Annotated in this window: 35 protein-coding genes (1 of these 35 running past the window's edge); 19 read left to right on the forward strand and 16 right to left on the reverse strand. The window is 71.5% G+C overall.

Going from position 1 to position 42,374, the window contains the following annotated elements; translation table 11 throughout:
* The 3 genes from G3I78_RS03840 to G3I78_RS03850 form a co-directional block, all read right to left on the reverse strand.
* Window positions 1-1,819, reverse strand: partial view of a protein meaA gene (locus tag G3I78_RS03840; RefSeq protein WP_164421276.1) — the 5' portion only. The gene continues 230 nt to the left of window position 1, outside the view; only the first 1,819 of its 2,049 coding nucleotides appear in the window; it begins with the start codon at window positions 1,817-1,819; its stop codon lies off the left edge, out of view.
* Between the two features lie 17 nt (window positions 1,820-1,836).
* Window positions 1,837-3,180: a crotonyl-CoA carboxylase/reductase gene (gene ccrA / locus G3I78_RS03845; RefSeq protein ID WP_164421277.1), complete on the reverse strand. Its 1,344-nt coding sequence runs from the start codon at window positions 3,178-3,180 to the stop codon at window positions 1,837-1,839.
* Between the two features lie 288 nt (window positions 3,181-3,468).
* Window positions 3,469-4,596, reverse strand: a complete 1,128-nt coding sequence (locus tag G3I78_RS03850) for a sugar diacid recognition domain-containing protein (RefSeq protein ID WP_164421278.1) — start codon at window positions 4,594-4,596, stop codon at window positions 3,469-3,471.
* Between the two features lie 95 nt (window positions 4,597-4,691).
* Here G3I78_RS03850 and G3I78_RS03855 point away from each other — a divergent pair, with 95 nt between their 5' ends.
* The gene (locus G3I78_RS03855; protein ID WP_164421279.1) at window positions 4,692-6,053 is read left to right on the forward strand and encodes an MFS transporter; all 1,362 of its coding nucleotides are present in this window, start codon (window positions 4,692-4,694) and stop codon (window positions 6,051-6,053) included.
* Window positions 6,050-7,279, forward strand: coding sequence for an FAD-dependent oxidoreductase (locus G3I78_RS03860; protein WP_164421280.1), 1,230 nt, complete (start codon window positions 6,050-6,052; stop codon window positions 7,277-7,279). Before G3I78_RS03855 ends, G3I78_RS03860 begins: the two co-directional genes overlap by 4 nt.
* A 78-nt stretch (window positions 7,280-7,357) precedes the next feature.
* Here G3I78_RS03860 and G3I78_RS03865 read toward each other — a convergent pair whose 3' ends face one another.
* A complete protein-coding gene (locus G3I78_RS03865) occupies window positions 7,358-8,185 on the reverse strand; it encodes a TetR family transcriptional regulator (RefSeq protein ID WP_203614102.1) in 828 nt (275 codons plus the stop codon).
* 139 nt (window positions 8,186-8,324) lie between these two features.
* Window positions 8,325-10,130 (reverse strand): 3-hydroxyacyl-CoA dehydrogenase, encoded by a 1,806-nt coding sequence (locus G3I78_RS03870; RefSeq protein WP_164421281.1) that lies wholly within the window; start codon window positions 10,128-10,130, stop codon window positions 8,325-8,327.
* Between the two features lie 388 nt (window positions 10,131-10,518).
* Between G3I78_RS03870 and G3I78_RS03875 the strand changes: the two genes are divergently transcribed.
* Window positions 10,519-11,094 (forward strand): adenylosuccinate lyase, encoded by a 576-nt coding sequence (locus G3I78_RS03875; RefSeq protein ID WP_164421282.1) that lies wholly within the window; start codon window positions 10,519-10,521, stop codon window positions 11,092-11,094.
* An 89-nt stretch (window positions 11,095-11,183) separates the two neighbouring features.
* On the opposite strand, the gene G3I78_RS03880 is transcribed toward G3I78_RS03875, so the two are convergent.
* The 4 genes from G3I78_RS03880 to G3I78_RS03895 all read right to left on the reverse strand — a co-directional run bounded on the left by G3I78_RS03880 (window position 11,184) and on the right by G3I78_RS03895 (window position 14,989).
* Window positions 11,184-11,711 carry a GNAT family N-acetyltransferase gene (locus G3I78_RS03880; protein WP_164421283.1) on the reverse strand — a complete coding sequence of 176 codons (528 nt, stop codon included), beginning with the start codon at window positions 11,709-11,711 and terminating at the stop codon, window positions 11,184-11,186.
* 39 nt (window positions 11,712-11,750) lie between these two features.
* Window positions 11,751-12,185 (reverse strand): RidA family protein, encoded by a 435-nt coding sequence (locus G3I78_RS03885; protein WP_164421284.1) that lies wholly within the window; start codon window positions 12,183-12,185, stop codon window positions 11,751-11,753.
* Between the two features lie 53 nt (window positions 12,186-12,238).
* Window positions 12,239-13,816, reverse strand: a complete 1,578-nt coding sequence (locus G3I78_RS03890) for an alpha/beta hydrolase (protein ID WP_164421285.1) — start codon at window positions 13,814-13,816, stop codon at window positions 12,239-12,241.
* A gap of 135 nt (window positions 13,817-13,951) precedes the next feature.
* Complete coding sequence (locus G3I78_RS03895) at window positions 13,952-14,989, reverse strand: Rv2578c family radical SAM protein (protein WP_164421286.1); 1,038 nt, start codon at window positions 14,987-14,989, stop codon at window positions 13,952-13,954.
* A 134-nt stretch (window positions 14,990-15,123) separates the two neighbouring features.
* Here G3I78_RS03895 and G3I78_RS03900 point away from each other — a divergent pair, with 134 nt between their 5' ends.
* The 5 genes from G3I78_RS03900 to G3I78_RS03920 all read left to right on the forward strand — a co-directional run bounded on the left by G3I78_RS03900 (window position 15,124) and on the right by G3I78_RS03920 (window position 22,597).
* A complete protein-coding gene (locus G3I78_RS03900) occupies window positions 15,124-15,567 on the forward strand; it encodes an SRPBCC family protein (RefSeq protein WP_164421287.1) in 444 nt (147 codons plus the stop codon).
* A 148-nt stretch (window positions 15,568-15,715) separates the two neighbouring features.
* Entirely contained in the window at window positions 15,716-18,070 is a 2,355-nt protein-coding gene (locus G3I78_RS03905; protein ID WP_164421288.1) for an MFS transporter, read from the forward strand.
* A 133-nt stretch (window positions 18,071-18,203) separates the two neighbouring features.
* A complete protein-coding gene (locus tag G3I78_RS03910) occupies window positions 18,204-20,672 on the forward strand; it encodes a SpoIIE family protein phosphatase (protein ID WP_164421289.1) in 2,469 nt (822 codons plus the stop codon).
* Between the two features lie 139 nt (window positions 20,673-20,811).
* Window positions 20,812-21,537, forward strand: a complete 726-nt coding sequence (locus G3I78_RS03915; protein ID WP_164421290.1) for a class I SAM-dependent methyltransferase — start codon at window positions 20,812-20,814, stop codon at window positions 21,535-21,537.
* A gap of 112 nt (window positions 21,538-21,649) precedes the next feature.
* Window positions 21,650-22,597 (forward strand): superoxide dismutase, encoded by a 948-nt coding sequence (locus G3I78_RS03920; protein ID WP_164421291.1) that lies wholly within the window; start codon window positions 21,650-21,652, stop codon window positions 22,595-22,597.
* A gap of 57 nt (window positions 22,598-22,654) precedes the next feature.
* Here G3I78_RS03920 and G3I78_RS03925 read toward each other — a convergent pair whose 3' ends face one another.
* From G3I78_RS03925 to G3I78_RS03940, 4 genes are all read right to left on the reverse strand, one after another.
* Complete coding sequence (locus tag G3I78_RS03925; RefSeq protein ID WP_164421292.1) at window positions 22,655-25,282, reverse strand: immunoglobulin domain-containing protein; 2,628 nt, start codon at window positions 25,280-25,282, stop codon at window positions 22,655-22,657.
* Between the two features lie 93 nt (window positions 25,283-25,375).
* On the reverse strand, window positions 25,376-25,915 hold the full coding sequence (locus tag G3I78_RS03930; RefSeq protein ID WP_164421293.1) for a hypothetical protein: 540 nt from the start codon (window positions 25,913-25,915) through the stop codon (window positions 25,376-25,378).
* 262 nt (window positions 25,916-26,177) lie between these two features.
* Complete coding sequence (locus G3I78_RS03935) at window positions 26,178-27,134, reverse strand: HtaA domain-containing protein (protein ID WP_164421294.1); 957 nt, start codon at window positions 27,132-27,134, stop codon at window positions 26,178-26,180.
* A 39-nt stretch (window positions 27,135-27,173) separates the two neighbouring features.
* Window positions 27,174-27,929 carry a hypothetical protein gene (locus G3I78_RS03940; RefSeq protein WP_203614106.1) on the reverse strand — a complete coding sequence of 252 codons (756 nt, stop codon included), beginning with the start codon at window positions 27,927-27,929 and terminating at the stop codon, window positions 27,174-27,176.
* Window positions 27,930-28,061: 132 nt separating this feature from the next.
* Here G3I78_RS03940 and G3I78_RS03945 point away from each other — a divergent pair, with 132 nt between their 5' ends.
* Window positions 28,062-29,117, forward strand: coding sequence for an ABC transporter substrate-binding protein (locus tag G3I78_RS03945; protein ID WP_164421295.1), 1,056 nt, complete (start codon window positions 28,062-28,064; stop codon window positions 29,115-29,117).
* 116 nt (window positions 29,118-29,233) lie between these two features.
* On the opposite strand, the gene G3I78_RS03950 is transcribed toward G3I78_RS03945, so the two are convergent.
* Window positions 29,234-30,334, reverse strand: a complete 1,101-nt coding sequence (locus G3I78_RS03950; protein WP_164421296.1) for a hypothetical protein — start codon at window positions 30,332-30,334, stop codon at window positions 29,234-29,236.
* A 91-nt stretch (window positions 30,335-30,425) separates the two neighbouring features.
* Between G3I78_RS03950 and G3I78_RS03955 the strand changes: the two genes are divergently transcribed.
* The 7 genes from G3I78_RS03955 to G3I78_RS03985 all read left to right on the forward strand — a co-directional run bounded on the left by G3I78_RS03955 (window position 30,426) and on the right by G3I78_RS03985 (window position 38,222).
* Window positions 30,426-31,259 carry a M55 family metallopeptidase gene (locus tag G3I78_RS03955; protein ID WP_164421297.1) on the forward strand — a complete coding sequence of 278 codons (834 nt, stop codon included), beginning with the start codon at window positions 30,426-30,428 and terminating at the stop codon, window positions 31,257-31,259.
* A complete protein-coding gene (locus tag G3I78_RS03960) occupies window positions 31,252-32,553 on the forward strand; it encodes a M20/M25/M40 family metallo-hydrolase (protein ID WP_164421298.1) in 1,302 nt (433 codons plus the stop codon). Before G3I78_RS03955 ends, G3I78_RS03960 begins: the two co-directional genes overlap by 8 nt.
* A 16-nt stretch (window positions 32,554-32,569) precedes the next feature.
* Window positions 32,570-34,519, forward strand: coding sequence for an LpqB family beta-propeller domain-containing protein (locus G3I78_RS03965; protein ID WP_343243640.1), 1,950 nt, complete (start codon window positions 32,570-32,572; stop codon window positions 34,517-34,519).
* Window positions 34,516-35,439 carry an LD-carboxypeptidase gene (locus tag G3I78_RS03970; RefSeq protein WP_164421300.1) on the forward strand — a complete coding sequence of 308 codons (924 nt, stop codon included), beginning with the start codon at window positions 34,516-34,518 and terminating at the stop codon, window positions 35,437-35,439. The genes G3I78_RS03965 and G3I78_RS03970 overlap by 4 nt, the downstream gene beginning before the upstream one ends.
* Before the next feature lie 152 nt (window positions 35,440-35,591).
* Window positions 35,592-37,340, forward strand: a complete 1,749-nt coding sequence (locus G3I78_RS03975) for a CocE/NonD family hydrolase (protein WP_164421301.1) — start codon at window positions 35,592-35,594, stop codon at window positions 37,338-37,340.
* A gap of 59 nt (window positions 37,341-37,399) precedes the next feature.
* Entirely contained in the window at window positions 37,400-37,639 is a 240-nt protein-coding gene (locus G3I78_RS03980) for a LapA family protein (RefSeq protein ID WP_164421302.1), read from the forward strand.
* A gap of 19 nt (window positions 37,640-37,658) precedes the next feature.
* Window positions 37,659-38,222 (forward strand): GNAT family protein, encoded by a 564-nt coding sequence (locus tag G3I78_RS03985; protein WP_164421303.1) that lies wholly within the window; start codon window positions 37,659-37,661, stop codon window positions 38,220-38,222.
* Here the strand turns inward: G3I78_RS03985 and G3I78_RS03990 are convergent.
* Window positions 38,194-38,541 (reverse strand): DUF6204 family protein, encoded by a 348-nt coding sequence (locus G3I78_RS03990; RefSeq protein ID WP_164421304.1) that lies wholly within the window; start codon window positions 38,539-38,541, stop codon window positions 38,194-38,196. The two genes, G3I78_RS03985 and G3I78_RS03990, sit on opposite strands and share 29 nt — an antisense overlap.
* A 59-nt stretch (window positions 38,542-38,600) precedes the next feature.
* Between G3I78_RS03990 and G3I78_RS03995 the strand changes: the two genes are divergently transcribed.
* On the forward strand, window positions 38,601-39,500 hold the full coding sequence (locus G3I78_RS03995; protein WP_164421305.1) for an arginase family protein: 900 nt from the start codon (window positions 38,601-38,603) through the stop codon (window positions 39,498-39,500).
* Between the two features lie 40 nt (window positions 39,501-39,540).
* On the forward strand, window positions 39,541-41,460 hold the full coding sequence (locus tag G3I78_RS04000; protein ID WP_164421306.1) for a DUF5107 domain-containing protein: 1,920 nt from the start codon (window positions 39,541-39,543) through the stop codon (window positions 41,458-41,460).
* A gap of 24 nt (window positions 41,461-41,484) precedes the next feature.
* On the opposite strand, the gene G3I78_RS04005 is transcribed toward G3I78_RS04000, so the two are convergent.
* On the reverse strand, window positions 41,485-41,844 hold the full coding sequence (locus G3I78_RS04005; RefSeq protein ID WP_164421307.1) for a VOC family protein: 360 nt from the start codon (window positions 41,842-41,844) through the stop codon (window positions 41,485-41,487).
* Window positions 41,845-41,977: 133 nt separating this feature from the next.
* Here G3I78_RS04005 and G3I78_RS04010 point away from each other — a divergent pair.
* The coding region (locus tag G3I78_RS04010) for a phage holin family protein (RefSeq protein WP_239157585.1) at window positions 41,978-42,374 on the forward strand (397 nt) is incomplete at its 3' end.

Here is a 42,374-nt window from a genome sequence, read left to right on the forward strand (position 1 = left end):
GCGAGCCGGACAGGATGGACAGGCCGACCGCGTGCACGTCCTCCGCGAGGGCCGCGTCCACGATCTGCTCAGGGGTCAGCCGGATGCCCTGGTAGACCACCTCGAAGCCGGCGTCACGCGCGCGCACCGCGATCTGCTCGGCCCCGTTGGAGTGTCCGTCCAGGCCCGGCTTGCCGACCAGGAAGCGCAGCTTGCCCACGCCGAGGTCCTTGGCGGTCACCTCGACCTTGCGGCGGACGTCGGCCATGGCCGAGCCCTCCTCCGCGGGCACCGCGACCGGCGCCGAGGAGACGCCCGTGGGCGCCCGGAACTCGCCGAACACCTCCCGCAGCGCCCCGGCCCACTCGCCGGTCGTGGCACCCGCGCGGGCGCACTCCAGGGTGGCCTCCATGAGGTTCCCGGTGCCCTTGGCGGCCTCCTTCAGCTTCTCCAGCGCCTTGCAGGGGCGCGGGTGGTTGAAGGGCGGCTGGTAGCGGGTGTCGCGCCAGTTCTGCAGCCCGGCGATCACGCGGGCCTCGACGGCCGGGTCCACCGTCTGGATCGCGGTGTCCAGGTCGGCCGTCAGCGGGTTCGGCTCGGTGCCCTCGAAGGCGTTGACACCGATGATCTTCTCCTGGCCGGACTCGATCCGGGCCCGCCGCTCGGCGTGCGAGGAGACCAGCTGCGACTTGAGGTAGCCGGACTCGACGGCGGCCATCGCGCCGCCCATCTCCTGGATGCGGTCGATCTCCGCGAGCGAGGCCCCGACCAGCTCGTCCACCTTCGCCTCGATGACCTTCGAGCCCTCGAAGATGTCCTCGTACTCCAGCAGATCGCTCTCGTACGCCAGCACCTGCTGGATGCGCAGCGACCACTGCTGGTCCCAGGGCCGGGGCAGGCCCAGCGCCTCGTTCCAGGCCGGCAGCTGGACGGCACGCGCGCGTGCGTCCTTCGAGAGGGTCACGGCCAGCATCTCGAGGACGATCCGCTGGACGTTGTTCTCCGGCTGCGCCTCGGTCAGCCCGAGGGAGTTGACCTGGACGCCGTACCGGAAACGGCGCTGCTTGGGGTTCTCGATGCCGTAGCGCTCGCGGGTGACCTGGTCCCAGATGCGGCCGAAGGCGCGCATCTTGCACATCTCCTCGACGAAGCGGACGCCCGCGTTCACGAAGAAGGAGATCCGCGCGACGACATCGCCCTTGCGGTCCTCCGGGATCTGGCCGGACGCGAACACCGCGTCGAGCACGGCGATCGCGGTCGACATCGCGTACGCGATCTCCTGGACCGGCGTGGCGCCCGCCTCCTGCAGGTGGTAGCTGCAGATGTTGATCGGGTTCCACTTGGGGATGTTGTTGACCGTGTAGCAGATCATGTCGGTCGTCAGACGGAGCGAAGGACCCGGCGGGAACACATGCGTGCCCCGCGACAGGTACTCCTTCACGATGTCGTTCTGGGTCGTCCCCTGGAGCTTGGTGATGTCGGCGCCCTGCTCCTCGGCGACGACCTGGTAGAGCGCCAGCAGCCACATGGCGGTGGCGTTGATCGTCATCGAGGTGTTCATCTGCTCCAGGGGGATGTCCTGGAACAGCCGGCGCATGTCACCGAGGTGCGCGATCGGCACGCCGACCCGGCCCACCTCGCCGCGGGCGAGGATGTGGTCGGAGTCGTAGCCGGTCTGCGTCGGCAGGTCGAAGGCCACGGAGAGCCCTGTCTGCCCCTTGGCGAGGTTGCGCCGGTACAGCTCGTTGGACGCCTCGGCCGTGGAGTGGCCGGCGTACGTGCGCATGAGCCACGGCCGGTCCTTCTCCCTTGCCCCGTCGGCGTTCTGACGCTCAGTCATCTATGACCCCGGGTGTCTCAGATGTTGCGGAAGCGGTTGATGGCGTCGAGGTGCCTGGCGCGCATCTCCTCGTCGCGCACGCCCAGGCCCTCCTCGGGGGACAGGCACAGCACGCCGACCTTGCCCTGGTGGAGGTTGCGGTGCACGTCGTAGGCCGCCTGGCCGGTCTCCTCCAGGGAGTAGACCTTCGACAGGGTCGGGTGGATCTTGCCCTTCGCGATGAGCCGGTTGGCCTCCCAGGCCTCGCGGTAGTTGGCGAAGTGCGAGCCGATGATCCGCTTCAGCGACATCCACAGGTAGCGGTTGTCGTACTCGTGCATGTAGCCCGAGGTCGAGGCGCAGGTGGTGATGGTGCCGCCCTTGCGGGTGACGAACACGGAGGCGCCGAAGGTCTCGCGGCCCGGGTGCTCGAAGACGATGTCGATGTCCTCGCCCCCGGTGAGCTCGCGGATGCGCTTGCCGAAGCGCTTCCACTCCTTGGGGTCCTGGGTCTGCTCGTCCTTCCAGAACCTGTAGCCCTCGGCGTTGCGGTCGATGATCGCCTCGGCGCCCATCGAGCGGCAGATGTCCGCCTTCTGGTCGCTGGAGACGACACAGATCGGGTTGGCGCCACCGGCGAGCGCGAACTGCGTGGCATACGAGCCGAGTCCACCGCTCGCGCCCCAGATCAGGACGTTGTCGCCCTGCTTCATGCCGGCGCCGTTGCGGGAGACCAGCTGCCGGTAGGCGGTGGAGTTCACGAGCCCCGGGGCGGCGGCCTCCTCCCACGACAGGTGGTCGGGCTTCGGCATCAGCTGGTTCGACTTGACCAGCGCGACCTCCGCGAGGCCGCCGAAGTTGGTCTCGAAGCCCCAGATCCGCTGCTCGGGGTCGAGCATGGTGTCGTTGTGGCCGTCGCTCGACTCCATCTCGACGCTCAGGCAGTGCGCGACGACCTCGTCACCGGGCTTCCAGGCGTTGACGCCGGGGCCGGTGCGCAGGACGACGCCCGCGAGGTCGGAGCCGATGATGTGGTACGGCAGGTCGTGGCGCTTGGCCAGGTCGTTGGTGCGGCCGTAGCGCTCCAGGAACCCGAAGGTCGACAGCGGCTCGAAGATCGAGGTCCACACCGAGTTGTAGTTGACACTCGATGCCATGACGGCGACCAGGGCCTCGCCCGGGCCCAGTTCGGGCACCGGCACGTCGTCGAGGTGGATCGACTTGCGCGGGTCCTTGTCGCGGGATTCCAGGCCCGCGAACATCTCCGTCTCGTCCTTGTGCACGGTGATCGCGCGGTACGACTCGGGGAGCGGCAGGGCGGCGAAGTCGGCCGGAGTCGAGTCCGGCGACTGGATCGCTTCCAGGATGTCCTTGGTGGTCACGGTGTTGCCTCCGGCGATACGCGTCCTGAGGGAGGGACGCTGAGGGTTACGTCGGTGCCGTCGGTTCGGCGGTGGTGGTGCTCGGCAGCGCTTTGTGGCGCGGGAGGTTGCCTGTGACGCAGGCGTCCGGACGGCCAAGCCGGTAAGGCTTGTCGGGACAGCCGGACACCCTCAACGTAAGACACCGCGTGCCACCGTGCAAGGCACTGAGTGCCAGAGATTGCTCTCAGGTGAAATCTTTACGTAACAAATGAGCGATGATCGATCATTGTTACCGGCAAGTAGGTACTAAAGGGCATCAGCCAGACACGCCAGATACAGCGCCATCGCCGTCCGTGGCTCCCGCACCCCGCGCCCGCTCAGCTCCTCGATCCTCGCCAGCCGGTACAGCAGCGTGTTCCGGTGGATCGCCAGCCGCTCCGCCGTCCGCACCAGCCGGAACCCGCACTCCGCCCACGCGATCAGCGTCTCCCGGGTGACCGGCCAGTCCTCCCGCTCGCGCACTCCCGCGAGCAGCACGGCCGCATACCGGGCGCGTTCCTGCCGTACGACGGACGCCACCAGCTGGGGCACACGCAGCTCGGTGACGTCGAACACCCGGCCGTCCGGATCGAGCCGGGGCCCGGCACGCAGTGCCAGCGCTGCGTCCCGGTACGAGTCGTGCATCCCGGTGATGCCCCGGCCCGGTTCGCCGATTCCGGCCCACGCGTCGGCCCCGTGCCGCTCGGCGACGCGCTCGACCAGGGCGTGGCACCGCCCGACGAGCCCCGCGCCCCCGGCCCGCAGTACCAGGTACCGCCCGGCCGCCAGCTCGCCGGCCACGTCCTGGCCGCCGTCGAACACCTCCCGCACGGTCCGCAGCAACGACAGCCGGGACACCCCGCCCGCCCGGACGTCCAGCACCACCGCGGCACGCGGCCGCCCCGGATCCACCCCCAGCTCGCCGAGCCGCGCCTCCACCGTCTCGGCGTCGACCACGTCCGGGTCGTAGAGCGCGATGTCCCGCACGCAGTCGTCGACCGCCCGCTCGTGCAGCAGCCGGGAGCGCAGCAGCGCGGCCTCCTCCAGCAGGATCTCGGTCTGCCGCTGCACCACCAGGCCGAAGCGGCGCACCTCCTCCGGCTCACCGGTCAGACAGACCGTGCCGACCGCCTCCGCACCGACGATGATCGGCAGACTGGTGCCGGGCAGCACCCCGCGCAGCCGTCCGGCCTGCTCGGCGGTGTGGGTGGCCGGGCGCCGGGTGCGCAGCACCTCGTACGACGCCTCGTGGACCGTGCCGAGACGGCCGGTGTCGCCGCAGCCGATCACGACGGCCTCGCGGTCGGTGATCAGCACGTTGAAGCCCGTGATGCGCCCGATGTCGCAGGCGATCTCCTGCGCGAGCGCGGGGGTGAGCACGTCGGCCGCTGCCATGGACGGAAGGTACAGCGACGGCCCGGAATCAGGGGAGGCCGATCGTGCACTTCGTACGATGACGACTCCGCCACCGGTCCCTACCTTTTTCGGCCATGTCCCCCTCACTCGAGAAGTCCCGGCCCACCAGAACCCTCCCCCAGAGGGGGTACCCCCAGCTGATCACCCTCTACGCGGGCGGCGGTGAGTTCTGCGACGGCTACATCCTCAGCATCATCGGCGTCGCGCTCCCGCTCGTCAGCAGCGACTTCGACCTCGGCTCCACCATGTCAGGCCTCGTCGGATCGGCCTCGCTGATCGGCATGTTCGTCGGCGGACTCGTCTTCGGGTACGTCACCGACCGCATCGGCCGGCAGAAGGTGTACCTCCTCGACATCACCGCGTTCATCGTGCTGTCGGTCGCCCAGTACTTCGCGCCCGACGCCTGGACGCTCACCCTGCTCAGGTTCGCCATGGGCATCGCGATCGGCGCCGACTTCGCCATCGCGGGCACCATCGCCTCCGAGTTCGCGCCCCGCAAGTCACGGGGGCCGCTGCTCGTCGTCATGGTCACCATGTGGTCGGTGGGCGCGGCGACCGCGTACGTCGTCGGCTGGCTCATGATGCGCTCCGGGCACGACGACTGGCGCTGGATGATGGCCAGCAGCGCGATCCCGGCCGCGCTGATCCTGCTGCTCCGCTTCGGCACCCCCGAGTCCCCGCGCTGGCTGATGAACCAGGGCCGGACCGCGGAGGCCCAGCAGGTGGTCCGCCAAATGCTGGGCCCGGACGCCGACTTGAGCGACCTGGAGGCCGAGACCACCAACCGCAGCCGCTACACCGACATCTTCCAGGGCGTCTATCTCCGCCGCACGATCTTCGTGGGGGTCTTCTGGGCCTGCCAGTTGCTCCCGATCTACGCCATCACGACCTACGAGCCGACCATCCTGACCTCCCTCGGCCTGGAGCACGGCAACAGCGCCTACCTCGGCTCGGTCGCGCTCCAGATCTTCTACATCCTGGGCTCGCTCTCCGGGATCCTCTTCGTCAACAGGGGCCGCAGACCACTGCTGTTGTGGAGTTTCGCACTGTCGGCGGTCCCGCTTCTCGCCCTGTCCTTGCTCGCCGATCCGAGCCCGGCGGCCGTCCTGGTCCTGTTCGCGGTGTTCGGGGTGGCGTCCTTCTCCAGCCAGTGCCTCCAGGCCATCTATCCCTCGGAGTTGTTCCCGACGGGCGTCCGCGCCACCGCCAACGGCTTCGCGACCGGGGCGAGTCGAATCGGCGCCGCGATCGGCACATGGGGCGCCCCGGTGGTCCTCGGCCACAGTACCCGGCTCGCGATGTTCCTCGGTGCGCTGATCTGCGGGGTCGGCTGGCTGGTGTCCTACCGCCTGGCCCCCGAGACCAGCGGCAAGAGCCTCGCGGAGTCGAGCGGCGACGGCACGGTCGTCGCCCCGGCCGTGAAGGAGCTCTCGTGACCCCCTCCTCCGTCCTGATCGTCGGCGGCGGAGTCGTCGGCCTGGCCTGCGCCCACTATCTGGGCCGGGCCGGGCTGGGGGTCACCGTCCTGGAACGCGACCGCCTCGGCAGCGGAGCCTCCCGCGGCAACGCCGGCGAGGTCTGCCCCGACCTGGTCGAACCGCTGGGCGCACCGGAAGTGGCGAGGAAGGCGGTGACCGGCCTGTTCCGCCCGACGAGCCCCCTGTGGATCAACCCGGTCCCCAGCCTCCCGCTCCTGCGCTTCCTGACCCGCCTGGGACTGCACAGCACGTGTCATCGCTACGGCACCGGCGCCGCGTCCCTCGCCGCGCTCGCCGAGGACACGTTCACGCTGTTCGAGGAACTGGAGGCGCTCGGCGTGGACGGCGGGGCGGCGAAGGAGGGATTCCTGTTCGCGTACCCGTCGGAGGAGGAGGCGGCGCACGGGCTGGCGGGGTTTCGCGGGCTGGGGGCGCCGGTGGGGGAGCTGCTGCGAGGGTCCGCCCTGGTGGAGACGGAGCCCGCGCTGGGTCCCGCGGCCCGCGCGGGCTTCCTCGTGGAGCGCCAATGGTCCCTGGACCCCGGCCAGTTCGTGGACACGCTCACGGAACGGCTCCGCCGGGACGGGGCCGAACTGGTGGAGGGGGCGCGCGTGACCGCCGTACGGGACGACGGGGGCCGCGCGGAGGTCCGTACGACCGCCGGGACGTACACGGCGGACACGGTGGTCCTGGCGGCCGGGGTGTGGTCCCGGGAGCTGTGCCGCTCGCTCGGCGTACGGATCGACCTCGCGGCCGGGAAGGGGTACAGCTTCTCTGTCCCGACGGACCGGCTTCCGAGTCGGCTGGTCCACCTGGGGGCGGCGAAGGCGGTGCTGACGCCCCTGGGCAAGGGCGTCCGGGTGGCCGGAACCATGGAGTTCGACCGCGACCCGGACCGCTTCCGGCAGGGCCGGGTGGAGGCGCTGGTCGCGGCGGCACGGCCGTATTTGCCGGGCGCGGATTGGGCCCGTAGAGAGCAGGAGTGGATGGGTCCCCGCCCGATGACCCCGGACGGTCTTCCTCTGATCGGCCCGGTGCCGGGTCACCCCCGTGTCCTGCTGGCGACCGGCCACAACATGCTGGGTCTGATGCTGGCTCCGGCGACGGGACGACTTGTCACCGGGTTGGTGACGGGTCAGGCGTCCCCCGGACTTGCGGCGAAATTCTCACTGACTCGGAGGTGATGCTCTTAGGGGCGCGGGGCTGTATCGATGTGCGGCTCCGCCGCGTGGGCGCGACCAGCGCCCACTCACCCGCACCCGTCAACGTTCCTTGAGCGCCTGCTCAATAGCCCGCATCACTTCATCAAGCGGCGCATCCGTCCGAGCGACAGTGACCAACACCTCGCCCTGAGACGTCACCGAAGCAGGAGCCGGCCGGGGCGAGGCGTCCCGCCCCGCCCCGATACCCGTCCCGAAAGTCTTCCGCACGATCGAGAACGCATGATCCAACTGCGCCTCCACATCCCCCTGCCCACCCGCCCGCAGCCACCGCCTGAGCACATGGTTGTGAGCCGTGACCACGGCCGACGCGGCGACCTCCGCCAGCAGCGGATCGTCGTTCGCGTCGTCGTCATGCGCGTGCTCGTCGAAGTGCCCGAGCAGATACCGCGTGAACAACCGCTCGTACCGGGCCACGGACGCGATCTCCGCCTCCCGCAGCGTCGGCACCTCGCGCGTCAGCTTGTAGCGGGCGACCGAGATCTCCGGCCGGGCCGCGTACATCTTCATGACTTCCTTGATGCCACGGCACACCGTGTCGAGCGGATGCTCGTGCGCGGGCGCCGCGTTGAGCACCGACTCCGCCCGGATCAGCGTGTCGTCGTGGTCGGGGAAGATCGCCTCTTCCTTGGACCGGAAGTGGCGGAAGAAGGTGCGGCGGGCGACCCCGGCCGCGGCCGCGATCTCGTCGACGGTGGTGGCCTCGTACCCCTTGGTGGAGAACAGCTCCATCGCGGCGGCCGCCAGTTCACGGCGCATCTTGAGCCGCTGGGCGGCCGCGCGACTGCCTGCGGCACTTTCCGGCGCGTCGGGCGTGGCTGGTGTACGGGAGGACTTGGCGGGCTGGGGCATGCCCCGAACGTACTGCATGTATGCAGGATGATGCGCGTGTCCGGGGTTCCCCCCGCCCGGGACGGACGGGGGGCCGCCGGTCCCCGGCGGGGGAAGGCTGCTCGGGTCGAGCAGCCCGCCCCAGTCCTCACCGCCTCTGAACCAGTCGCCGACCCGCTCAGCGCCGGGCATATTCGCGGAAGCCACGGCCGGTCTTGCGGCCGAGGCAGCCCGCGGCCACCAGGTGCTCCAGGAGCGGGGCCGGAGCGAGGCCCGGGTCGCGGAACTCGCGGTGCAGGACCTTCTCGATGGCGAGCGAGACATCGAGCCCGACGACGTCCAGGAGCTCGAAGGGGCCCATCGGGTAGCCGCCGCCCAGCTTCATCGCGGCATCGATGTCGTCAAGAGACGCGTAGTGCTCCTGCACCATCTTGATCGCGTTGTTGAGGTACGGGAACAGCAGGGCATTCACGATGAAGCCCGCACGGTCCCCACAATCAACCGCGTGCTTCTTGATCCGTCCACACACCTCGTGAACTGTTGAGTGGACGTCCTCGGCCGTCAACACCGTACGGACGACCTCGACCAGCTTCATCGCCGGCGCCGGGTTGAAGAAGTGCATACCGATCACGTCCTGCGGGCGCGAGGTGGCACGGGCACAGGCGACGACGGGCAGCGAGGAGGTCGTGGTGGCCAGGACCACGCCCGGCTTGCAGACCTTGTCCAGCGCCTGGAACAGCTGCTGCTTGACCTCCAGGTCCTCGGCGACGGCCTCCACGGCCAGGTCGACGTCCGCGAAGGATTCGTAGGAGCCCGCCGCGGTGATCCGGTCCAGGGTCTGCGCGGCCGCCTCGGCGGTCATCCGGCCCTTGTCGACGGAGCGGGAGAGCGACTTGCCGATCCGGGCCTTCGCCGTCTGCGCCTTCTCCTCGCTGCGGGCGGCGAGGACGACCTCGTAACCCGCCTTGGCGAAGACCTCGGCGATCCCGGACGCCATGGTCCCGGAGCCGGCGACCCCGACGGAGCGCACCTCGCGGCCCGCGGCCTTCTCCGAGCTCTCCAGGGGAGTCAGCGCGTCCCGCACGACCGCCGCGCTGCCCGGGGCCTCGTACGTGTAGAAGCCGCGTCCCGACTTACGGCCGGTCAGCCCCGCCTCGCTGAGCTGCTTGAGGATCGGGGCGGGGGCGTGCAGCCGGTCGTGGGACTCGGCGTACATGGCCTCCAGGACCGTGCGCGCGGTGTCGACACCGATCAGGTCGAGCAGGGCGAGCGGGCCCATGGGCAGTCCGCAGCCGAGCCGCATCGCCGCGTCGATGTCCTCGCGGGAGGCGTACTTCGCCTCGTACATCGCGGCGGCCTGGTTGAGATAGCCGAACAGCAGGCCGTCGGCGACGAAGCCGGGCCGGTCGCCGACCGCGACGGGCTCCTTGCCGAGGTCGAGGGCGAGGTCGGTGACCGCGGTGACGGCGGCCGGCGCGGTGAGCACCGAGGAGACCACCTCGACCAGCTTCATCGCGGGCGCCGGGTTGAAGAAGTGCAGTCCGAGCACGCGCTCCGGGCGGGCCGAGTCGGCGGCCAGCCGGGTCACGGACAGGGCGTTGGTACCGGTCGCGAGGATCGCCTCGGGGCGCACGATGCCGTCGAGTTCGCGGAAGATCTGGTGCTTGATCTCGTACGACTCCGGCGCCACCTCGATCACGAGGTCGGCGTCGGCCGCCGCACGCAGGTCGGTGGAGGTGCGGATGCGGGCGAGGACGTCCGCGCGCTCCTGCTCGGTGAGCCGGCCGCGCTCCACGGCACGGGCGGTCGCGGTCTCCAGGGCGGCGACGGCCTTGGCGGTCTGCGCCTCGCTGATGTCGATGCCGACGACCTCGCGGCCGGCCTTGGCGAGGACCTCGGCGATACCGGTGCCCATGGTGCCGAGGCCGACGACGGCGATCGTCCTGAGCGGGGACAGGGAGGGGTCGGACAGGGGAGTGGCCATCGCGGAACTCCTGGAATGAGGGTGACGACTGGGAGCGCGACCCGGTACGCCGAGGGGCGCACCGGGTGCGTGAGGCATTGCGGAATGCGGGTGGTGCCGGGCTGCGAGCGCACACGCCCGGGCCGTCGTCGCGAGCCCTGCACAGAGCCCGGAGAACGGTGGAAGCCGACCGGCCCTGTCCCAGACCGAGTCGTACTGGTAGTGCTGGTGGTACCTGAGGTACCGAACCGACTGCTCTCACGGCGGCTGCGTCACCAGGCCGTCATGAGGAGTTCCGCGAGTGGGTAACTCGCTCGTCTGAGCTTAACCGGTGGGTAACGAGCGCGCCAGCCCCCTGTGTTTGTGATGTACGTCCCGGGACCGGGACGGTCACTCTAGGCTGCGTGTCATGGACGAAGAGTTGCGATCACTCGCGGAGCGCTTACGGCAGGAGTCGGGAGCGTCGGCGGGCTACGACCGGCTGGTGGCCACCGAGGACCCCGACGAACTGGCCGGAGTCCTCACCGAGCCCGGACAGCCGCTGTGGGCCCGGGAGCTGGCCGCGTTCCGGCTCGGACTCGCCGGGGACCGCCGGGCCTTCGAGTCGCTCGTCCTGCTGCTCAACCACCGCGATCCACCGCGCTGCGCCTCCGCCGCCCACGCCCTCGCCCGCCTCGGCGACCCGCGCACCGCCCGCGCGGCCGCCACCCTCGCCACCAACGAACTCCGCGTCGCCTACGCCCTGCACCCGGTCCGGCTGCTGGCCGAACTGGACGCGCCCGAGTCCGTACCCGCCCTGATCACCACGCTCCGGCGCCGGCTGCGCCCGCACGACCCGTATCGCCGGGTGGCCCTGGCCTGTGTGGAGGGGCTGGGCACCCTGGGGGACGCCCGCGCCAGGCCCGTACTGAACGAGGCGCTCGCTCATCCGGCGCTGGCGGAGGAGGCGGTGCGGGCGCTCAAGCGGATTCCTCGGCAGCGGTGAGGTGGGGTTCGCGGTGGGTGGTGGTGGGTGGCGGTGGGGCGGGGTGTTCTGTGCCTGAGTGCCTGAGTGCCTGAGTGCTGGTCAGCCGGTCAGTCGGTCAGCTTTCTTGCGTACCGCACCTCTGGTACCGCGACCCCGTCCACCTCGAAGGGCTCCTCGGCGCCGTCGGCCTCGAAGCCCTCGCGTTCGTAGAAGCGCCGGGCGCGGGTGTTGCCCTTCAGGACCCACAGGAGCATGCGGGGGTGGCCGGCGGCCGTGGAGCGTCGTACGGACTCCTGGAGCAGGGCGTGTCCGATGCCGCCGCCGGACCGTCGCGCGTCCACGTAGATCGCGTACAACTCGGCGTCCCCGGTGCGGAGTTCGCCGTCGCGGTAGGGGCCGTGACAGGCCCAGCCGAGGATCTCGCCGTCCCGCTCGGCGACGAGGTCCACGACGCTGCCGCCGCCCCGACCGAACCGGGCCCGGCGGTGTTCGGCGTCCCGCGCCACGCTGAGCGCGTCGAGGAACGGCTGGGGCATCAGGCCCCGGTACGCACTCTGCCAGCCCCGGACGCGGATCTCGGAGACACGGTCGCAGTCGGCGAGGGTCATCTCGCGGATGAGGAGACGGTCGGCCATGACGGCACCCTAGGGGCGGTCCGAACCGGCGGCCTCCGATTATTCGGGCGCCACTGTCTGTTCGCGTACCACCGTTTGTTCGGGCACCACCGCGAACGCCTCCACCTCCATCAGGAACTCCGGCCGCACCAGAGCCGCCACCTGCACCGCCGAGGCCGCGGGGAGCCGGTCGTCGGGTATGTGCTCGGTGCGGGCCGCGCGGAGCGCTGGCATGTGGGCCATGTCCGTGACGAAGTAGGTGAGTTTGACGACGTCGTCGAAGGTCGCCCCGGCGGCGGCCAGGCAGCGGCGGAGGTTCTCGAAGACCTGGCCGGCCTGGGCGGTGGCGTCGCCCCCGCCGACCGGCTTGCCGTCCTCGTCGAGCGCGACCTGGCCCGAGATCGCGACGAAACGGCCGCGGCCCAGCACCACATGGGAGTACTGGGCCGCGGGTGCGACCCCGGCGGGGGCGGGAATCCTGGTCAGCTCACTCATGCGTCCATGGTGGACCATGGGACTGACAACGCCCCCGACGGAGTGTCAGGCGCTCAGCCGTGGAAGCCGAGCAGCCCGTGCAGGGTCGAGCCGTGCGAGGACGTCGACGCCGCCTTGGACGTCAGCGGCTTCGGGTCCGGCAGCGTCGGGCAGACCGCGTCCGCCTGGCCGCCGCCGCGCGGCACGGTGCCGTCGGTGAGGTACTTCGCCAGGTACTTGTCCAGGCAGGCGTTCCCGCTCAGCGTGATGCCGTGGTTCCCGCCGCCCTGCTCGACGACGAGGCTGGAGTGGGCCAGCAGCCGGTGGACCGTCGCGCCGCCATGGTACGGGGTCGCCGCGTCGTTCGTCGCCTGGAAGAGCAGCGCCGGCGGCAGCTTGCCGTTGGCGACGTTCACCGGCTTCAGCGACGAAGTGGGCCAGAACGCGCACGGTGCGTTGTACCAGGCGTTGTTCCAGGCCATGAACGGGGCCTTCTCGTACACCGCCCAGTTGTCCTTCTGCCACTGCCGCCAGTCACGCGGCCAGGAGGCGTCACGGCACTGCACCGAGGTGTAGACGGAGTAGCCGTTGTCCCCGGCCGCGTCCACCGCGGCGAAGTTCTCGTACGCCTCCACCAGCGGGTCGGCGTTCTTGTTGTTCACGTACGCCGAGAACGCCTCGGCCAGATAGGGCCAGTAGCCGTTGTAGTAGCCGCCCGGGATGAAGGTGTCCTCCAGCTCCGAGGCGCCCACCTTGCCACCGGCCGGCTTCTTGGCGAGGGCCGCGCGCATCGCGTACCACTTGGCCTCGATCTTCTCCGGGTCGGTGCCGAGCTTGTACGTCGAGTCGTACTTGGCGATCCAGGCCATCAGCGCGCGGTGGCGGTCGTTGAAGGCGTAGTCCTGGGCGAGGTTGTCGTCGTACCAGACGCCGGTCGGGTCCACGATCGAGTCCAGGACCAGACGGCGCACCTGGTGCGGGAAGAGCTTGGCGTAGACCGCGCCCAGATAGGTGCCGTACGAGTAACCGAAGTAGTTGATGCGCTGGGCGCCGAGGGCCTGGCGGATCGAGTCCATGTCCTGCACGGCGCTGATGGTGTTGATGTACGGCAGCACGCTCGCGTACTTCTTGCCGCAGGCGGCGGCGAACGACTTGGCGCGCTTGAGGTTCGCCTTCTCCAGGGCCGAGCTGCTCGGCACGGAGTCAGGGCGGACCGGGTTGAAGTAGCCCGGCGAGCAGTTGAGCGCCGGCTTGCTGCCGCCGACCCCGCGCGGGTCGAAGCCGATGACGTCGTACTGCGCCGCGACCGCCTTGGGCAGCGCGGAGGCGACGAACCCGGCGAGCGTCAGACCGCTGCCGCCGGGACCGCCGGGATTCACCAGCAGCGGCCCCTGGTACTTCTTCGCGGTGTGCGGCACCCGCGACAGCGCGAGGGTGATCTGCTTCCCGCGCGGGTGCGCGTGGTCCAGCGGCACCCCGAGGGACGCGCACTGAAGCGTCGGATAGTCGGCGGTACCGCACTTCTTCCAGCTGAGCTTCGCCACTTGAGCGGCCCGCGTCACCTGCGGAGCGCTCGCGTCGGCGGGAACGGCACTGACGGTCCCGGCCACGACGACCGCGGCACCGCACAGCACGGCTGCGCGTTTTCTCATGGAGTCCTCCCAGGACGGAGGTTTGCGAACCGCGAGGACCACGGTCCACGCGGCATCGTCCCGGAAAGCGCGCCCGGAAGAACGTGTTCTGGCAATACTTGACCCAATTGGGCCGCCGGATGCGCTCGAACGCTCTCAGATCAGCGTCAGTTGCGTCGTTTCCGGCAACCGGCTCTCCGTCGGCTCCGGTTCCCGGATGCGGCGGGGCATTCCCGGGCCCGAGGGGCCGATGCCGTACTCCTGGGCCAGTTCGTGGACCTGGCGGGTGATGCGGCGCTGGTACCACTTGGGGGCGTAGGCGCCGTCGGCGTAGAGGCGTTGGTAGCGGCGGACCAGGTGGGGGTGTTCGTGGTTCAGCCAGGTCATGAACCATTCGCGGGCGCCCGGGCGGAGATGGAGGACCAGCGGGGTGACCGAGGTGGCTCCGGCGGCGGCGATCGCGCGCACGGTGGAGCGCAGCTGAGCCGGGCTGTCGCTCAGGAAGGGGATCACCGGGGCCATCAGGACGCCGCAACTCAGGCCGTGTTCGGTCAGGGTGCGTACGGCGTCCAGGCGGCGGTCCGGAGCGGGGGTGCCCGGCTCCACGGTGCGCCACAGCTCGCGGTCGGTGAAGCCGACCGAGACCGAGATGCCGACGTCCGTCACCTCGGCGGCCTGCTTCAGGACGTCCAGGTCGCGCAGGATCAGCGTGCCCTTGGTCAGGATCGAGAAGGGGTTCGCGTGGTCGCGCAGGGCGGCGAGGATGCCCGGCATCAGGCGGTAGCGGCCCTCCGCGCGCTGGTAGCAGTCGACGTTGGTGCCCATCGCTATGTGGTCGCCGGTCCAGCGGCGTGAGCCCAGCTGGCGGCGGAGCAGGTCCGGGGCGTTCACCTTGACCACGATCTGCGAGTCGAAGCCGAGCCCGGTGTCCAGGTCCAGATAGCTGTGGGTCTTGCGGGCGAAGCAGTACACGCACGCGTGCGAGCAGCCGCGGTAGGGGTTCACCGTCCACTCGAAGGGCATGCGGGAGGCGCCCGGTACCCGGTTGATGATCGAGCGGGCCCGGATCTCGTGGAACGTGATCCCGGCGAACTCGGGTGTGTCGAAGGTACGGCTGACCACCGCGTCGGCGCCGAAGAGGGCGGCGTCGGCCCGTCCGTGTTCCGCGGACTCGGTGAGGTTCTCCCAGCGCATGAGGCCTCCTCGGTAGCACTGCCCTCCGAGTGAAACACTTGTTCGATTTCTTGTGCAACCCCGATTTGGGCGGCCGTGGGCGAGGGTGGTTGGCTTGCTCCAAGCCCGAGAACTTGAAGTCCTGGAGGAAGTCGATGGCGCAGGTCGAGGCCACTACGGAGCGGATCGTCGCGGCGGACGCGGAGAAGGTGTTCGACGCCGTCGCCGACTACAGCGGCACCCGCGGCAAGGTGCTGCCCGAGCAGTTCAGCGAGTACGAGGTCCGCGAGGGCGGCGACGGCGAGGGCACCCTCGTCCACTGGAAGCTCCAGGCCACCAGCAAGCGCGTGCGCGACTGCCTCCTGGAGGTCAGCGAGCCCACCGACGGCGAACTCGTCGAGAAGGACCGCAACTCCTCCATGGTCACCACCTGGCGGGTCACCCCGGCCGGCGAGGGCAAGTCCCGCGTCGTCGTGACCACCACCTGGGACGGCGCCGGCGGCATCGGCGGCTTCTTCGAGAAGACCTTCGCCCCCAAGGGCCTCGGCAGGATCTACGACGCCCTCCTCGACCGGCTCGCCACCGAGGTCGAGAAGTAAGTCCCGCGCGCTCGGCGGTCGTTGATCCCGGTCACCGGATCGAGTGGATCTCCGTCCGGACCACCGATGTGCCGTAACTCGTCGCGCTTGTTCGTAGTTGTCGCCTAAAGCGGGAATTGCGGGGCAGGCGCGACGAGGGGAGCGGGACGTGGGCGTGACGACTCCGGCGTACGAGGAACGGGTCGAAGCGCCACCCGAGGCTCCCGCCCCGCCCGCCGAACTCGGCCCGCGCCGCGTCCGGTTGGTCTTCTTCGGGCTGATGCTCGCGCTGCTGCTCGCCGCGCTGGAGCAGATGATCGTCGCCACCGCGCTCCCCAGGATCGTCGGCGAACTGCACGGCCTGGACCGGATGTCCTGGGCGATCACCGCCTATCTGCTCACCGCCACCATCGGACTGCCGGTCTACGGCAAGCTCGGCGATCTCCTCGGCCGCAAGGGCGTCTTCCAGTTCGCGATCGTCGTCTTCGTCATCGGCTCGGCCCTCGCCGGACGGGCCACGAGCATGGACCAGTTGATCGCCTTCCGCGCGGTCCAGGGCGTCGGCGCGGGCGGCCTCATGATCGGCGTGCAGGCGATCATCGCCGACATCGTGTCGCCCCGCGAGCGCGGCCGTTTCATGGGCCTGATCGGCGCCGCCTTCGGACTCGCCTCCGTCGCGGGCCCGTTGCTCGGCGGCTACTTCACCGACCACCTCTCCTGGCGCTGGTGCTTCTACGTCAACGTGCCCTTCGGGATCGTCACCCTCGCCGTCGTCACCGCCGTACTGAAGCTCCCCAAGCCCCTCGCCCGACCCCGGTTCGACGTCCTCGGCGCCCTGCTGCTCGCCGCGGCCTCGACCTGCCTGGTGCTGCTGACCAGTTGGGGCGGCACCGAGTACGCCTGGGACTCCCGGACGATCCTTGGACTCGGCGCCGGAGCGGCCGTCTCCGCCGTGCTCTTCCTCGTCGCCGAGCGCTTCGCCGCCGAACCCCTCATCCCGCTGCGGCTGTTCAGGGACTCCGTCTTCAACATCACCGGTCTGGTGGGCCTGGTGATCGGCGTCGCGCTGTTCGGGGCCGCGAGCTATCTGCCGACCTTCCTCCAGATGGTCGACGGGGCCAGCGCCACCGAGTCGGGCCTGCTGATGCTGCCCATGATGGCCGGCATCGTCGGCGCCTCCGTCGTCTCCGGCCAACTCATCAGCCACACCGGCCGCTACAAGGTCTGGCCGGTCCTCGGCACCGCCCTCTCCGTCCTCGGCATGTGGCTGCTGTCCCGCCTCGAAGCGGACACGCCCCGGCTGCACTACAGCATCTGGATGGCCGTCCTCGGCGCCGGGATCGGCATGGTGATGCCGGTGCTGATCCTCGCCGTGCAGAACTCCGTCCGCCCCGCCGACCTCGGCACCGCCACCAGCGCCAACAACTACTTCCGGCAGATCGGCGGCAGCGTCGGAGCGGCGATCTTCGGCACCCTCTTCGCGCACCGGCTCGCCGACGCCCTCGCCGACGAACTGCCCACCGGCAGCGGGCTGCCCGACCCTGAGGCCATCACCCCGCAGCTCGTCCACGCGCTGCCCCCGGCGCTGCGCGACGGCTACATCCGGGCCTACGCCGACGCCATGCCGAGGATCTTCCTCTACCTCGTGCCGGTGCTCGTCCTCGGCCTGCTCATCGCCTTCTTCCTCAAGGAGAAACCGCTGGTGTCCCACAACGCCCCCGACACGGAGACCGCCCCGATCCCGCAGGCCCGATCGCCGTACGCCGCCGGGGTCCCCGTCTGCGGCACGGTGCGGCACTCCGACGAGACCGTCGTGCCCCGGACCGCGCTCACCCTCATCGACGTGGCCGGAGCACAGATTGGGCGGGGCGCCAGCGGCGAGGACGGACGGTACGCGCTGGCCACGCCGGGACCGGGGTCGTACGTCCTGATCGCCGCCGCGGGCGGGCACCAGCCGCAGGCGGTCTCCGTGACCGTCGGTGAGCGCCCGGTCGAACTCGACATCGTGCTCGGCGGCGCCGGACGGCTCGCGGGCGGGGTCCTGACCGCCGACGGCACACCCGTGCGCAACGCCACCGTCACCCTCACCAACGTGCACGGCGAGGTCGTGGCCACCACCCGCAGCGGCCCCGAGGGGACCTACGCCATCACCGAACTGGTCGCGGGGGAGTACACCCTCGCCGCGAGTGCGCCCGCGTACCGCCCGGCCGCGCTCCCCGTCACGGTGCGGGCCGACCGGGAGACCCGCCAGGACGTCGAACTCGCGGGCGGCGCGGTGCTGCGCGGCACCGTGCGGGCCGGCGGCGGCAGGCCCGTCGAGGACGCGCGCGTGACACTCCTGGACGCGGCCGGCAACGTCGTCGACACCCTCACCACCGGCCCCGACGGCACCTTCCGCTTCCTGGACCTGTCCTCCGGCGAGTACACCGTCATCGCCGCCGGATACCCGCCGGTCGCGACCGTCCTCCAGGTGGCCGGGGGCGGCCGTACCGAGCGCGATCTCCAGCTCGGACACGAGGACTGACAGGCCGTCAGCGCGGGGGCGCGCGCCGGGGCGAGCCGGTCCGGGCCAATTCCCGCATTGCCGCACACCGTGACCGGCCGGAGCCGTACGGTGGAGCAGGCGGCACAGATCTTGCGGAGAGAGGGCCTGGGCCATGGACCGTGGCACCGAGACGGGCGCACCTCCCAGCCGCGGGGCTGGGGACGGCGCGGCGGACGGCCACGCCGCGGCCGGACGTGTCCCGCTCGCCGTGGTCGTGGTGGACCGCGACGGCCTGGTGTCCCACTGGAGCCGGGGCGCGCGCCGACTGTTCGGCGCCACCAGGGAGGAGGCCATCGGCCGCCCCGCCGCCGACCTGCTGCCCGTCTCCGGCGCACTGCCCGACGCCGAGGACACCCCGCCCTACGGCGCGTACGCCGCCTACGACGGACTCGGCCCCGACCTGGAGTCGTCCCTCGACGGCGGGCTGTCCTACCCGGCCGCGGGCCGCGCCGGCCTCACCGTGCCCGGCGCCGACCGCGTCGACGTCCTGTGGTGGGCCTACCCGCTGGTGGGCCCGGGACAGGAGCGGCTGCTGGTGCTGGCCGCCGACGCGGACGGGCTCCACCAGGACCTCGACCTGGACGAGGGCGCCGTGGCCGTCGAGCGCATCGCGCCCGCCTTCGCCCTGCACACCGACTTCCCCGGCGCCGACGAACTCGCCCGCAGGCTCCCCGAGATCCTGCCCAGCATGAGCGTCGGCGAGAGCGCTCGCATCGTCGCGCAGATCCTCGAACTGGGCTATCCCGTCCTGGAGTTCAGCCAGAACGACCGGGTGCCCGTCACCCCCGACTGGGGTGTGCCCCGGCGCACCGAGCGCAAGGCCCGCCGGGAGCGGGCGGCCAGGGCGGCCGCCGAGGGGCTGCCGGTCCCGCAGGGCGAGCAGGACGAGGGCGAGGACCTGGAGTACGTCGCCGTACGCGAGCGTCTGGAGTTCCTCAACGAGGTCAGCGGGAAGATCGGCACCTCCCTCGACCTGTCCCGAACCATCGTCGAGGTCAGCAAGGCCGTCGTGCCGCGCTTCACCGACGTCGCCGGCACCTATCTGCGCGAACAGGTCGTCGCCGGCGAGGGGTTCCCCGACGGCGTGCCCGACACCACCACCATGTGGCACCGGGTCGCCCTGGAGCACACCGACGAACCCGGCCGCTGGGACGACGTCGTACCGGTCGGCGAGGCCATGCCGTTCCCCGCGCACACGCCGTTCTTCCAGTGCATGACCACCGGCGAGCCCGTCCTCGTGCCGCGCATCAGCGAGCAGATGGGCCACGCCATCGCCTCGCAGTTCGAGAAGCGCGACATCCGGCCGCTGATCACCGGCCGCTCCATGCTGGTCGTCCCGCTGAAGGCCCGCAACGTGGTCCTCGGGTTCATGATCCTGCTACGGCACCCCGAGCGCGTCGAGTTCAACGACATGGACCGCGTCACCGGCGCCGAACTCGCCGCCCGCGCGGGCCTGGTGCTCGACAACGCCCGCATGTACACCTTCCAGGAGTCCGTCGCCGAGACGCTCCAGGACAGCATGCTGCCGCACATCCCGCCGCGCATGGCGGGCTGCGACATCGCCACCCGGTACCTGCCGGGCATGCTCCTCGGACGCGTCGGCGGCGACTGGTTCGACTCCGTCAAGCTGCCCGGCGCCCGCACCGCCCTGGTGGTCGGCGACGTCATGGGGCACGGGCTCAACTCGGCGGCCATGATGGGCCAGTTGCGTACGGCCGTACAGACCATGGCAGCGCTCGACCTGCCGCCCGCCCAGCTGCTGCGCAACCTCGACGACCTCGCCCAGCGGCTCGGCGACACCTACCTCGCGACCTGCCTCTACGCCGTCTACGACCCGATCGCGAGCGAGCTGCACATCGCCAACGCGGGCCACATCCCGCCGGTGATCGTGCGCGCCCGCGACGGCCGCAGCGAGCTGCTCGACCTGCCCACCGGTGCGCCGATCGGCGTCGGAGGGGTGCCCTTCGAGGCCGCACACGTGCGCGTGGAGCCCGGCGACCGGCTGCTGATGTGCACCGACGGGCTGGTGGAGGTGCGGGGCGAGGACATCGGGGTGGGGCTCGCGACGCTCACCGAGTCCGCCGCGCATCCGGCCGCCTCCATGGACGACGCCTGCGACGCGATCATCCGCGCGCTCAACACACGGGGCGGCCGCAAGGACGACGTGGCGCTGCTGATGGCCCGGCTCAACGGCATCGAGCCCGACGACGTGGCCGAGTGGCGGGTCTCGCTCGACCCGGTCGAGGTGGGGCGGGCCCGCGCGGTGGTGCGGGAGCAACTGCACGAGTGGGGGCTCGCCAAGCTGGTAGACGCGGCCGAGCTGATGGTGAGCGAGCTGGTCACCAACGCGATACGGCACTCGCACGGGCGGCCCGTGGAGCTGCGGCTGGTGCGCGGGGACACCCTGCTGTGCGAGGTGGACGACGACGACCACGACTTGCCGTCGCTGATGAGCGCCGGGCCCACCGACGAACGGGGGCGCGGGCTCAGGGTGGTGAGCACACTGGCGCGCGAGTGGGGTGCGAGCCGCACGAAGGCCGGGAAGACCGTGTGGTTCGAACTGACCTTGCCACGGCGCTGAGCAGGCACGCACGGGGCGCGTGTTTCTCGAACTGGGCGTGAAGGAATGCGCCATGCGCTTGTTCACGTGACCCCCGCGCGATACACCGTACTGGCCCGCCAAGTGTGGCGGGTTTGCGTCGCATCCTGGGGAGTCGGACATGAGCGTGACGGGTCGTTACCGGGAGTCCTGGGAGGGGTTCTGGCGGGAGGCTCCGGGGCGGCAGGGGGCCGTGTTCTGGGACGCCGAGCCGGTGTTGACCTCCGGTGTCCATCTCGCCCACTTCGAGCCGCTGCTGATCGACCCGGGGCTGCCACTCGTGGACCTGGGCTGCGGGAACGGCACCCAGAGCCGTTTCCTCGCCGCCCACTTCACCCATGTCATCGGCGTGGACCTGTCCGCCGCGGCCCTGGATCACGCGCGCGCCGCCGACCCCGGTGAGCAGGTGACGTACCGGCAGCTGGACGCCTCCGACAAGGGTGAGCCGGAGACGCTGCACGCCGAACTCGGCGACGCCAACGTCTACATGCGGGGTGTGCTGCACCAGACCGCGCCCGAGGACCGGCAGCAGATGGTCGACGGGATCGGCGCGCTGATCGGGGAGCGCGGCCGGGCCTTCCTCGTCGAACTCTCCGAGGCCGCCAAGCCCATCCTGGTGGGACTCGCGCAGGGCCCCGAAGGACCGCCCGCCAAGCTGGCCCCCATCTTCCAGCACGGCATCGCGCCCGGCGAGGTCGCCGACGACGCGGTGCCCGTCTACCTCGGGGCGGCCGGGCTCACGATCGTGGCCGGCGGTGAACTGCCGCTCATCACCACCGAGTACCGGCCCGACGGCACCCGGATCGAGCTGCCGTCCAAGTGGTGGGTGGTGGGGCGGGCCGCCTGACCGGCGGGGTGGGGCTGGGGGGAACTCCTGGGGCGGCCGGTTCGTTTGACACGAACAGAATTCGAAATTTCGGCCAAGTCAAGCTCAATGAGTCCTCATGGAGGTCCCAAGCATGACTCGACATCACCCCCAGCCGACCCGGCGTGCCGTGCTGGGCGGTGCCGCCGCTCTCGCCACTCTCACGGTGACGGCCGGTGCCGGTACGGCGAGCGCGGCGCGCAACGCCACCTGGCCGACGGAGTTCCAGCTCCCCGACGGCTGGCTCCCCGAAGGCATCGCCATCGGCAGAACGCCGTACGCGTACATGGGATCGCGTGCCAACGGCGCGATCTACCGCACCGACCTGCGCACCGGCGAGGGCAAGGTGCTCTATCCCGGTGCCACCGGACAGGTCGCCGTCGGCCTGAAGACCGACCAGGAAGGCCTGCTGTACGTCGCCGGGAACACCGGGGTCGCGCGGGTGCACCGGGCCCGTACCGGCGAGGTGCTGCGCAGCCATCAACTCTCCGAGGCCACCGGGCACTTCATCAACGACGTCACCCTGCTCGGCGACCGCGCCTGGTTCACCGACTCGCGGGCCGCGGCCCTGTACTCCGTCCCGCGCGGCAGCCGGCCGGGCGCGGTGCGCACCCTGCCGCTGACCGGCGACTGGGTCCAGCTGCCGGACGTCAACAACGCCAACGGCGTCGTGGGCACCCCCGACGGACGTGGGCTGATCGTCGTCAAGAGCACGCCGGGCGAGCTGTACCACGTCGACCCCAGGTCCGGGTACGCCAAGAGGATCACGCTGGTTGGCCAGGACACCGTCGTCAACGGCGACGGCCTGTGGCGCATCGGCCGCACCCTGTACGTCGTGCAGAACCGGCTCAACCTGATCAGCGTGTGGGACCTCGACGCCAAGGCCACCACCGCGACCCTGCGCACCACCATCACCGACCCGCGGTTCGACGTCCCCACCACGGCCGCACGCTTCGGCAGCCGCCTGTACCTGGTCAACGCACGCTTCACGACCACGCCGACGCCGGAGACGACGTACAACGCCGTCGCTGTGCCGATCTGACACGCGCGTCCGGCGACCGACGAAGGGCGCCCACCGACCCGGAGGGCGCCCTGTTCGCTACTGCTCGTCGGCCGTGCGTCCGCGGCGGTAGGCCACCCAGCCCGCCGCCACCAGCGCGGCGGCGAGGGCCGCCAAGGAGACCACCGTGACACCGGTGGCGGCGAGGCTGCCGCCCGCGATGGAGGTGCCGGGGCCGCCCGTGGCCGAACCGGTGGAGCCGGAGCTGCCCGAACCGCCGGTGCTCGTGCCCGACCCGCCGCTCGTCGAGCCGCCGGTGGTGCCGCCGTTGTCCGAGCCGCCGTCGTCGCCCGTGTCCGGGTCGGTGTCGACCGGGTCCTGGCCCACGAAGCTCACCGGGACCTTCACGTCCTGGGAGCGGTCGCCGGACAGGGTGTGGTCGGCCCGCGTCGCGAGGACGCACTTGGCCTTGAAGCAGTCGGTGAACTCGTCCTTGGCGTCCACGGTCAGCTCGACCTCGAAGGAGCCCCCGTCCTTGTACGGGGTCGCCAACTCCTCGCCGTAGTCCGGCGGATTGGACGAGATCCACGCCGAGGAGTGGGACCCGCCGCTCATGTCCACGCCGCCGATGCACGGGGTGGGCAGCTCGCCGTCGCCGTTGTCGACGCACAGGGCGACGTAGATCCCCTTGTCGACGTCGTAGCCGGAGCCGGTGACCTTCAGCTTCTGGTCCGTGACGGCCAGGCTGTTGACCGGTGTCACGGTGAGCTTCTGCCCCTCGGGACCGGTGACGGTCCTGCTGCCCGACGGCTCGGTGTCCTCGCCGTCGCCGTCCCCGGTGCCGCCGTCGCCCGAGGCCGCCTGCACGGTCAGCGTGACCGGTGAAGTGCGGGTCGTGCCCACGGAGTTGGTGAACTCGGCGCGGTACTCGTAGCCGTCCTGGCCGGCTTTCGCGGTGAAGGCGTAAGCGTTCTGGGCCGCGCCCTCGATCGTCGACCAGGTCTGGCCGCCGTCCGGGCTGACCTGCCAGCGCACGGTCGGTGCGGGGGTACCCTCGGCCGCCGCGACCAACGTGACCCGGTCGCCCGGCGCCACGGTCTGGTCGGTGGGGGACTGGGTGACCTCGGGGGAGACCCGGACGTCGAGCTTGAGGACCTTGCTCTCGGCCTGCTTCGTGACGTAGACGGAGGTCGCGCCCGGGGCTACGGCGATACCCGCGTAGCTGTTCACCACGCGGCTGCCGGGCAGCGTGACCGGGTCGGCGACCTGCTCGAAGGTCCTGGCGTCGAGGATCTGGAGGGAGCCGTTGTTGTCCGAGCCCTCCTCGGCGGTGCCGTAGTCCTCGCGCAGCACGAAGGCCCGACCGGTGGTCTTGTCGAAGGCGGCGGCCAGGGGCCGGTCCGCGCCGGTCAGGGTGGCGACAGGCTTGGCGTCCTTGTCGAACACGAGGACGGAATCCCCGCTGCTCACCCAGACGTTGCCGGTCGTCGGGTCCGCCTCGACGAAGAACACCGAGTCGGCGGCGGGTAGTTCGGCCGTGGCGGTGACCTGGAAGGAGGCGGTGTCGATCCTCCTGAGCACCTTCTTGCCGTCGGCGGTGCCCGCGGACCAGGCGACGCCGTGCGCGGCGTCCACGCCGAGCAGGCTGCCGCCCTCGACGGTCGTCGTGCGCTTGACGGTGCCGGTCGCGGTCTCGACCTCGGAGAGCGCGGCGCCCTGCGCGACCAGGGTGGTGGCGGCCGTGGTGCCGGGGCCGACTCCGGTGACCGTGGCGCCGTTCAGCCAGACGCCGCCCGCGGTGGTGTCGCCGTCCTCGGCGGTGCCGATGCCGCGCAGCGGGAAGTGGAACACGACCCCGTCGCCGGGCAGCGGTGCGACGATCTGCCGTACCACCCGGTTGGCCAGGGCACCGCCCGCGCCGGGCGCCTGGGCGACATGGCTGAGGAGTCTTCCGTCCTTGGGGTCGAGGGCGTACAGCCCCTGCTCGGCGATGTCGGCCGTGTCGACGATGTTGTCCGAACCGACGTACAGCTTCCCGGAGTCGGGGTGCAGCAGCAGGTCCAGCGGGCGGCCCGCGGTGGTGAACTCGGCCGACCGCACATAGCTGACGGTGCCGGGCGGGACGTCCACGCCGTCGCCGCCGTCGCCCCCGTCACCGGGGTCCTGGCCCTCGAAGGCGAGGGGGATGCGGACATCCTGGGAACGGTCGCCCGCGGCGTTGTGGTCGACCCGGGTGACGACCGAGCAGGCCACCTCCAGACAGTCGAGGCCGCTGTCCTCGCCCTTGACGCTCAGGGCGACGTCGAAGGTGCCGCCCACGCCCCACCGCTGCGCGACCGTGCCGGCGCCCTCGTCCGAGGCGTCCCTGGGGATGATCCACACCGAGGAGCCGCTGCCGCCGCTCTGGTCGGCGCCGCCCAGGCAGGGAGTGGGGATGCGGTTGTCGCCGTTGTCCTTGCAGACGGCGACGTAGATGCCCTTGGTGTCGTCGTAGCCCTCGCCGGTGACCCGCAGGGTCTCGCCGTCCGGGTCGAGGTTCGCGGAGGCGGAGACGGTGAGTTTCTGACCGTCCTTGCCGAGTGCCGTCCTCGGGGTGTCGGCGGCCTGGGCGGGCGAGCCGACGGTCACGGCCGTGGCTCCGGCGGCCACCAGGGCGGCGGCGCCGAGGCCGGCGGCGGGGCGTCTGAGCCGGCGCACCGGACGCCGGTCGGGTGTGTCGTCTGTCATGGAGGTTCCTCGGAGAGGGAAGTGCCGGAACGGGCCGGCCGGTCGGCCGGCCCGTGGGCCTGTGGGGCGGCGAGCGCTTGGCGGGACGAGCGCCTACTGGAAGGTGATGGGCACGTGGACGTCGTACTTGCGGTCGTTGGTGTCGAAGTGGTCGGCGCGGGTCACGACCGCGCACTCCACGTCCTGGCCGCAGACGCTGCCGTCGTCGAGGGTGGCCTTGACGAAGATGTTCACGTTGAAGGTGCCGCCGGTGCCGAACTTGGAGCTGTTGGCGAACAGGCCGCCGAAGGTGTTGTTGACCCAGTGCGAGGCGCCGGTGGAGCCGGACTCGTCCTGACCGCCCAGGCAGGGGGTGGGCTTGGTGTCGCCCGGGTTGCCCTCGACCACGCAGAGGCCGACGTAGATGCCCTGGCTCGTGTTGAAGCCGGAACCGGTGACGTTGATGACCTGGCCGGCCGCGCCGGCGGTGTCCGGGCTGGTCACGGAGAGGTTGTACGTGGTGCTGCCGTCGACGATCGTGCGCGTCGAGGTGGCGGCGGAGGCCGAGGTCGCCAGGCCCAGGGTCAGGGCGGCGGAGGCGGCGACGGCGAGGGCGGCACGGGCGGCGGTACGGGCGGAAGGAACGGCTCTCATGGCGAGCGCTTCACCTTTCAAGGGGTTACCCAACTCCCGGTCGGGATTAGGTAAGGCAAACCTAAGTATGACTTCCCGGGGTTTGTCAACGGAAGGCAAAGGATTTTCAACTCCCGTTTCTCGTAAGGGAATTGGGCATGCCGAGGAGCGGACCGAGCGGCCCGCTCCTCGAAGGGGGTTCGCCGAAGCGAAGGGAGTGCGCCAAGCCGAGCAGGGAGGGCGCCGAGCCGAGAGGGGAGTGCGCCAAGCCCGGCACGCCGGGTCAACCCGCGGTGGGGCGGACCTCGAAGTCGGCGGCGGCGCCGCGTTTTCCGGTGACGGTGTACAGCTCGACGGTGTGCGCGCCCTCGGCGGCCGTCGTGTACACCGGGAAGGCGCGGGAGACACGGCCCTCCTCGTCGGCCGTCGCCTGGTACCGGGTGTCGTCGTCGATCGCGACGAGCACCACCTCGCCGGGCTCGAAGCCCGCGCCGGTGACCTGCTGTTCACCGCCCGCGGCGAGGGCGGCGAGAGCGACCGTCGCCGAGGGCGCCGACTGCTGTTTCGCGTCCCCGGCCGGCTGCTCGGGTGCGGCGGTGCCCGGAGCCGGCTCCTCGGAAGCCTCTTCCGGTGCCGTCCCAGGCGTGTCGTCGCCGGTGCCGGACCCGGTCCCCACCGTCACGTCGAGCAGTCCGAGGTCGTCGCCCCGGGTGAACTCCCGCCCGCTCCACGCGGACAGCAGTTCCGCGCCCTCGGCGGTGAGGGACGCCCGCAGTCCGGTCCAGGTCACCCCGCCGGTGCGTACGACAGGGGCGGCGCCCGACTCGACATCGGCCAGGGCGAGTTCGCGGACCACGCCGTCGGCGGCCGTACGGGCGTGCAGGACGCCGGAGCCGCCGTCCAGCTCCAGGCGCAGTGCGCCGAGCGTCAACGGCTGTGCCACACCGGTGAGTTGGGCGGAACCCCCCAACTCGACCTCCGCGTCACCCGATCCGGGATCGGCGCCGCCGCCGGTCGCCGGGAACCAGGCGCGGTCCGCCGACCCTCGTACGGCGGGCGCGGTGACGTCGAGCGTCACGCCGTGATCGGCCAGTTCACCGCCCGCTGTCGTCCAGCTGGCGTAGCCGCCGGACACCTCGCGCGGATACGCGCCCCCGTCCTGCGCGATCGCCACGCCCGGACACAGCAGTGCCAGCAGGGTGCCGCCCGCCAGTGCGGCGGCGCCGGGTCTCTTCGTCATCTTCTGTTCTCCCTCTGGGAATTGGGACCGGGACGGGGCTCAGGCCACCTGTCCGGTCCGGCGCCGACGCGCCCAGTACCAGATCCCGGTGCCGGCGGCGACCAGCCCCGCCGAGGTGAGCCCGACCGTCAGCGCGGCCGAGCCGGTGCTCGCGAGCGGCCCGCTCGTCTTCGAGCCGGAATCGGAGCCGGAGCCTGATCCGCTGCCTCCGGTGGTGCTCGCCCCGGCGCCCGCACTCGGCGTCGACGAGGCGTCGCCCGACGAAGCGCCGTCCGACGCGCCGCTGCCCGACGACCCGCTCCCCGCGAAGGTCACCGGAATCCGGACCGTCTGGGACTGGTCGCCGCCGCGCGTGTGGTCGTTGCGCGTGATCACGGCGCATTTCACGCCGGACTCGGTGCAGTCGGTGTTGGCGTCCTTGGCCCGGACCGTCAACTTCACGCTGAAGGTGCCCTTGTGCCCGCTGCCGCCGTACGGCTTCGCCAGCCCCTCGCCGTAGGAGGGCGGGTTGGACGAGATCCACTGGGACGCCCCGGACTCGCCGGACATGTCGACCCCGCCGATACAGGGCGTGGGCGTCTTGCCGGCGCCGTTGTCCACGCAGAAGGCGACGTAGATGCCCTTCTCGGTGTTGTAGCCGGAGCCGGAGACGGTCACCGTCTCGCCCGCCGGGTCGAGTCCCGAGGACTTGGAGGCGGTGAGTTTCTGCCCCTCGGGTCCCGTCGCCGAGGTCCCCGCGGCGGCCGCGGGGAGCGCCGACGCGAGCGTCAGCGTGATCGCGGCGAACGCCGACATTCCTCCGACTCGCCTGCCGCGCAGGCGAATTGGCCCCTTCACGTCCCACCCCCACTTGGAGTTAATAAGGTAAACCTAACCTAAGCTATTGATCAACTGTAGGTCATCCCCGAGAATGGAGTGGGCCGAGCGATGCGTCTGTCCGGAAGACCCCGACGAACCCCGTGGAGCCGCGCCCTCGCACCCGTCGCGCTGGCCCTCGCCCTGCTGACCACCGCCTGCGGCACGGGCACCTCCGACTCCGCCACGGCGGCGAAGGCGACCCCGGCGTCGGCCGGGGAACGCGCCGCCGCGGCCGAGAAGCAGCTCGCGAAGAACACCCTCGTACCGCTCGAAGGCAAGGCGCCCGTACCGGAGTTGCCCGTCACCGTCGACTCCTCGGACGGGCGGAAGGTCACCGTGAAGGACGCCTCGCGGATCCTGCCGCTCAACGGCGGAGTCGCGGAGATCGTGTTCACGCTGGGCCTCGGCGACCGGGTCGTCGGCCGGGACATCACCGCCACCTTCGCGGAGGCGAAGAAGCTCCCGCAGGTCACCAAGGCGCACGACGTCAGCGCGGAGAGCGTGCTGTCCCTGAAGCCGTCCGTGGTGCTCGCCGACACCGACACCGGGCCGAGCGAGGCCGTCGACCAGATCCGAGCGGCCGGAGTGCCGGTGGTCGTCCTCGACCCGGCGACGAAACTGGCCGACGTCTCCACCCGCACCACCCGTATCGCCGAGGCTCTGGGAGTCCCCGCCGCAGGCAAGGCCCTCAACAGCCGTATCGCCGAGGAGCTGGCGGCGGCGCGGGCCGCGGTGCCCGAGGGCAGCAGGCCCAAGGTGGCGTTCCTGTACATGCGCGGCAGCGCGGCCGTCTACCTCATGGGAGGCAAGGGCTCGGGCGCCGACTCGCTGATCGAGGCCGCGGGCGCGGTGGACGCGGGCGTCGAGGCGGGCCTGGACCGGCCTTTCACCCCGCTCACCAGCGAGGCCCTGGTCAAGGCGCAGCCCGAGGTGATCCTGATGATGGACAAGGGCCTGGAGTCGGTCGGCGGCGTCGACGGCCTCGTCGACATCCCCGGCATCCGGGAGACCCCGGCCGGCCTGGACCGACGCGTCGTCACCCTGGAGGACGGGGTGCTGCTCAGCTTCGGACCGCGCACCCCGCTGGTCATCGACATCCTGGTCGACCGCATCCACCGGACCTGAACCCGCTCTACCCGGCCTGCCTGAATCCGTTCTCCCGGGCCTGCCTGAGTCCGCTCTCCCCGGCCCACCTGAACCCGCTCTCCCCGGCCCGCCCGAACCCGCCCTACCGACCCGCCCTACCGGCCCACCCGAACCGGCACCGCGACGGGCGGCCCCTTCCGGAACGCCCACGCCATCCCCGGCTCCATCACCCCCCGGAAGACCCGCCGCACCGGCGCGGTGCACAGCCCGGTCACCACCGCCGCGGCGACGGCACTCACGGTGATCACGCCGAGCGGCGAGTGCGTCCAGCGCTGCCCCGCCCAGCCGAAGTGCTCGGCGGCCTGGACGACGAAGCCGTACAGCGTGCCCGCGCCCAGGGTGGTGAACCACGTCCGGCGGCCCGGCACCCAGGACAGGAAGCAGGCGACCAGGACCAGCGAACAGCCGAAGAGGGCCAGGGTCATGAGCGGCCCGTACCAGGCGGGCACGCCGAAGTGCTGGGCGGCGTAGCGGTGGAAGAACCACGCGTAGTCCATGCGCGGGACCGCCCAGTACGCGAACACCACCGCGCCCGCCAGGACCGGCACCGCGAGCAGCCGCACCCGCCACCGGCGCACCAGTGAGAAGTGCTCGGGCCGCAGACACAGGCCCAGCACGAAGTGCGGCAGGAACTGCAGCACGCGCTGGAAGTCCAGGTCGTCACCGATGGACGGGGTGAGGGAGGCGAGCGCGGCGACCGTGAGCGCGGTCGGCAGCGGCCACCGCAGGCTTCGCCAGATCGGCGTGGTCAGCCGCCAGATGAACAGCGCGCCCAGGAACCAGGTCAGATACAGCGGGTCGAGGAGACTGATCTCCCGGTCCGGGACACCGGAGGACCAGCGGGTGAAGTAGGTGTACGCCGTCTCGAACACCACGTACGGCACGACGACCCCGGTGACCAGCCGCCTGATCTTCTCGGGGCTCGCGTCGAAGGTGCGTGAGAAGTAGCCCGAGATCACGATGAACGCCGGCATGTGGAAGGCGTACACGAGGGTGTAGAGCGCGGTGACCGTACGGCTGCCGGAGCGCAGCGGCTCCCAGGCGTGGCCCGTCGCGACCAGCACGATCGCCAGGTACTTGGCGTTGTCGAAGAACGCGTCGCGCCGCTTCGGGGGTTCGGCCCGGTCCGGTGAGCCGGCCGCCGTGGCCGCCCTTGCCCTCGTCGTCCGTCGTGCCGTCAGGGTGCTGTCGTTCACTCGTGTCCTCGACCGTTTCCCGGGAATCCGCCGGGGGCGCCTCACCGCTTACGGGCGACGCAAACCTCCGCGGCGCGTAACGTGACGGAGCATGAAGATCCTCATCAGCGCCGACATGGAGGGCGCCACCGGAGTGACCTGGCCGGCCGACGTGCTGCCGGGGACGCCCCAGTGGGAGCGGTGCCGGTCGATGTTCACCTCGGACGTGAACGCCGCCGTACTGGGCTTCTTCGACGGGGGCGCCGACGACGTGCTCGTCAACGAGGCCCACTGGACCATGCGCAACCTGCTCCTGGAGCGACTCGACGAGCGCACCGAGATGCTCACCGGCCGGCACAAGTCCCTCTCCATGGTCGAGGGCGTGCAGCACGGCGACATCGACGGCATCGCCTTCGTCGGCTACCACGCGGGCGCCGGCATGGAGGGCGTCCTCGCCCACACCTACCTCGCCAACTCCATCACCGGGGTCTGGCTGAACGACGTACGGGCCAGCGAGGGGCTGCTCAACGCACACGTGGTCGCCGAGTACGGGGTGCCCGTCGTCCTCGTGACCGGAGACGACGTGGCCTGCGAGGACGCCCTCGGATACGCCCCCGAGGCGCTGAAGGTCGCCGTCAAGGACCACGTCTCGCGCTACGCCGCCGTGTGCCGCACCCCCGCGCGCACGGCAGCCGACATCAGAGCCGCGGCCAAGGAGGCCGCCCGGCTGGCGGTCCGTCAGGAACCGGTACAGGCGGGGCCGTTCACGATCGCGCTCGAGTTCGACGCCGAGCATCTCGCCATGGCCGCCACCGTGGTCCCGGGCGTGGGGCAGGTCGGGGAGCGGAAGGTGGCGTACACGAGCGAGTCCATGTACGCCGGAATCCGTACCTTCAAGGCGGTCACCACGATCGTCTCGGCCGCCGTGGAGGAGCAGTATGGCTGACGAGCAGGCAATGGACGAGGTCGTCCGCTTCACCTCCGACCTCATCCGCGTCGACACCACCAACCGGGGCGGCGGCGACTGCCAGGAGCGCCCCGCCGCCGAGTACGCGGCCGAGCAACTGGCGGGCGCGGGCCTGGAACCCATGATGCTGGAGCGCACGAGAGGCCGTACGAACGTCGTCGCCCGGATCGAGGGCACCGACCCGTCGGCCGACGCGCTGCTCGTCCACGGCCATCTGGACGTCGTGCCCGCCGAGGCCGCGGACTGGAGCGTGCCCCCCTTCTCCGGGGAAGTCCGCGACGGGGTCGTCTGGGGGCGCGGCGCGGTCGACATGAAGAACATGGACGCGATGATCCTGGCCGTCGTGCGGGCCTGGGCCCGGCAGGGCGTACGGCCCCGGCGGGACCTGGTCGTCGCGTTCACCGCCGACGAGGAGGCCAGCGCCGTGGACGGCTCCGGGTTCCTCGCCGACCGGCATCCGGAGCTCTTCGAGGGCTGCACGGAGGGCATCAGCGAGTCGGGGGCGTACACCTTCCACGCCGGCGGCCGCCAGATCTACCCGATCGCGGCGGGCGAGCGCGGCACCGGCTGGATCGAACTCACCGCGCGCGGCCGGGCCGGACACGGCTCCAAGGTCAACAAGGAGAACGCGGTCACCCGCCTCGCCGCCGCCGTCACCCGCATCGGCGAGCACGCGTGGCCGCTGCGGCTCACCCCGACCGTCCGCGCGGCCCTCGCCGAACTCGCCGCGCTGTACGGCGTGGAGCCCGACCTCGACGACGTGGACGGGCTGCTGACCAAGCTGGGCCCCGCGGCCAAGCTGGTCGAGGCGACCGTGCGCAACAGCGCCAACCCGACCATGCTGAACGCCGGTTACAAGGTCAACGTGATCCCGGGGGAGGCCGTGGCCCACGTCGACGGCCGGTATCTGCCCGGCACCGAGGACGAGTTCCGCGTGACCCTCGACCAGCTCACGGGCCCCGACGTGGACTGGGAGTTCAGCCATCGCGAGGTGGCCCTCCAGGCTCCGCTCGACTCGCCGACGTACGCCCGGATGCGGGCCGCCGTCGAGGAGTTCGCGCCCGAGGGACACGTGGTGCCGTACTGCATGTCCGGCGGCACGGACGCCAAGCAGTTCTCCCGCCTCGGCATCACCGGGTACGGCTTCGCGCCCCTGAAGCTCCCGGAGGGCTTCGACTACCAGGCCCTCTTCCACGGGGTCGACGAGCGGGTCCCGGTCGAGGCACTGCATTTCGGTGTCCGGGTACTCGACCGGTTCCTGCGGACGGCCTGAGCAAGTGGGGGAGAACGTGCAGACGTCGTCATACGGTTCCTGGCCCTCGCCCATCGACGCGGCGCTCGCCGCGGCACACGACGGACACCCCGAATGGCTCGGCTTCGTCGGGGACGAGGTCTGGTGGACCGAACCCCGGCCCGCCGAGGGCGGCCGCCGCACCCTCGTGCGCAGGCACACCGACGGCACCGAGGAGCCGGTGCTGCCCGCGCCGTGGAACGTGCGCAGCCGGGTCATCGAGTACGGCGGCCACCCCTGGGCCGGTGCGGTGGTGGCCGGTGCGCCGCTCGTGGTGTTCGTGAACTTCGCCGACCAGCGGCTGTACCGGTACGAGCCCGGCGCCGAGCCGCGCCCCCTCACCCCCGTCTCCCCGGTGGGCGGCGGACTGCGCTGGGCCGAACCGCAGTTGAGACTCGACCTGGGTGAAGTGTGGTGCGTCCTGGAGGAGTTCACCGGCGACGGACCCACCGACGTGCGCCGGGTGGTCGCCGCCGTCCCCCTGGACGGCTCGGCCGCGCAGGACCGGGACGCCGTACGCGAACTCACCGACGGCCGCCACCGGTTCGTCACCGGACCCCGTATCTCGCCCGACGGCTCCCGCGCGGCCTGGCTCGCCTGGGACCATCCGCGGATGCCCTGGGACGGCACGGAGCTGGTCGTGGCAGAGGTCCGTGCGGGCGCTCTCCGGGAGCCGCGCACGGTGGCCGGCGGCCCGGAGGAGTCCATCGCCCAGGCCGACTGGTCGCCCGACGGCCGGCTGCTGTACGCGAGCGACCGCACCGGCTGGTGGAACCTCTACCGCGACGGCGAACAACTCTGCCCGCGCGAGGAGGAGTTCGGCGGCGCCCTCTGGAAACTCGGGCACCGCTGGTTCGCCCCGCTGGACAGCGGACTGATCGCCGTCGTGCACGGCAGCGGCTCGACCGCGCTCGGGATACTGGACCCCGAGACCGGCGAACTCGTCGACGCGGCGGGCCCCTGGACCGAGTTCGCGCCCGCCCTCGCGGTGCACGGCGAGCGGGTCGTCGGCATCGGCGCCAGCCCGCGCACCGCCTACGAGGTGGTCGAACTCGACACCTGCACCGGCCGGGCCCGGGTCATCGGCGCCCCGCACGACGACCCGGTCGACCCCGTCCACTACCCCGAACCGCTCATCCGCACGTTCACCGGACCCGACGGCCGGGACATCCACGCCCACGTCTACCCGCCCCACCACCCCGGACACCGGGCGCCGGCCGACGAGCTGCCGCCGTACGTCGTCTGGGCGCACGGCGGGCCCACCGGACACGCGCCCCTCGTACTCGACCTGGCGATCGCCTACTTCACCTCGCGCGGGATCGGGGTCGCCGAGGTCAACTACGGCGGCTCGACCGGGTACGGCAGGGAGTACCGCAACCGGCTGCGCGAGCAGTGGGGCGTGGTCGACGTAGAGGACTGCGCGGCCGTCGCGCTCGCCCTCGCCGACGAGGGCACCGCCGACCGGGACCGGCTCGCCGTCCGCGGCGGCAGCGCCGGGGGCTGGACCGCCGCCGCCTCGCTCACCACGACCGACGTCTACGCCTGCGGCACGATCATCTACCCCGTCCTCGACCTGGTGTCCTTCGGCTCGGGGGAGACCCACGACTTCGAGTCGCAGTACCTGGAGAGCCTGGTGGGATCGCTCGCCGAGGTACCGGGACGGTACGCGGAGCGCTCACCCGTCGAGCACGCCGACCGCGTTACCGCGCCCTTCCTGCTCCTCCAGGGCCTCGACGACGTGATCTGCCCGCCCGCGCAGTGCGAGCGGTTCCTCGCCCGGATCGCGGGGCGCCGGGTGCCGCACGCCTACATCGCCTTCGAGGGGGAGGGGCACGGATTCCGGCGGGCCGAGACCATGATCCGGGTGCTGGAAGCCGAACTCTCCCTCTACGCCCAGGTCTTCGGGCTCAACCCACCCGGTGTCCCGACATTGGAGCTCAACAAGTGAATCAACTCGTACGGCCGTCCAGGCTCGGTCCCGGAGCCCGGGTGGCCGTCGTCGCGCCGAGCGGGCCGGTCGTGGAGGAACGGCTCCAGGCCGGGCTCGACATCCTGCGCGGCTGGGACCTCGACCCGGTGGCCGCCCCGCATGTCCTCGGCACACACGGCGAGTTGGGCTATCTGGCCGGTTCCGACGCCGACCGGGCGGCCGACCTCCAGCGGGCCTGGTGCGACCCCTCCGTCGACGCGGTGCTGTGCGCCCGGGGCGGCTACGGCGCCCAGCGGATGGTCGACCTGCTCGACTGGGAGGCGCTGCGGGCGGCCGGCCCGAAGGTCCTCGTGGGCTTCAGCGACGTCACGACCCTGCACCAGGCCTTCGCCACCCGGCTGGGCCTCGTCACGCTGTACGGACCGGCCGCCGCCGGTGCCGACTTCACCAAGAACGCCGTCGCGCAGGAGCATCTGAGGGCCACGCTGTTCGCCCCGGAGACGGTCCGCACCCTGACCTCCCGGGGCACCGCCCTGGTCCCGGGCCGGGCCCGCGGGGTCACGCTCGGCGGCTGCCTCAGCCTGCTCGCCACCGACCTCGGCACCCCGTACGCCCCCACCGGCGCCGGAGGCGGACTGCTGCTGATCGAGGACGTGGGGGAGCAGGCGTACCGCGTCGACCGCATGCTGACCCAACTCCTGCGCGCCGACTGGCTGGACGGGGTCGCGGGGATCGCCCTCGGCTCCTGGGCGGGATGCGGCCCGTACGCCACGCTGCGCACGGTTCTCGCCGACCGGCTCGGGGGACTCGGCGTGCCCGTCGTCGAGGAGTTCGGATTCGGGCACTGCGAGGGGGCGTTGACCATGCCCTTCGGGGCGACGGCCGAACTCGACGCCGACGCGGGCACGTTGACGCTCGACGAACCCGCCCTGCGCTGAATCCCCGCCGACGCACCATCCCGGCCGAGGCGTTCGATCCCCGTCAAGAAACACCCGGCACGGCGATTGACCTCCTTTGACACGTGTCACACCATGACACCGACCGGTACTTACCGGTCGGTAAGTCGGGTTGTCCTCAGTGTGGAGGTCTCGTGTCCCGTCGTCTGCTCGGATACAGCGTCCCGCTCGCTCTCCTGCTCGGCGCCACGCTCACCGCTCCCGCCGCCGCGACCGGTCAATACACGGTCAGCGCACTGAAGTTCACCGTCCAGGCCGGGGGCCGCACCTGCACGATCGACGCCGATCTGTACCGTCCCTCGGGGGTGGGCCGGGCTCCCGCGGTGCTCACCACCAACGGCTTCGGCGGCAGCAAGTCCGACGGGTCCACGGACGCCACCGCCAAGGCCTTCGCGCAGCGCGGCTATGTCTCGCTCGCCTACTCGGGGCTGGGCTTCGGAGAGTCCGGCTGTCTGATCTCCCTCGACGATCCGCGCATCGACGGCGTGGCCGCCTCGGCGCTCGTCGACTTCCTGGGCGGCAGGCGCGCCGCCGACGACGGCACCAAGGCCGACTTCGTCACCCTCGACGGGCCCGGCGACCCGCGGGTCGGCATGATCGGCGGCTCCTACGGCGGCGCGATCCAGCTGGCGACCGCCGCCGTGGACCGCCGGGTGGACGCGCTCGTGCCGATGATCACCTGGAACGACCTGGCGTACGCGCTGGACCCCAACAACACCAGGAGCGCTGTTCCCGGTGCCTTCAAGTGGCAGTGGTCCAACGGCTTCTACCTCATCGGCGAGGGCCGGCCACTGACCCAGGCGAACCTCGACCCGTCCCGGATCAACTCCCTCGGCTGTCTACACTTCGTCACCAAGGCATGCGACACCGTCCGCACCCTCAACTCCGGGAGCTATCCCGCGGATCGCACCAAGGAGCTGCTCGACTACTCGCACAGCGTCTCGCCGGTGTCGTACCTGAGCCGGGTCAAGGCGCCCACCCTGCTGGTCCAGGGGCAGGCGGACAGTCTCTTCAATCTCAACGAGGCGACGGCGACGTACAAGAGGCTCAAGGCGCAGGGCACGACCGCCAAGATGATCTGGCAGTCCTGGGGGCACAGCGGCGGCATCACCGATCCGGCGGCCGGTGAACTCAACTTCGCCCAGGGGAACTTGGAGACCAGCTATGTCGGCCGGCGGATCCTCGCCTGGTTCGACCGCTACCTGCACCGGCAGAAGAACGTCGACACCGGACCGGCCTTCGCCTACTACCGCGACTGGATCACCGACCCGAACCACACCTACGCCACCGCGGACCGCGTGCCCGCGCCGAGCCGGTCCCTCTACCTCTCCGGGGACGGCAAGCTCGTCGACAACAGCAGGAAGGTGCGGCGCGGGAGCCAGTCGTACAGCAACCGGCTCGTGCCCACGAGCCATTCGGAGAGTTCGCTGGCCGGCATCGTCGGACTCCCGGACCCGGCGCCGTACGACACCGAGGGCACCTACGCCGGTTGGACCAGTGCGCCGCTGAGCCGGACCCTCGACGTCGTCGGCGCCCCGAAGGTGACTCTCAAGGTGAGCTCAGCGGAGGCCGAGCGCACCCAGGACTCCGGGGACGCGGCCGACAGGCTGGTCCTGTTCGCCAAGATCTACGACATGGCGCCCGACGGGACCAAGACCCTCGCGCACCGGCTGGTGGCCCCGGTGCGGGTACCGGATGTGCGCAAGCCGTTCACGGTGACGCTGCCGGGGGTCGTCCACCGGTACGAGAAGGGGCACCGGCTCCAGTTCGTGATCGCGGCGAGCGACGACGCCTACTTCGGGAACCGGGGGATCAAGCCGGTGACGGTGGCCGCCGCGACCGGGCGGACGGGGGTGCTGGAGCTGCCCGTGGCGGGCCGGTGAGTCACCCGAAGGGCAGACCTCACCGTGCGTGACGGGGGCCGCGGGCCCACCCTGGTCGCATGAGCCCGAAGACCTCCGAGAACGGCCCCACCAAAGGCAGGGGCGGGGCGGTGACACCCGCCAGGGTGGTCGTCCTGCTCCTCGCCGTCCTCGCCCTGATCTTCATCTTCGAGAACACCCGGGCGACCAGGATCCGCCTGCTGATCCCGGAGGTGACCATGCCCCTGTGGATGGCGTTGCTCGCCACGGCCGTGATCGGCGCGCTGTGCGGGGCGTATTTCATGAAACGGCGCTCCTAGACCGCCGTAGGCTGACGGGATGCCGCACACCGCATCCCGCTATCTCGCCGAAGGCCCCCGCGTGGGCATACGCCCCTTCGCCTACGAGGACGCCGCCGAGTTCACCGGGCTGGCCCGGGAGAGCAAGGAGCTTCATCAGCCCTGGCTGTTCCCGCCGGACAGCGACAGCGCGTATCTCGCCTATGCGGGGCGGCTGATCGAGGACCGGACCAAGGCGGGGTTCCTCGTCTGCGAGAAGGACGGCGCGCGGGGCGACGGGGCCATCGCGGGGTTCATCAACATCAACAACATCGTCGAGGGCGGCTTCCGGTGCGGGGCGCTCGGCTACGGAGCGTTCGCGCACGCCGCCGGGCGCGGGCTGATGCGGGAGGGGCTGGACCTCGTCGTCGGGTACGCCTTCGGGCCGATGCGGCTGCACCGGCTGGAGATCAACGCGCAGCCCCTCAACACCGCCTCCCTCGCCCTCGCGCGCGCCTGCGGTTTCCGGCTGGAGGGGTTCTCCCCGAAGATGATCTACATCGACGGGGCGTGGCGGGACCACGAGCGCTGGGCGATCACCGCCGAGATGCGGGCTTCCGGTTGATCTTCATGGTGTCGAGGTCCGTGACCGTCGACCTCAGATCCCGGAAGCCGTAGCCCAGGTCCCGCAGCGCCGTCTCCGCGCGGTCCTCCGCGATCGCGCCCGCCATCTCGTCGCCGTCCGCCGCGTCCGACACCACCACGTACCGCATCGAGAAGTGCTTGAGCGGCGCGGGCTCGTACGACAGCGAGCCCTCCTCGGAGAACCGCATGCTCGTCATGCCGTGGTCCGCCGCCTCGGCGAGCAGCCGGGCCCGGGCCTCCTCGGTGAGCCCGTCCCAGGTCCCCCGCACGATCACCCGGTAGGTGTGGCGCTCGCTCACTGTCGCTCCTTCGCGTATCTCCGTGGACGGTCGACTGTACGTCGGCGAGGATGACCCGCATGCGGAATATCGTCGTGCTGGACGCCCCCTCCAACCTCGGCCTGCGTCCGCCGGTCCCCGGCACCGTCCCCGGCTGCCACAAGCTCGCCGGTGCCCTGCGTGAGCAGCGGATCGTGCAGCGGCTGCGCGCGCTGGAGGGCGGGGTGGTGGTGCCGCCGCGCTACGACCGCGGGGACTGGCAGGAGGGCGACGGCGTCTTCAACGCGGCGGCGATCGCCGCGTACACCGTCAAGCTGGCCGACCGTCTCGAACACCACGTCCGCGCCGGGGACTTCCCCGTCGTCCTCGGCGGCGACTGCTCCATCCAGCTCGGCGCCTCGCTCGCCCTGCGCCGCGTCGGACGTTACGGGCTGGCCGCGATCGACGCCTCCCCGGACTTCCGGCACACCGGCAACTCCGACCGGATCGGCGCGGCGGGCGGCGAGGAGGTCGCGCTGGCCACCGGGCGCGGACAGGACGACCTGACGGACCTGGAGGGGCTGAAGCCCTATCTGCGGGACGAGGACGTGCGGTTCTTCGGCATCCGCGACGAGTTCGAGGAGGACCGCGCTGAACTCGCCGCCCTGAAGATCCCGGTCGTGACCGTCGCCGACCTCCGCGAGTGGGGCGCCGACGCCCTCGCCCGGGCCACCGCCGAGGCCTTCGAGGTCCCGGAGATCGACGGCTTCTGGGTCCACCTGGACGCCGACTGCCTCGACCCGTCCGTCATGCCCGCCGTCGACAGCCCCGACCCCGGGGGACTCCTGCCCGACGAACTCACCGCTCTCCTGCGGCCGTTGCTCGCCTCCCCCTCCTGCGTCGGGCTCAACATCACCATCTACGACCCCGATCTGGACCCCGACGGCACGGCGGGCGCGCTCCTCACCGACATCGTCGTGGCCGCCTTTGCGCAATCCTGACCGGTAGCTCCCCTGGCCGACTCGGCGCCGAGCGGTTTCCATGGTGATCGTGACGACGATCCGGCGAGACGTACTCACCCTGCCCGCCGCACCGCTGGGCCCCGACAACCCGCTGCCCCCGCTGCGGCTCCTCCACGAGGCGCACCGCATCGACGTACGGGACCGGGACGACCTCCCCCGGGACATGGCCCGGCAGGCCGGCTACGGACCGCTGCCGAGCCTGCTGCCGGTCCGGGTCCGGGACGGCTACGGCAGAGAGCGCGCGCCTCGCGACCTCGACACGATCGTGATCGAGAACGACCGGCTCCGGGCCACCGTGCTCCCCGGACTCGGCGGCCGGGTCGCCTCCCTGCTCCACAAGCCGACCGGGCGTGAACTCCTGTACCGCAACCCGGTGTTCCAGCCCGCGAACTTCGCCCTGAACGGCGCCTGGTTCTCCGGCGGCATCGAGTGGAACATCGGCGCCACCGGCCACACCACCCTCTCCTGCGCACCCCTGCACGCGGCCCGCGTCCCCGCCCCCGACGGCGGTGAGATGCTCCGGCTGTGGGAGTGGGAGCGCCTGCGCGACCTGCCCTTCCAGATCGACCTGTGGCTGCCGGAGGACTCGGACTTCCTGTACGTCGGCGTACGGATCCGCAACCCGCACGAGCGGCCGGTGCCGGGCTACTGGTGGTCCAACATCGCCGTACCCGAGGAGCGCCGGGTGCTCGCCCCGGCCGAGGAGGCCTGGCACTTCGGGTACGAGCGCCAACTGCGCCGGGTGCCCGTACCGCCGGACCCGGCCGGCGGCCCGCACGCCGCCGACTACTTCTACGACCTGCCCGACACCCGGCGCCGCTGGATCGCCGCCCTCGACGCCCACGGCCACGGGCTGGTGCAGACGTCCACCGACGCGCTGCGCGGCCGCAAGCTGTTCGTGTGGGGGACCGGCACCGGCGGCCGGCGCTGGCAGGAGTGGCTCACCGAACCCGGCACCGGCGGCTACTGCGAGATCCAGGCCGGGCTCGCCCGCACCCAGCTGGAGCACGTCCGGCTGGACCCGGAGAGCGAGGTGTCCTGGCTGGAGGCGTACGGGCCGCTGGAGACGGCACCGGTCACCGAGGAGGCGGAGGCGCGCCTGGAGGCCGTACTCCCACGGGCCGCCGTCGACGAGGCCTACGCCGCCTGGAAGCCGTACGCCGACTCCGAGCCCGGTGAGGTCCTCGCCGCCGGCTCCGGCTGGGGCGCCCTCGAAGTGCTGCGCGCCGACCTGAAGCTGCCGGGCACGCCCTTCGAGGAGAGCACCCTCGGGGAGGCGCAGGCGCCCTGGCTGGAGCTGCTGCGGGCCGGTGCCCTGCCCGAACCGCGCCGGGTGCGGCCGCCCGGCGAGACACTGGTCGCCCCGCACTGGCGGGACATGCTGGAGACCGCGCCCGCCACCCCGCTCGCCGAGTACCACCTCGGCGTCGCCCAGTGGCACGCCGGTGACCGGGCGCAGGCGGTGCGCAGCTGGGAGCGGGCGCTCGAACTGGCCCCGTCCGTCTGGCCGTTGCTGCGCTGTCTCGCCGTAGCCGACCAGGAGACCGGCAACCGAGAGCGGGCCGCCGACCGGTACGCCGAGGCCTTCGACGACCTGTGCCACGAGCGGCGTGACGACGGCGAGGCGTGGACCGCGGCCACCGCCGCGCTGGGCCGCGAGGCGATCGAGGCGCTGCTCGCGGCGGGGCGTACGGAGGCGGCGCGGGCCGTCTGGGAGCGGCTGTATCCGGCCGTCCGGGTCCGCGGCAGGTTCCGGCTGATCGAGGCCGGCCTGCTGCTCGCCGAGGGACGCCCCGAGGCGGCCCGGGCCGTCTTCGACGACGGCTTCGAGGTCGCCGATCTGCGGGAGGGCGCCGAGGCGATCGGCCGGATGTGGAGCCGCGTCAGCGACGAACCGCTGCCCGCACGCCATGACTTCCGCATGCGGCCGGAGACGTAGCGGACCCGGGGCCTGCCGTTCGGATCAGGCCTGGACCGTGACGTTGCGGTCCACGTACTCGTAGATCACCCCGTCCGGGTGCATCGCGATCAGGTTGCGGCCCGCCGGCGTGGGCACCGGGCCCGCCACGACGTGGGCGCCCAGCTCGGTGAGCACCTGGGCGGCCTCCTCGACGTCCTTCACCGCGATGGTCGCCGCGACCTTGCGCAGCACCTCCAGCTCCGCCTCGGGGCCGCTCATCAGCAGGAAGCAGCCCACCGCGGCCACCTGGACGCCGCCGCGCTCGAAACGGAGGGCCGTCGTGCCCGCCAGACGTTCGTAGAAGACGACCGCGGCATCCAGGTCGTCGACGCAGACACGCAGCGTGGTTCCCAGAATCTCCATGCCGACGAGCCTAGTTCGGGCGGCCGGGCGCCGGAGATCGTTTCACGCGATCCTCCCGACCCTGCCCCCGGTGCCGCACAGCCGCCGGACCGGGCCGACGTTAAGCGGACGCCCGCGCGGGTACCCGGCGGCCATGGAGCGCATGGATCACCTGGAGCATCTGGACAAGCATCTGGTCGACGAGCTGGCGCAGGTCGCGCGCGAGACCATCCGGGAGGAGCTGCGTGAGCAGACGCGCAAGCAGCGGCGTACGGCCATGCTGTACGCCGCGTCCGGCGCCGTCGCCCTGTACGCGGGCGCGGCCCTGGCACTCGCCGTGGGCCTCGCACTCGCCCTCGGACTGCCCGACTGGGCCGCCGCGCTGATCACCGCCGCGATCCTGGGCGCGGCCGCCTATCTGCTGCGCGGTGGCCGCGACCAGGCCGTGGTTGAGGACCCGGTTGGTGCGCCGGTAGTTGCGGTGCTGGGCCCAGGCGAGCCCGGCGAGCGCCAGCACGCCGAGGCCGATCGCGGCCCACGGGTAGGGGGTG

Source organism: Streptomyces sp. SID13726 (genome assembly GCF_010548375.1).
GTDB lineage: Bacteria > Actinomycetota > Actinomycetes > Streptomycetales > Streptomycetaceae > Streptomyces.

Excerpts from the sequence above, each read along its gene's own strand:
- G3I78_RS03880 (WP_164421283.1), bottom strand. The coding sequence starts at position 11,711 with ATGGCCGACCGTCTCCTCATCCGCGAGATGACCCTCGCCGACTGCGAC.
- G3I78_RS03875 (WP_164421282.1), top strand. The coding sequence starts at position 10,519 with ATGGACGAAGAGTTGCGATCACTCGCGGAGCGCTTACGGCAGGAGTCG.
- G3I78_RS03945 (WP_164421295.1), top strand. The coding sequence starts at position 28,062 with ATGCGTCTGTCCGGAAGACCCCGACGAACCCCGTGGAGCCGCGCCCTC.
- G3I78_RS03895 (WP_164421286.1), bottom strand. The coding sequence starts at position 14,989 with ATGCGCTGGGAGAACCTCACCGAGTCCGCGGAACACGGACGGGCCGAC.
- G3I78_RS03940 (WP_203614106.1), bottom strand. The coding sequence starts at position 27,929 with ATGTCGGCGTTCGCCGCGATCACGCTGACGCTCGCGTCGGCGCTCCCC.
- G3I78_RS03890 (WP_164421285.1), bottom strand. The coding sequence starts at position 13,816 with ATGAGAAAACGCGCAGCCGTGCTGTGCGGTGCCGCGGTCGTCGTGGCC.
- G3I78_RS03850 (WP_164421278.1), bottom strand. The coding sequence starts at position 4,596 with ATGGCAGCGGCCGACGTGCTCACCCCCGCGCTCGCGCAGGAGATCGCC.
- G3I78_RS03925 (WP_164421292.1), bottom strand. The coding sequence starts at position 25,282 with ATGACAGACGACACACCCGACCGGCGTCCGGTGCGCCGGCTCAGACGC.
- G3I78_RS03915 (WP_164421290.1), top strand. The coding sequence starts at position 20,812 with ATGAGCGTGACGGGTCGTTACCGGGAGTCCTGGGAGGGGTTCTGGCGG.
- G3I78_RS03960 (WP_164421298.1), top strand. The coding sequence starts at position 31,252 with ATGGCTGACGAGCAGGCAATGGACGAGGTCGTCCGCTTCACCTCCGAC.
- G3I78_RS03995 (WP_164421305.1), top strand. The coding sequence starts at position 38,601 with ATGCGGAATATCGTCGTGCTGGACGCCCCCTCCAACCTCGGCCTGCGT.
- G3I78_RS03870 (WP_164421281.1), bottom strand. The coding sequence starts at position 10,130 with ATGGCCACTCCCCTGTCCGACCCCTCCCTGTCCCCGCTCAGGACGATC.
- G3I78_RS03900 (WP_164421287.1), top strand. The coding sequence starts at position 15,124 with ATGGCGCAGGTCGAGGCCACTACGGAGCGGATCGTCGCGGCGGACGCG.
- G3I78_RS03985 (WP_164421303.1), top strand. The coding sequence starts at position 37,659 with ATGCCGCACACCGCATCCCGCTATCTCGCCGAAGGCCCCCGCGTGGGC.
- G3I78_RS03855 (WP_164421279.1), top strand. The coding sequence starts at position 4,692 with ATGTCCCCCTCACTCGAGAAGTCCCGGCCCACCAGAACCCTCCCCCAG.
- G3I78_RS04005 (WP_164421307.1), bottom strand. The coding sequence starts at position 41,844 with ATGGAGATTCTGGGAACCACGCTGCGTGTCTGCGTCGACGACCTGGAT.
- G3I78_RS03980 (WP_164421302.1), top strand. The coding sequence starts at position 37,400 with ATGAGCCCGAAGACCTCCGAGAACGGCCCCACCAAAGGCAGGGGCGGG.
- G3I78_RS03910 (WP_164421289.1), top strand. The coding sequence starts at position 18,204 with ATGGACCGTGGCACCGAGACGGGCGCACCTCCCAGCCGCGGGGCTGGG.
- G3I78_RS03955 (WP_164421297.1), top strand. The coding sequence starts at position 30,426 with ATGAAGATCCTCATCAGCGCCGACATGGAGGGCGCCACCGGAGTGACC.
- G3I78_RS03865 (WP_203614102.1), bottom strand. The coding sequence starts at position 8,185 with ATGCAGTACGTTCGGGGCATGCCCCAGCCCGCCAAGTCCTCCCGTACA.
- G3I78_RS03930 (WP_164421293.1), bottom strand. The coding sequence starts at position 25,915 with ATGAGAGCCGTTCCTTCCGCCCGTACCGCCGCCCGTGCCGCCCTCGCC.
- G3I78_RS03935 (WP_164421294.1), bottom strand. The coding sequence starts at position 27,134 with ATGACGAAGAGACCCGGCGCCGCCGCACTGGCGGGCGGCACCCTGCTG.
- G3I78_RS03885 (WP_164421284.1), bottom strand. The coding sequence starts at position 12,185 with ATGAGTGAGCTGACCAGGATTCCCGCCCCCGCCGGGGTCGCACCCGCG.
- G3I78_RS04000 (WP_164421306.1), top strand. The coding sequence starts at position 39,541 with ATGGTGATCGTGACGACGATCCGGCGAGACGTACTCACCCTGCCCGCC.
- G3I78_RS03920 (WP_164421291.1), top strand. The coding sequence starts at position 21,650 with ATGACTCGACATCACCCCCAGCCGACCCGGCGTGCCGTGCTGGGCGGT.